At 61.8% G+C, this 57,671-nt stretch carries 43 protein-coding genes, 1 tRNA gene and 2 pseudogenes (1 of these 46 running past the window's edge); 28 read left to right on the forward strand and 18 right to left on the reverse strand.

What is annotated here, in order from left to right; all coding sequences use genetic code 11:
• The 4 genes from BEN47_RS05375 to BEN47_RS05390 all read left to right on the forward strand — a co-directional run.
• Positions 1–1,376 (forward strand): TRCF domain-containing protein (locus BEN47_RS05375; protein WP_262490381.1); only part of this gene is annotated, 1,376 nt, incomplete at its 5' end.
• Between the two features lie 87 nt (positions 1,377–1,463).
• Positions 1,464–1,796, forward strand: coding sequence for a hypothetical protein (locus tag BEN47_RS21310; RefSeq protein ID WP_070725908.1), 333 nt, complete (start codon positions 1,464–1,466; stop codon positions 1,794–1,796).
• Positions 1,797–1,895: 99 nt separating this feature from the next.
• Complete coding sequence (locus tag BEN47_RS05385; protein ID WP_070725910.1) at positions 1,896–2,585, forward strand: DUF6624 domain-containing protein; 690 nt, start codon at positions 1,896–1,898, stop codon at positions 2,583–2,585.
• Positions 2,586–2,593: 8 nt separating this feature from the next.
• The gene (locus tag BEN47_RS05390; RefSeq protein WP_070725912.1) at positions 2,594–3,043 is read left to right on the forward strand and encodes a GNAT family N-acetyltransferase; all 450 of its coding nucleotides are present in this window, start codon (positions 2,594–2,596) and stop codon (positions 3,041–3,043) included.
• A gap of 154 nt (positions 3,044–3,197) precedes the next feature.
• Here BEN47_RS05390 and BEN47_RS05395 read toward each other — a convergent pair whose 3' ends face one another.
• Positions 3,198–3,902, reverse strand: coding sequence for a DsbA family oxidoreductase (locus tag BEN47_RS05395; RefSeq protein ID WP_070725914.1), 705 nt, complete (start codon positions 3,900–3,902; stop codon positions 3,198–3,200).
• A gap of 226 nt (positions 3,903–4,128) precedes the next feature.
• Between BEN47_RS05395 and BEN47_RS05400 the strand changes: the two genes are divergently transcribed.
• Positions 4,129–5,124: an aldo/keto reductase gene (locus BEN47_RS05400; RefSeq protein ID WP_070725915.1), complete on the forward strand. Its 996-nt coding sequence runs from the start codon at positions 4,129–4,131 to the stop codon at positions 5,122–5,124.
• 325 nt (positions 5,125–5,449) lie between these two features.
• The gene (locus BEN47_RS05405; protein ID WP_125921512.1) at positions 5,450–5,932 is read left to right on the forward strand and encodes a hypothetical protein; all 483 of its coding nucleotides are present in this window, start codon (positions 5,450–5,452) and stop codon (positions 5,930–5,932) included.
• Between the two features lie 94 nt (positions 5,933–6,026).
• Here the strand turns inward: BEN47_RS05405 and BEN47_RS21955 are convergent, their stop codons facing one another.
• Positions 6,027–6,425, reverse strand: a complete 399-nt coding sequence (locus BEN47_RS21955; protein WP_070725920.1) for a DUF2141 domain-containing protein — start codon at positions 6,423–6,425, stop codon at positions 6,027–6,029.
• A 347-nt stretch (positions 6,426–6,772) separates the two neighbouring features.
• Between BEN47_RS21955 and BEN47_RS05415 the strand changes: the two genes are divergently transcribed.
• Complete coding sequence (locus BEN47_RS05415; RefSeq protein ID WP_070725922.1) at positions 6,773–7,603, forward strand: alpha/beta fold hydrolase; 831 nt, start codon at positions 6,773–6,775, stop codon at positions 7,601–7,603.
• A 118-nt stretch (positions 7,604–7,721) separates the two neighbouring features.
• On the opposite strand, the gene BEN47_RS05420 is transcribed toward BEN47_RS05415, so the two are convergent.
• Positions 7,722–10,589 carry a hypothetical protein gene (locus BEN47_RS05420; RefSeq protein ID WP_070725923.1) on the reverse strand — a complete coding sequence of 956 codons (2,868 nt, stop codon included), beginning with the start codon at positions 10,587–10,589 and terminating at the stop codon, positions 7,722–7,724.
• 312 nt (positions 10,590–10,901) lie between these two features.
• On the opposite strand from BEN47_RS05420, the pseudogene BEN47_RS05425 reads away from it, so the two are divergent.
• A pseudogene (locus BEN47_RS05425) lies at positions 10,902–11,141 on the forward strand (YceI family protein); the annotation flags it as partial.
• Positions 11,142–11,304: 163 nt separating this feature from the next.
• Entirely contained in the window at positions 11,305–11,733 is a 429-nt protein-coding gene (locus BEN47_RS05430; protein WP_125921513.1) for a hypothetical protein, read from the forward strand.
• Between the two features lie 96 nt (positions 11,734–11,829).
• Here BEN47_RS05430 and BEN47_RS05435 read toward each other — a convergent pair whose 3' ends face one another.
• Positions 11,830–12,228 (reverse strand): hypothetical protein, encoded by a 399-nt coding sequence (locus BEN47_RS05435; protein WP_070725929.1) that lies wholly within the window; start codon positions 12,226–12,228, stop codon positions 11,830–11,832.
• A 314-nt stretch (positions 12,229–12,542) separates the two neighbouring features.
• On the opposite strand from BEN47_RS05435, the pseudogene BEN47_RS22825 reads away from it, so the two are divergent.
• From BEN47_RS22825 to BEN47_RS22605, 6 genes and pseudogenes are all read left to right on the forward strand, one after another.
• Positions 12,543–12,785, forward strand: a pseudogene (locus BEN47_RS22825) (peptide-methionine (S)-S-oxide reductase); the annotation flags it as partial.
• Positions 12,786–12,852: 67 nt separating this feature from the next.
• Complete coding sequence (locus BEN47_RS22435; protein ID WP_438830497.1) at positions 12,853–13,017, forward strand: peptide-methionine (S)-S-oxide reductase; 165 nt, start codon at positions 12,853–12,855, stop codon at positions 13,015–13,017.
• 115 nt (positions 13,018–13,132) lie between these two features.
• Entirely contained in the window at positions 13,133–17,797 is a 4,665-nt protein-coding gene (locus BEN47_RS05445) for a PAS domain-containing sensor histidine kinase (RefSeq protein ID WP_070725934.1), read from the forward strand.
• 83 nt (positions 17,798–17,880) lie between these two features.
• A complete protein-coding gene (locus tag BEN47_RS05450) occupies positions 17,881–19,032 on the forward strand; it encodes a methionine aminotransferase (RefSeq protein WP_070725936.1) in 1,152 nt (383 codons plus the stop codon).
• A 154-nt stretch (positions 19,033–19,186) separates the two neighbouring features.
• Positions 19,187–19,720: a nitrilase-related carbon-nitrogen hydrolase gene (locus tag BEN47_RS05455; RefSeq protein WP_317039464.1), complete on the forward strand. Its 534-nt coding sequence runs from the start codon at positions 19,187–19,189 to the stop codon at positions 19,718–19,720.
• Positions 19,609–19,968: a nitrilase-related carbon-nitrogen hydrolase gene (locus tag BEN47_RS22605; RefSeq protein ID WP_317039465.1), complete on the forward strand. Its 360-nt coding sequence runs from the start codon at positions 19,609–19,611 to the stop codon at positions 19,966–19,968. The genes BEN47_RS05455 and BEN47_RS22605 overlap by 112 nt, the downstream gene beginning before the upstream one ends.
• A gap of 209 nt (positions 19,969–20,177) precedes the next feature.
• On the opposite strand, the gene BEN47_RS05460 is transcribed toward BEN47_RS22605, so the two are convergent.
• From BEN47_RS05460 to BEN47_RS05475, 4 genes are all read right to left on the reverse strand, one after another.
• Positions 20,178–21,317: a TlpA family protein disulfide reductase gene (locus BEN47_RS05460; protein WP_070725938.1), complete on the reverse strand. Its 1,140-nt coding sequence runs from the start codon at positions 21,315–21,317 to the stop codon at positions 20,178–20,180.
• 246 nt (positions 21,318–21,563) lie between these two features.
• Complete coding sequence (locus BEN47_RS05465; RefSeq protein ID WP_083322141.1) at positions 21,564–22,418, reverse strand: peroxiredoxin family protein; 855 nt, start codon at positions 22,416–22,418, stop codon at positions 21,564–21,566.
• Positions 22,415–22,690 carry a DUF4369 domain-containing protein gene (locus BEN47_RS05470; protein WP_070725942.1) on the reverse strand — a complete coding sequence of 92 codons (276 nt, stop codon included), beginning with the start codon at positions 22,688–22,690 and terminating at the stop codon, positions 22,415–22,417. Before BEN47_RS05470 ends, BEN47_RS05465 begins: the two co-directional genes overlap by 4 nt.
• 260 nt (positions 22,691–22,950) lie before the next feature.
• Positions 22,951–25,245, reverse strand: coding sequence for a T9SS type A sorting domain-containing protein (locus BEN47_RS05475; RefSeq protein WP_070725945.1), 2,295 nt, complete (start codon positions 25,243–25,245; stop codon positions 22,951–22,953).
• A gap of 110 nt (positions 25,246–25,355) precedes the next feature.
• Here BEN47_RS05475 and BEN47_RS05480 point away from each other — a divergent pair, with 110 nt between their 5' ends.
• A complete protein-coding gene (locus BEN47_RS05480) occupies positions 25,356–26,651 on the forward strand; it encodes a UDP-N-acetylmuramoyl-tripeptide--D-alanyl-D-alanine ligase (protein ID WP_070725947.1) in 1,296 nt (431 codons plus the stop codon).
• Between the two features lie 11 nt (positions 26,652–26,662).
• Here BEN47_RS05480 and rfbC read toward each other — a convergent pair whose 3' ends face one another.
• Together rfbC and BEN47_RS05490 are read right to left on the reverse strand one after the other, a co-directional pair.
• Entirely contained in the window at positions 26,663–27,211 is a 549-nt protein-coding gene (gene rfbC, locus BEN47_RS05485; RefSeq protein ID WP_070725949.1) for a dTDP-4-dehydrorhamnose 3,5-epimerase, read from the reverse strand.
• Positions 27,212–27,254: 43 nt separating this feature from the next.
• Positions 27,255–28,373 (reverse strand): glycosyltransferase family 4 protein, encoded by a 1,119-nt coding sequence (locus tag BEN47_RS05490; RefSeq protein WP_070725951.1) that lies wholly within the window; start codon positions 28,371–28,373, stop codon positions 27,255–27,257.
• 158 nt (positions 28,374–28,531) lie between these two features.
• Between BEN47_RS05490 and BEN47_RS05495 the strand changes: the two genes are divergently transcribed.
• The 3 genes from BEN47_RS05495 (at position 28,532) to BEN47_RS05505 (ending at position 31,453) form a co-directional block, all read left to right on the forward strand.
• Entirely contained in the window at positions 28,532–28,828 is a 297-nt protein-coding gene (locus BEN47_RS05495; protein WP_070725953.1) for a c-type cytochrome, read from the forward strand.
• Between the two features lie 60 nt (positions 28,829–28,888).
• Complete coding sequence (gene hflX / locus BEN47_RS05500; RefSeq protein WP_083322142.1) at positions 28,889–30,199, forward strand: GTPase HflX; 1,311 nt, start codon at positions 28,889–28,891, stop codon at positions 30,197–30,199.
• 183 nt (positions 30,200–30,382) lie between these two features.
• Positions 30,383–31,453: a DUF6268 family outer membrane beta-barrel protein gene (locus tag BEN47_RS05505; RefSeq protein WP_125921515.1), complete on the forward strand. Its 1,071-nt coding sequence runs from the start codon at positions 30,383–30,385 to the stop codon at positions 31,451–31,453.
• Here BEN47_RS05505 and ppk1 read toward each other — a convergent pair.
• The 4 genes from ppk1 to BEN47_RS05525 all read right to left on the reverse strand — a co-directional run bounded on the left by ppk1 (position 31,450) and on the right by BEN47_RS05525 (position 40,271).
• A complete protein-coding gene (gene ppk1, locus BEN47_RS05510; RefSeq protein WP_070725957.1) occupies positions 31,450–33,513 on the reverse strand; it encodes a polyphosphate kinase 1 in 2,064 nt (687 codons plus the stop codon). The genes BEN47_RS05505 and ppk1 overlap by 4 nt on opposite strands.
• Before the next feature lie 152 nt (positions 33,514–33,665).
• A complete protein-coding gene (locus tag BEN47_RS05515) occupies positions 33,666–34,160 on the reverse strand; it encodes a SixA phosphatase family protein (RefSeq protein ID WP_070725960.1) in 495 nt (164 codons plus the stop codon).
• Between the two features lie 387 nt (positions 34,161–34,547).
• Positions 34,548–35,810, reverse strand: coding sequence for a M43 family zinc metalloprotease (locus BEN47_RS05520; protein ID WP_070725961.1), 1,263 nt, complete (start codon positions 35,808–35,810; stop codon positions 34,548–34,550).
• Between the two features lie 477 nt (positions 35,811–36,287).
• Entirely contained in the window at positions 36,288–40,271 is a 3,984-nt protein-coding gene (locus BEN47_RS05525) for a metallophosphoesterase (RefSeq protein WP_070725963.1), read from the reverse strand.
• Between the two features lie 201 nt (positions 40,272–40,472).
• Between BEN47_RS05525 and BEN47_RS05530 the strand changes: the two genes are divergently transcribed.
• From BEN47_RS05530 to BEN47_RS05555, 6 genes are all read left to right on the forward strand, one after another.
• Positions 40,473–41,801: a Pycsar system effector family protein gene (locus BEN47_RS05530; RefSeq protein ID WP_239691507.1), complete on the forward strand. Its 1,329-nt coding sequence runs from the start codon at positions 40,473–40,475 to the stop codon at positions 41,799–41,801.
• A gap of 64 nt (positions 41,802–41,865) precedes the next feature.
• Positions 41,866–41,937, forward strand: a tRNA-Arg gene (locus BEN47_RS05535).
• A 483-nt stretch (positions 41,938–42,420) separates the two neighbouring features.
• Positions 42,421–43,470 (forward strand): hypothetical protein, encoded by a 1,050-nt coding sequence (locus tag BEN47_RS05540; RefSeq protein ID WP_125921516.1) that lies wholly within the window; start codon positions 42,421–42,423, stop codon positions 43,468–43,470.
• A 12-nt stretch (positions 43,471–43,482) separates the two neighbouring features.
• Entirely contained in the window at positions 43,483–43,926 is a 444-nt protein-coding gene (locus BEN47_RS05545) for a hypothetical protein (protein ID WP_070725966.1), read from the forward strand.
• Between the two features lie 63 nt (positions 43,927–43,989).
• On the forward strand, positions 43,990–45,624 hold the full coding sequence (locus BEN47_RS05550) for a HAMP domain-containing sensor histidine kinase (protein ID WP_158010866.1): 1,635 nt from the start codon (positions 43,990–43,992) through the stop codon (positions 45,622–45,624).
• 496 nt (positions 45,625–46,120) lie between these two features.
• On the forward strand, positions 46,121–46,591 hold the full coding sequence (locus BEN47_RS05555) for a beta-xylosidase family glycoside hydrolase (protein ID WP_070725970.1): 471 nt from the start codon (positions 46,121–46,123) through the stop codon (positions 46,589–46,591).
• 111 nt (positions 46,592–46,702) lie between these two features.
• Here the strand turns inward: BEN47_RS05555 and BEN47_RS05560 are convergent, their stop codons facing one another.
• The 4 genes from BEN47_RS05560 to BEN47_RS05570 form a co-directional block, all read right to left on the reverse strand.
• The gene (locus BEN47_RS05560; RefSeq protein ID WP_070725973.1) at positions 46,703–47,380 is read right to left on the reverse strand and encodes a hypothetical protein; all 678 of its coding nucleotides are present in this window, start codon (positions 47,378–47,380) and stop codon (positions 46,703–46,705) included.
• A gap of 108 nt (positions 47,381–47,488) precedes the next feature.
• Positions 47,489–48,856 (reverse strand): alpha-2-macroglobulin family protein, encoded by a 1,368-nt coding sequence (locus BEN47_RS22610; protein WP_317039468.1) that lies wholly within the window; start codon positions 48,854–48,856, stop codon positions 47,489–47,491.
• Positions 48,763–53,706: an MG2 domain-containing protein gene (locus tag BEN47_RS05565; RefSeq protein ID WP_070725975.1), complete on the reverse strand. Its 4,944-nt coding sequence runs from the start codon at positions 53,704–53,706 to the stop codon at positions 48,763–48,765. Before BEN47_RS05565 ends, BEN47_RS22610 begins: the two co-directional genes overlap by 94 nt.
• Before the next feature lie 145 nt (positions 53,707–53,851).
• Positions 53,852–54,448, reverse strand: a complete 597-nt coding sequence (locus tag BEN47_RS05570; RefSeq protein WP_070725977.1) for a DinB family protein — start codon at positions 54,446–54,448, stop codon at positions 53,852–53,854.
• Positions 54,449–55,136: 688 nt separating this feature from the next.
• On the opposite strand from BEN47_RS05570, the gene BEN47_RS05575 reads away from it, so the two are divergent.
• The 3 genes from BEN47_RS05575 to BEN47_RS05585 all read left to right on the forward strand — a co-directional run.
• On the forward strand, positions 55,137–55,916 hold the full coding sequence (locus BEN47_RS05575) for a hypothetical protein (protein WP_070725978.1): 780 nt from the start codon (positions 55,137–55,139) through the stop codon (positions 55,914–55,916).
• 546 nt (positions 55,917–56,462) lie between these two features.
• A complete protein-coding gene (locus BEN47_RS05580) occupies positions 56,463–56,690 on the forward strand; it encodes a hypothetical protein (protein WP_070725980.1) in 228 nt (75 codons plus the stop codon).
• A gap of 57 nt (positions 56,691–56,747) precedes the next feature.
• A protein-coding gene (locus BEN47_RS05585) for a PKD-like domain-containing protein (RefSeq protein ID WP_125921517.1) crosses the window boundary here: on the forward strand, positions 56,748–57,671 show its 5' portion. It continues 177 nt past the right edge of the window; only the first 924 of its 1,101 coding nucleotides appear in the window; the start codon lies at positions 56,748–56,750; its stop codon lies beyond the right edge, outside the window.

Genomic DNA, 57,671 nt, shown 5'->3' on the forward strand with positions numbered 1-57,671 from the left:
ACCGGCTCACGAATAAGGACATCAAATTCAAAGACCTGGGCTTGCTCATTATTGACGAAGAGCAGAAGTTCGGCGTCAAGACCAAGGACAAGCTGAAGGAATTGAAGGTGAACGTGGACACGCTCACGCTCTCGGCCACGCCCATTCCGCGCACGCTGCACTTCTCGCTGATGGGCGCCCGCGACCTGAGCGTGATTGCCACGCCGCCGCCCAACCGGCAGCCGGTGACCACCGAGCTGCATGTGTTTGACGAGATTCTGATTCGCGACGCGGTGGCGCGGGAGTTGAAGCGCGGCGGGCAGGTATTTTTTGTGCACAACCGCGTGAAGGACATCGAGGAAATGGCCGGTACCATTCTGCGGCTGGTGCCCGACGCGAAAATCACCTACGCCCACGGGCAGATGGACGGCGAGATGCTGGAAAAACGCATGATGAAGTTTGTGGAAGGCGAGTACGACGTGCTGGTTTCAACGAACATCATCGAAAGCGGGCTCGATATTCCCAATGCCAACACCATCATCATCAACCGCGCCCACCTGGCCGGCCTGAGCGACCTGCACCAGATGCGGGGCCGCGTGGGCCGCTCCAACCGCAAGGCCTACTGCTACCTGCTCACGCCGCCGGTGGCCCAGCTGCCGGCCGACGCCCGCAAGCGCCTGAGCACACTGGAGGAGTTTTCGGACCTGGGCGCGGGCTTCAACGTGGCCATGCGCGACCTGGATATTCGCGGCGCGGGCAACCTGCTGGGCGGCGAGCAAAGTGGCTTTATCAACGACCTGGGCTACGAAACCTACCACCAGATTCTGGACGAGGCGGTGCAGGAGTTGAAGGAAACCGAGTTCCGCGACCTGTTTCTGGGCGACTCCAACCAGCGCCTGCAAATGGCTGCTGGCGCGGGCCGCAGCCACGAGTGCAACGTGGAAACGGACCAGCAGGTGCTGATACCCGAAAAGTACGTGAGCAATGTATCGGAGCGCCTGCAGCTCTACGCCAAGCTCGACCGTGTCCAGAAGCCCGCCGAGCTACAAAAACTGCTCACGAGCATGATGGACCGGTTTGGCCCACTGCCGCCCGAGGTGGAGCAGCTGGCCGACATTGTGCGGCTGCGCTGGCAGGCCTGCGCGGTGGGTTTCACCAAAATCACGCTCAAGCGCAACACGCTGAAGGGCTTTTTGCCGGCCGGCGAGGAGCACCAGGCCTACTTCCAGGGCGACCAGTTCGGCACTATTCTCAACTACGTGCAGACGCACGCCCGCACGGCCAGCCTGAAGGAGAAAAAGGAGCAGCTCATCGTGACGTTTGAGGAGGTGCGCTCCATTCAGCAGGCCAAGCGCGTGCTGAGCGAGCTGGGCAGCGAGGAAGCTGTAGCGGCATAAAATAAAAGCTGGTTTCCACTAACGGTATGGGCTGAGATTCCGTAAGAAACAACGTTCCTTTCCACAGTTAAACCGCTACTCATTTTTATGAAAAAGCTTCTTTTATTGGCTGCGCTGGCTACCGGCATCGCCACGGCTTCGGCCCAAACGCCGCGCAGCACCGGCAAGTCCGGCTCGGCGGCCCAGCGGGCCTCGTCGGCCAACCGCGACAGCCCATCTTCCACGTCCACTACCGTTACGCCCAACTACTCGCTGAGCGGGCAGAAGGCTGGCAAAAAAACCAACACCGCCCCGGCCACTGGCGCCACCCGCGCCTCACGCTCCAGCTCCGGCCCCAAAACGGCCGGGCAACGCAAGCCCACCGGCAGCGGCAACATTGAAAGCCTGAACAAAAAAGAGGCACCTGGCTCTAAGAATTAAAACCCCAGCTGTTTCGTTGGCACAAGCCCGGCCCGTCGCTTTCGCAGCGGGCCGGGCTTATTTTTGGTCCCTGTTTACTGTGTTGCCGCGCCACTGCCCATGAAAAAACTTGTCCTTGTGTTGTTGCTGCTACCCACCAGCCTGCTCCCGGTAGCCCAATCCCGCCTCAACCCAGAGCTGAAGCGCGAGCTTGACAGCATTCACGCCGTGGACCAGAAATGGCGCACCCTCCTCTTTGACCCGCGCGTGAACCGCAAGCCGGACTCGATAGCGGCCGCGCTGGGCGTGACGCGGGAAAGCCTGCCAACCTACATTCCCAGCCAGATGCTGCGAACGGACTCAACCAACCAGGTGCGAATGCGCGCCATTCTGAAGCAGTACGGCTACCCCGGAAAATCAGTGGTGGGCACGCCGACCAACGAGGCGGCCTGGTCAATTATTCAGCATTCGCAGAACATAAAAGCCTACTTGCCGCTCATCAAAACCGCCGCCAGGCGCGGGGAATTACCCTTTTACCTCTACGGCCAGATGCTGGACCGCCAACTCATGCGCGACGGCAAAGAGCAGCTGTACGGCACCCAAGCCATGGGCTATAGCAGCATCAATCCGGCTACCGGCCTGCGGGAGGGCCAGCCGCCGTTTATCTGGCCCATCAAAGACGCGGCCCAGGTGAATGAGCTCCGGAAGAAAGTCGGCTTTCCCGATACGGTGGAGCAAGTTGCTGCTTCGCTGGGCATTCGCTACCGCGTGGTGACGCTGGAGGAAGTAGCCCGCATGCCCAAAAACTAACCCGCTTTATGACTCTTAACTGGACCGCCAAACCCTACGCCGAACTTACCCTGACTGAACTTTACGAGCTACTGCGCCTGCGCGTGGAAGTGTTTATAGTAGAGCAAAACTGCGTGTTCCAAGACCTGGACCGCCAGGACGATAAGGCCTACCATTTGCTGGGCTATGCCGACAGCGGCGACCTGGCCGCCTACGCGCGCCTTTTCGATGCCGGCGTTAGCTACGAAGAGGTGGCTATTGGGCGCGTCATCGTCTCGCCCGCGCACCGGCGCCACGGCCTGGGCCAGGAGCTCATGCGCCAGGCCATTGCCTACTGCGAAGTGCTGTATGGCGCGCAGCCCATCAAAATAGGCGCGCAGCAGTACCTGGAGCGGTTTTACCAGGGCCTCGGGTTTGCGCAGTGCGGCGATGGGTACCTGGAGGATGGTATCCCGCACATTCCCATGCGGCGGGAGTAGCTGCCGGGCGTCTATGATAAAAGGCGTGCAATACCAGAACGTCATGCTGAACGCAGCCGAAGTATCTCTACCGCGAGAGTAATTTATTTACTACTGCGGTAGAGATGCTTCGGCTGCGCTCAGCATGACGTTCTGTTGTCTAAATCACTTGTGCTTACACCTCGCAGCCATCGGGACCGCAGGCGGGGCCGTCGGCCAGCATCACCGGGGCGGGGTTGGCGGGTTGGGACTCGTCCCACACTTTTTCCAGCACCTCGGCGAAAAGCTCGGTGGGCTGGGCGCCCGATACCGCGTATTTGTCTTCGAAGACGAAGAAGGGCACGCCGCGTACGTTGATTTGCTGGGCCTGGTACTCATCGTGGCGCACTTCCTCGGCGTAGGTGCCGGCGGTGAGGGCGGCGCGGGCTTCTTCGGCATCGAGGCCAATTTCAGCTGCCAGCGTCGTCAGCGTGTCGATTTCGTTCAGGTTTTGGCCTTGCAGGTAGTAGGCAGCCATCAGGCGCTCCTTGGCTTCGCCCTGCTTGCCGTGCTTGGCGGCGAGGTGAATGAGCTGGTGCCCGAGGAAGGTATTGGTGGGCACGGCGTGGTCGAAGTCGTAGTCCAGGCCCAATCCCTTAGCCATGTCGGCCATGTTATCACTCATTTGTTTGGCCTGAGCTACCGTAATGCCTTTTTTCTCGGCCAAGGACTCGTACACGTTGCGGCCGGGCACGGGCTGGTAATCGGGGGTCAACTCGAAGCTGCGCCACACCACTTCTACTTGGTCGGCGTGCGGGAATTTTTCGAGGGCGTGCTCGAAGCGGCGCTTGCCGATGTAGCAGAAGGGACAAACGATGTCGGACCAGATTTCAACTTTCATAAGGAGGCATTTTTAGCAGAACCAATGTAGGTACAACCATTAAGCTGGCCTAAAAAGTTTACGATTGATTGCCAGGCGCGAATGCCCGGCGGGCGCCCTTGTGGCGGCGGTGGTGGCCGCCGACGCTGCGGGCACAGCGTAACATTGCGCTGGCAGGGGCAGGTAGCTGCCTTGGCTCCTCCCCTGCCGGAGCGGCCTTGCTCATCATCAGACACACTTGCCCAGTATGGAATTTCAAGAATTAGGCACTTCCGGCGTCAGGGTTTCGCGCATCACCTTTGGCAGCTGGGCCGCCGGCGGCTGGCTGTGGGGCGGCACCGAACAGAACGATGCCGTGGGCGCCATCCACGCCAGCTACGACCTGGGCGTGACCAGCATCGACACGGCGCCCGTGTACGGCATGGGCCTGAGCGAGCAAATTGTGGGCGAAGCCCTCAAAACCCTCCCGCGCGACAAGGTGCAAATCCTCACCAAGTTCGGCTTGCGCTGGGACTTGGCCCAGGGCGAATTCGCCATGAAAACCAAGGACAACAACGGCCACGGCCTGCACGTGTACAAGTACGCCGGCCGCGATGGCATCATCAAAGAGTGCGAGGACAGCCTGCGCCGCCTCGGCACCGACTACATCGACCTCTACCAGCAGCACTGGCCCGACACCACCACGCCCATTGACGAAACGATGGAGGCCGTGGCGCGCCTCATCGAGCAGGGCAAGGTGCGGGCCGCGGGGGTAAGCAACTACTCGGTGGCGCAACTGCAGGAGGCCGAAAAGACCCTGCACCTGGTTTCGAACCAGGTGCCTTACAGCATGGTGCGCCGCGATATTGAGGCCGACGTGGTGCCGTACTGCCTCGAAAACAACAAGGCCATTCTGGTGTATAGCCCGCTGCAACTGGGCTTGCTGACGGGCAAAATCAAGCCCGGCCAGGAGTTTGGCGAAGGCGACCTGCGCAACGGCCACCGCCTGTTCACGCCCGAAGCCGTGACCCGCACAAATGCCCTGCTGAACAAAATCCGCCCGCTGGCCGAAACCAAAAACGCCACGCTCGGCCAGCTGGTGCTGCGCTGGACGCTGGCGCAGCCCGGCATCGCGGTGGCGCTGGTGGGCGCCCGCAACCCCGAGCAGGCCGTGCAAAACGCCCGCGCCATGAATTTTCAGCTCACGTTCGAGGAAATCGACTTTATCAACAAGCAGCTGGCGGCCCTGCAACCGGCGGCGTAGGAACGCGCCTTGGCGCGTTCGGTGGGCACATCCCAGCCGGAGAACGCGCCCAGGCGCGGTCCTATATATGTGATGCCCAACCGTAACGCGGTTGGTGCTGCCCTGCCAATGAGAAACCAAAAGGCCGCCGCCGCAGCCGTGGGTTTTGCGAGTATCTTGCATGGGCTATCCCTCCCTCTTAGCACACTGCGCAATGGCTTACTACCGTATTCAAACAAGGCTCATTAAGCTGTTTCTGACGCTCTTATTTTTGGGTATGGTGCCGGTGGCCTGCTGCCCGGAAGAAACGCGTGATTACGTGAATTTGCGGGAAATACTGCTATTTATGACTGAAACGGCGCCGGGCAGCCCGCTGCTCGTTGCCGGGGCCCGCACCTCGGCGCCGGAACTGTTGGTCACGGTGCGGCTTGATGTGGATTTGGTGGCGGCCGCACGGAGCGGTTCGCCGTTTGTGGGCCAGGCCCATGCCTGGCAGTGCGAAGATGGCGGCGCGAAGGGACTGAAAGACAAAGTATCGGTGGTGACGTTCACGAGCAACAACGTGTTCAACGGCGTACCCGCGGGCCAGTCGCTGGAAACATTCGTGCGCTGCACCGGCGGCTACAGTCGGTACAGCAACCGCGACTTCCCCCTAGCCCAGCTCGCCGACTCGCTGAACAGGTGGCAATCAGCTGACCTTGGCGGGCCGCTCAGCCTGCGCATCGGCCCCAAGCCGACGGGCGGGGCGCCACAACAATTCCCGGTGCGCATCCGCACGAACAGCGGCAAGGAACTGGCCAAAGCAACTCCGGAAATCATCTGGGACTAGCCGCCAGCCAACGCCTCCTCACCAAGCATAAAGGAGGGCGCTTTATGGGCAGCAACCTCCTTAACCAATCTGCTTGGACTCTGCTCAACCGAGTCTAATCCTTGAGCACAATGCTCACCACTTTTCCCGGCCCGCTCACTGTGAATTTGCATTCACTGAAGCCCGGTGCGGCCACGGTGGGGCGAACGTTGTTGGAAAACGCGTAGGGCTCGGTGGAAATGCCGATGAAATTCTTGTCGATTTTGTCGTTGTTGTTGAGGTCCTGCGTGATGGCCACGGCCCACTCGCCCTTGGGTAGGTCCACGGGCAGGGTGAACTCCCGCTTGCCGCTCTTCAGGAAGCCCTCGCGGGTGTTGTAGAGATACAGGCGCACGGTTGAGGTAATGGAAGCCAGTGACGAAACCACCACGGTGACGGGAGCGGTATCGGCAGCGCCGAGCACGATGGTTCCCAACAGGGCAGCACCGCTCAGGAGGGCGGCAAAAGGCAGCAAATTCGTAGGCGGAGGGGCCGGTATGTGGAGCGTAGGGGCGCAACACCCCACTTTTCCCAAAGAGTTCGGAAACCACTGGCTTGGCAACCAAATCAGCTGGGCTATTTTCCTGAATACCAGCCCTGTTGCTTGAAAGCTGGCTTCTCCGGCAGGAAAGCCCCCTTGCAACTGCCAAACGTGCCCGATGCCTGCAATTAAAGCAGTAGGATTATCGACCTGCAACGGCCTTACTATTTCTTTATGTGAAAGCCAAACAATTATATTTAACATTCACACAATCTACAGTGAGCTCGGATACCGTATGCTCAACCAATAAAAATTTTACTTCTGCAGAGAACATCCCTCTTATGAGCATTACTACTCCATCCGCGTTAAAGCGTAACAACGTTGTTATTTCGGGGGCATCGGGCCCAAACACGCAAGCCATCGTTTTTTTACACGGCCTGGGTGGCGACCAGAGCATGTGGCGCCTGTTGGTGCCCGCCTTCGAGGAGCAGTACCAGGTGGTGGTGCTGGACCTGATTGGGGCGGGCGAATCCGACCTGACGGCGTATAGCCGCGCCGCGCACGGCACCCTCGACGGCCACGCCACCGACCTGCTGAACGTGATGAGCGAGCTGGCCCTGCACGACGCCGTTTTTGTGGGCCACTCGGTGGGCGCCATGATTGGAGTGCTGGCCGCGGTGCGGGAGCCCCAACGCTTTGCCAAAATGGTACTGGTGTCGCCCTCGGCCCGCTTCATCAACGAGCGGGGCTATGCGGGCGGCTTCGAGCAAAAGGACATCAACGAGCTGCTGGCAGCCATGGACGGCAACTACAACGGCTGGTCGCAGGCGTTTGCGCCCGTAATGATGGGCCCGGACGAGCACCCCGAGCTGGTGATGGAGCTCACCAACAGCTTCGTGCGCACCAACCCCGAAATAGCCCGGCACTTTGCCCGCGTTACGTTTTTCTCCGATAGCCGCGCCGAGCTGCCTTTTCTCACCATCCCCACCCTGATTGTGCAGTCGGCCAACGACGTGATTGCGCCCCTGGCCGTGGGCCACTACATCAACGAGCAGCTGGCCGACAGCCGCATGGTGGTGGTGGAAACCGGAGGGCACTGCCCCCACCTGAGCGCCCCCCAAAAGACGCTCTCCGCCATGGACAAATTCCTGCACCACGAGACGGCCCTCTAAAAAGTAATTCGGAGCAAATGCCCGTTTTAATAGCCACCGAAACTGCCCGTCCGGCCGTGCAAAAGCGCGGCCGGACGGGCAGTTTCGGTGGTGTACTTATTTGCTCAACCTGCTTGTATCACAGCCGAATATCGAATGCCAGCGGCTCCAGCACAACTTGCTGCAGCCTCGTGTTGTAGACCACCCGCATGCCAGCTTCGAAGGGAGTGCGCAGGCGCAGGACATTGAACTGGACAAGGAAATCCAAGCCCACGTTTTGATAGTTGCGGACCACGGCGCCGCCGTTGTTGATGCCCCGGGCTACGTCGCCGAACGCGGTGGCACGCAGGCGCTGCACGTACAGCCAGCGGCCCAACTCCCAATGCGTGAACGCCAGCGGCAGGCTGTAGTCCAGGCTGGCCGCCTGGAGGCGGTCGAAGCTCACATAGCCCTGGCCCCGCGGGAACGAAACCGCCGGCGCAAACTGGTACTGGGCCTGGTGCTGCCGCTGGTAACTGCCGCGTAGCCGAATGGCGTGGTGACGGCCCAAGCCGGGCAAAAACACGCTGCCTTGCGCGCCCCACTGGGTGGCGTCGAGGCCCTGCCCGAAGGGTGTAGTGCGCCACGTTCCCAGGAAGGTGCCGCCCCAGCGCGGGGCCACGTCGCGGGCGCTACGCCGGAGCTGTGAGGCGTAGCCAACGATGCTTTGAATGGCATTCAACGGGTTGTTGGGGCCCGTTTCGGTGCGGCGGCGCACGGGCAAATCGTAGTCATATACCTGCTCGTGCAGGAAAGAGGTGCCCACCGTAAGGCCTTGGAAGAACTTGGAATGCGTGAGGTTCAGGGGCAGGCGCAGGCCGGCTTGCAGGCGCGTGTAGCGCCACTGGTCGCGGTACACCACGTTTCGGAAAATAATGGCGGCATCGCGCCCGCCGTAGGTCACGTCCACGTCCAGCACCGGGTACCAGGCCTGGTAGCTGAGCGCCCCAATCACGCTGGCCGTACGTTCCACCTGGTCGTAGCCGATGCCAGCAAAAACCTGGGTGGTGTTCAGCAAATCCTGTGACCGCAGCCCCAGGCTCACGGTGTTGCCCTGGGGGCTTTGCACCAGCCCGTAGCTGAACACATTGAACGCGTGCCGCAGTGGCGAATACCGCCGCACGCCATAGCGGAGCGCCGCCGAATCGGGAGCTACTGGCGGGCGCGACAGTAGCTGGCCCGCAGGCTCCTGGGCAGCCAGCGCGGTGGCGTAGGGCCCCGGAATGTCGGCCGTGGCAGTCGGGACCGGCACCCAAGCCGTGGAATCCAGGGGCATTTCAACCACCCGCGCCCCGGTGGCCCGGGCGTCGTGGAAGGCCAGCGAGCGGCCGTCGGGCGATACCGCGGCGTGGTAGGCTCCCAGGGGCCGCGAGGTCACGCGGTAGGCTTGGCCGGTGCGGGCGCTCACGGCATACAGGTTATCCACGCCCGACTGCGAAGAGTTGTACAGCACAAAGCCGCGCCACGGCAGCGGGTTGGCCAGGTTCACGTTGGCCACGGGCAGCAGCGCGTGGGAAGTGGCCGTGCCAGGGTCGATGACAACGATGGTTTTGCCGGCGGCACTGAGCGTCACGGCCACCACGCGGCGGCCGTCGGGGTGCCAGCGGGGCTGCTGGTAGAAGTCGTTTTGCGGGTTGGGCAAGGTTTGAATTTCGGCGCCGGTCCGGGCGTCGAGCAGCACCAGCGCGTGGTGGTAGCTGGCATCGGTGCGCACGGCCACCAGGCGCTGGCCATCGGGCGAGAGGGCCGCTGCACTGTACCGGCCGCCTTTGCCAACGCGGGCCAGCCGACCGGTGGCCAGGTCCAGCACCTTCAGCTCCGAAGCAATTTGCTGGCCCCAGCGGGCATCCTGCTGAAATTCCGGCCACACGGCTTTGCCATCGTTCACGGACAGCATTTCCGGCATGTTGAGCTGCCCGGGCACAAACACCATACGCTCGGCACCGCGCCGGCTCAGGAGCACGAATTGCGGAATGTGACCCAGCCCGCTTTTCAGGGCCAGCACCGTGCTGTCGGTGACGTACTGCGGGTATTCGTAGCGGGTGAGAACCCCATCCGTGGCCGCAACGACCATGTCGCGCGCCGGCGTGGTGGCGGGCAGTGCCGCCTGCTGGGCCCGCCAGGCAGAGTCCACTTCCGTCATGGTGCGCTGGTAAAGCTGCTCCACCGTGAGGCCCGTGCTGCGCCGGATGCCGTTGGAGAACGAGAAAGGATAGAACGGAAAGCGGTAGTATGTATCCAGGGATTTGGCCCACACGTCGGGTCCGTAGTGCGTTTTCAGGTACGACGTCATGAAGTAGCCCAGCACGTACCAGTTCGGCACCTGGTCGCGCAAGGAGCCGTTCACGGCTTTCTGGTAGCTGTAGCGGCGGCCAGCCAGCAGGTTGCCCCGCAGCCCCACGTTGAAGCTGGGAATGCGCCCGCGCCCGCTGCGCGTGAGGGCGGTTTCGGCGCCCACGGCGTCGCCCTCAAAGAACCACTGCGGCACGCCCACCGCCGCAATGCCCAGGGCGCCATCGCCCAGCAGCGGGTTTAGCAGCCGGCCAATGCCCTGGCGCGCTTTGTCAAACTGCCCCACGTGCCGGAACTCGTGCACGGCTAGCTGATCGAGCCAGTCCACGGTGCCCAGGTCCAGGCCCTGCTGGGGCGTGGTAAAAAACTCGGCGTGCCGGGGCAAAAACGTCACAAAGCCATTGCTGACCGTGGTTTGGTTTTGCAGCACCACGCCAAGGCGCTTCGGCACCACGCCCAGCGTGGCCACGCCCGGCCCGTGCAGCTGCTCCAGCCGCGCCGCCGTGCGTTGCGCGGCCGAGTCGAGGGGGCCGGCGTAGAGCACCCGGAAGTGCGGCGTATACACTTCCTGCCAGCGCAGGGCGGGCCGGTTCTGGGACAGCACGGGCAGGCTTTGGGCTCGAATTTGGCTGAGGCTGAATAGGCCCAGTAGCCCGCATAGCAACAAACAACGCATGTATGATTCTTGGAGAAAGTGAAAGGGAACGCGCCCTTAAAGAACGGCATGCGGAGCTTGCCGAACCGTGGATTGGCAGAGCCGCCCCCTGTTGACCGCGCGGCTGCCCGTATTAGCACACCGGATGGCGGTGCTATTTATGGGGTGGTGCGCCTTGTTGGCCAGGTCATTTTCCGGTAGTCGTATAACGGCACCTTGGCCTGCCTGGTGAGCATTGCGCCACGGCATCGACATCGGCAACCCCATCAAAACCGGTGACCTACAGCAGCTTTCAAGTCAGTATATGGGCCGGGCAGTAGCGCGAAGCGGTGCTTCGCGCTACTGCCCGGCCTCACCATGAAAGACGTGACCAAGCCAGTGACCCTGGAGGCCGAATACGGCGGCTCGGCCGTCGATTTCTACGGCAATCACAAGGCTGGTTTTGAAGTAACTGGCAAAATCAACCGCAAGGAGTTTGGCCTCACCTGGGGCACCGTCACCGAAGCCGGCACCAGCGTGCTGGGCGACGACGTGAAGCTGATTGCCAACGTGCAGTTTACCAAGCAGGCCTAGCGCTTGAGTGTCCCAGATTTTCAAATTACAGTACTCATTCTGGTTTTAAGGCGGCGGCCTCCAGTAGGGTCGCCGCTTTTTTTATGCCCGGTGCAACGCCTTGCGCCCCCCGCCGGTCAGGGGCATACCTGGATAACTTCCTTTACCTACTTTGAACCTGGCCATGTACTGCAAATACCTTACCCTGAGCCTGCTCGCTCTCACGGCCAACACCTTGCTCAGCTGCGAAAAAGATACCACCAGCGGCCCCATCAGCTGCTTCTCCGGCACTTGCTACTCGGGCAGGGTACTGGGCTACGACTGTTGGAACGGCACCCTGATTCAGGTAGACAGCCCCTTTCCCATCGGGAAGCCCCTCCACTCGCAGCTTGGTATCGATAGCTTGGGTGACGACAATGTGATTGCGGCCGTCAATCGGCTTGGCTCGGTGGCAGTGCGCGGCCAGCGGCTGTATTTCACGGTCGAAAACGCCTTCGCCCGCCAATCTCCCGACGAGCCCTGCCAACATATGAATGCCGCCATCACGCTGCCGATTCCGCACCTGTTGTTGAGCAATGTAGGCACCACCGCCTGCGCGGCCGCCTCGTTCTAGCCTCGGGCCACCGCAGCAAAAAACTACGGGAGGACCCATCGAATGCATTATCCAGCGGGCCTCTGCCACTTGTTTGGAACCCCAGATTGTGGGCGGCTACATCTGGCTCAGCCAGGCCTTCGCGGTTTCAATGTCGTCGAAGGTGGCTACCACCGGGCTGGCGGCGGTGAACTGCAAGGTGAGGTCCGTAGAGAGCCGGCTGTAGAGGTTGGGCGAATATACCCAGGCAAAATACTCCAGCCCGATGGCCGCCATGGCCGGAAAACACTCCGTGCCGGCCCACTCAGCGGCCTCGCTCCACATGCTGGTTACCAGTGTGTTATCATTCAACACTTTGCGGCAGCGGTGTAGCGGCAGCAGCCGCAGCAGCTCCATGGCGCCGTGCTGCACGCTCTTCATGTCCTGATTTCCACGCCAGTCGGCGAACAACCACTCGTTTTGGTGGTCGTAGGAAATAGTAACATAGGGGGTTTCAAGTAACGTTTGCAGTAACATAGCTTCGGATAAGGCAGTGCGGGGCGTTACGACTAATACGTAGAGAAGGATACAACGTAGGCCCAGGCGATAACCAAATATGCTCTCAACTACGCTTGAACACGGTTTGCACCTACGCATAAATACTGATTTTACTTTTACAGGTTCAGCAACTCACGCGTATTGCGGGGCCAGCTGGCTGGGCGGCCAAGCTGAACTCTGCCCAGACGCTGCTGCTTAGGGTTGTGCAAGCAATGCAGGCCGGGCGCCGCGGCATTTCGTGCGCTATCGGCTGCTTTTGGGCGCAGGAAGAAGCCTTCGAGCAACTTAGGGGTATGAAGCAGGTGGTGAGCGGCCCGCAGCAGCCCGCCAAGGCCAACCCCACCTACGAGCAGGTAGCAACCCAAACCACTGGCCACACCGAGGCCGTGCAGATTCATTACGACCCCACGGTCATCAGCTACCAGAAGCTGGCCGACATTTTCTTCACCGCCTCGCACGACCCCACGCAGCTCAACCGCCAGGGCCCGGACGTGGGCCCCGAGTACCGCTCAGCCGTTTTCTACCGCACGCCCGAGGAGAAGAAAATGCTGAACGCTACCATCGCCAAAGTCAACGCCTCGAAGGCATACAGCACCAAAAAAAATGGTGACGGAGGTAGCGCCCCTCAAAAAGCTTTGGCCCGCCGAAAGCTACCACCGGGGCTACTACCGCCTGCACCCCGAAAACCCCTACATCAACAACGTGTCGGCCGCGAAAGTCGAGCACGTGCAGAAGGCATTTGCCAGCGAGCTGAAGAGCCCGCGCTAACGGTTCTTCGCTCGCCGCCGCACGGAGCACGCTCCGCGCAGGCAAGTACGAGTACTGGAGTATCTTTGAAAACGCTGGCCACACGCGGCCGCCCCCCCTTGCTGTCTTTGCCCGTATGCTGGTTTCTACCCTGCTCACCCCCGATTTTGAACTGCTCTTTGCTGCCTTGCCCGCGCCTTTTGCGGTCCTGGCACCCGATGGCACCGTACTGGCGCTGAACACCGCAATGGCCGCCCTTTTGCCCCCGGCCACCGCGGCCAGCCTGCGGGGCCAGCCCGCGGACGCGCTTCGTGCCGCGCTGGTGGCCTCGGGCGGGGTGTTGCCGGCCGCCACGCCGTGGGCCATGGGCCTGCGGGCGGCCCAAACCGGCGTACTGCAGGTGCTGCCCCCCGACTGGGCCCTGGCGCCGGCTGCCGGAGCCGCCACCTTGTGGGAAGCCACCATGCAGCCCGTGCGTGCGCCCGCCCCAGAGGGCCATGCCACGGGGGAGTTGCGCTACCTCCTGCTGCGCCTGCTGAACGTGGACGAGCAGCACCGCAACGAGGCCCTGCTGCTGGCCCAGCAGCAGCGCACCCAGCGCATTCTGGACAACCTGCCCCTGACCATCAGCACGATGGAAGGGCCCGATTTGCGGTTTACGTTCCTTTCGGCGCGGGCCCGGGAATCAATGGGACCCCGGGTTAACTTGGGCCGCAGTGTGGCCGAGACCCTGCCGGAAATAGCCGCCCAGGGCTACCTGCAGACGTTGAAAAAGGTGCGCGACAGCGGCCAGCCCGTTTTTGGGCACGAAGAACGGTCCGAAGTGCAGGACCCCGCCACCGGCGAGCTGCGTGAGCAATACAACAGCTTTGGCTACCTGCCCCTGCCCAGTGAGGAAGGCACCGGCGTGCTTGCCTACGGACTCGACGTGACCGAGCAGGTGCAGGCCCGCCTGCGCAACGAGGCCCTGCAGGCCGAAGCCCGCGCCGCCGACCAGCGCCTGCGTCACGTCACGGAAAGCCTGCCTTCCATCACCTTCATCGTCGACCAGGAAGGCGAGCTGGTTTACGTCAGCCCGCACTGGTACACGTACACCGGCTCCCAGCCGGCCGACTTACGAAAAGAATGGCCCGAACGCCTGCACCCCGACGACCGTGCCCGGGTGTGGGAGCTCTACCAGGCAGCCCTGAACCAGGGCACCTCCTGGCGCTACGAGGTGCGCCTGCGCAGCCACGACGGCGCGTACCGCTGGTTTATGAGCCAGGGCGTGCCCGAACCCCTGGAAGAAGCCCAGGCGGCGGGCCGCTCCCGGCAGTGGTTTGGCTCCAACCTCGACGTGCACGAGCTGCGCGAAACCCAGCGCCTGCTGGAAGCCAAGGACCAGCAGCTCAGCCAGATTCTCAGCCATAGCCCGGCCCTGATTGCCACCGTAGCCGGCCCAGACCACCGCTTCACCTTTGTGAATGCGGCCTACAGCGAGCTGATGAGCAACCGGGCGCGGGTGGGCCAGCCGGCCGCCCAGTGCCTGCCGGAAGTAGCCGAGCAGGGCTTTGTGAAATTGCTCGAAACCGTGTACCAGTCGGGCAAGCCGTTTGTGGGCCGGGCCACGCCCATTGATGTGCAGGACGGCCCCGGCGACCGCCGCCGCCGCCTCTACCTCGACTTTTCGTATGTGCCGATGCGCGACGACCAGGGCCAGATTGTGAGCATTCTGGCGTTTGGGGTAGACGTGACCCAGCAAGTACTGGCCCGCCAGGAAACCGAGGTGCTGCAGGGCCAGGTGCGCGCCGCCGACACCCGCCTGCGCCGGCAGGCGGAAGTGCTGCCCATCATCACCTTCACCACCGATGCCACGGGCCTCACCACCTACATGAGCCCGCAGTGGTACGCCTTTACGGGGCAGCAGCCCGGCGGGCCCTGGGAAGAAGTGGATGCCCAATGGGCCGACCGCCTGCATCCCGACGACCGCGAGAACGCGCAAATCCAGATTAAGGACAGCATCGACTTTGCTCGTTTGGGACGGGTGGAAGTGCGGCTGCGCGGCGCCAACGGCCAGTACCGTTGGTTCCTCACCGAGGCCGTGCCGGAGCTGACCGCTGGTGGCCAGCTGCGCCAGCGCTACGGCTTTATGCTGGACGTGCACGAGCTGCGCACCGCCCAGCGCCGCCTCGAAGAGAAGGACCGCCAACTGAGCCAGATTCTGGCGCAGGCGCCCGCCTACATCGCCACCCTGGAGGGCCCGGAGCACCGCTACACGTTCTTCAGCCCCGGCTACGCCAAGCTGCTGAACTACCGGCCCCGCCTGGGCGAAACCGTGGCGCAGGCACTGCCCGAAATAGCGGAGCAGGGCTTGATAAAGCGCCTCGACCACGTGTACCAGACCGGCGAAACTTACATGGGCCAAGAGCTACCCATTCGCCTGCAAAACATGGCCTTGGAGCTGGGCCCCGAACGGTACTACGACGTGACGTACACCGCCCTGCGCGATGGCCAGAACCAGGTAGCCAGCGTGCTCAGCTTTGTGCTGGATGTGACGGACCGGGTGCACAACCGCCAGCAGGCCGAGGAGCTGGCCGCCGAAATGCGCCGCCGCGACGAGCAGGTGCGCGCCATTACGGCGGCCATGCCGGTGTTCATCTTCAACTTCAGCCCCGACGGCCACATCACCTACACCAACCCGTACTTCTACGAGTACACGGGGCTGAACCCCGCCGGCCCGCTGGAAGAGGCGTGGGACGTGCTCACGCCCGAAGACCGGACGCGGGTGAGCGAGGTGGCTATGGCCGCCATGGCGGCCGGCGAACCCTGGCAAGCCACCTTCCGGTGCCGGCGCCACGACGGCGAGCTGCGGTGGTTCCAGTCCAAGTCGCAGCCGTACTACGATGCCGATGGGAAGCTGGCCGGCTTCAGTGCGGCCACCATCAAAATCCACGAGCTGCACGAGCGCACCGAGGAGCTGGCCCGCAGCCGGGCCGACTTTGCCGCTCTGGCCGATAACATTGCCCAGCTGGCCTGGATGGCCGATGCCACGGGGTATATTTTCTGGTATAACCGGCAGTGGTACGACTACACAGGCACAACGCTGGAGCAGATGCAGGGCTCGGGGTGGATGCAGGTGCACGACCCCGCGCTGGTAGAGGACATCAACGCCCGCTACCTCCGCTGCATCAGAACCGGCGAATCCTGGGAAGACACCTTCCCCATTCGGGGGGCCGACGGCGAATACCGCTGGTTCCTGAGCCGGGCCCGGCCCATTCGCGACGAGGCCACCGGCAACGTGGTGCGCTGGTTTGGCACCAACACCGACGTAACCGAGCTGCAGCAGCTCCGAACCCGGCTGGAAGCCAGCGAGGAGGAGCTGCGCATTCAGGCCGAAAGCATTCCGCAGCAGGTGTGGACGGCCCAGCCCGACGGCACCGTGGACTTTTTCAACCACCGCACGGCCGCCTACGTGGGCGAGCCGATGGAGAAAAACGGGGCGGCGCACTGGCTCAGCTTTGTGCATCCCGACGACCACGTGCTCATGCAGGAGCGCTGGGAACAGGCCATTGCCAGCCAGCGCTACTACGAGGCCGAGTTCCGCCTCCGGCGCTATGACGGCGAGTACCGCTGGTTTTTGGGGCAGGCCCAGGCCCGCCGCGCGCCCGGCGGCCAGGTAGAGAAATGGTACGGCACCAGCACCGACGTGCACCAGCAGCGCGTGCTGCAGGAGCAGTTGCTCACGAGCCAGGCTCGGTTCCAGCAGCTGCTCGAAACCCTCCCCCAAATGGCCTGGACCTCGCGGCCCGATGGCAGCGTGAGCTACTACAACCAGCGCTGGTACGACTTCACGGGCGGCACCTTCGAGCAGCTGCAGGACTGGGGCTGGGAGCGGTTCATTCACCCCGATGACCTGCCCGGCACCCTGCGGCGCTGGCGGCACAGCATCGCCACTGGCGAGTCGTTTGAGGCGGAGCACCGCTGGCGCGACCTGCAGGGCCAGTACCGCTGGTTTCTGGCCCGCGCCGAGCCCCTGCGCGACCCTTCCGGCGCCGTGGTGGTGTGGGTGGGCGCCAATACTGACGTGCACGAGTTCAAGCAAGTGCAGCAGCAGCTGGAGGCCCAGAATGCCCGGCTGACGCGTACCAACGAGGACCTGGACAGCTTCGTGTACACGGCCTCGCACGACCTCAAGCAGCCCATCAACAACATGGCGGGCATTTTTGAGGAGCTCACCCGCACGGCCTACTTCCGCGACCCCGACGCCATCAAGCTCATCGACTACTTTGAGCGGGCGCTGGGGCAGATTTTCACCACCATCGACGACCTCAGCGCCATTGTGCAGGGCCAGCGCCAGCAGGCAGAAATGCCCGCCGAAGAAGTAGCCCTGGCCCCGCTGGCGGCCGAAGTCATTGCCAGCTTGCAAGACCAGGTGACGCTATGCAACGCCGAGTTTGAGCTGGACTTTGCCACCTGCCCGGTGCTCACCTTCGTGCGCCCCAACCTGCAGAGCCTGCTCTTCAACCTCATCAGCAACTCGCTGAAGTACGCCGCGCCCGACCGGGAGACCCTCATCTGCATCAGCTGCAGCCCCGATGTGGTGAGCGGCCGCCCGGTGCTCACCGTGCAGGACAACGGCATCGGCATCGACCTGGAGCGCTTCGGGCCGCAGCTGTATCAGCTCTTCCGCCGCTTTCACACGCACGTGGAAGGCACGGGCGTGGGGCTGTACCTGGTCAACCGCATTGTGCAGGGCCACGGCGGCCGGCTGGAAGTGAGCAGCACCGTGGGGGCAGGCACCACGTTCCAGATTTACCTGTAGCCGGGCCGGGCTGAACCCAATTTTAAAAGAACGGTTCTGCTCCCCAGGACCGTTCTTGTTCGTTGAAACTATCCCCTTTCCGCGTGCTTCTTTCCAAACTTCCCGACGTCGGCGTTAGCATTTTCACCCAAATGACCCTGCTGGCGCAGGAAACCGGGGCCATCAACCTGGCGCAGGGCTTCCCCGACTACGACCCGCCGCAGGAATTGCTGGAGGCCCTGGCCCGCCACGCCCTCACCCCAGGCCACCACCAGTACGCGCCCATGCCGGGCCTGCCGTGCCTGCGCGAGGCCATTGCCACCCAGGTGGGCCGCCTGCACGCCAATGCCCCGGCGCCCGACCCGGCCACGGAAATCACCGTCACGGCGGGCGCTACCGAGGCGCTGTACTCGGTGCTGGCGGCCGTGGTGCGCCCCGGCGACGAGGTCCTGGTGTTCGAGCCTGCGTATGATTTGTACGGGCCGGCCATCCGGCTGCAGGGCGGCGTACCGCGCTACGTGCGCCTGCCCGCGCCGCACTTCCGGCCCGACTGGGACGCCGTGCGCCGGGTGGTGTCGCCCCGCACCCGCCTGGTGCTGGTGAACACGCCCCATAACCCCAGCGGCGCCATTTTCACGGCCGACGACTGGCACGAGCTGGCCCGCCTGCTGGTAGGCACCGACGCCCTCGTGCTGAGCGACGAAGTATACGAACACCTCGTGTTCGACGGGGCACCGCGCATGAGCGCCCGCCAGCACCCGGAGTTGCGGGAGCGCAGCTTCGTGCTTTCTTCCTTCGGCAAAACCTACCACGCCACCGGCTGGAAAGTGGGCTATTGCATTGCCCCGCCCGCCCTCACCGCCGAGGTGCGGCGCGTGCACCAGTTCGTGACCTTCGCCGTGAGCACACCCACCCAGCACGCCCTGGCCGACGTGCTCACGGCCGACACCACCGATGCCCACGCCCGCGGCCTGGCCGGCTTCTACCAGCAGAAGCGCGACGAGTTCCGCGGCCTGCTGGCAGGCCAGGGCTGGGACCTGCTGCCCGTGCCCGGCGGCTATTTTCAGCTGGCTCGCTACGATGCCCTTTCGCCGGCCGCCGACCTGGCTTTCGCGCAATTTCTGGCCCGCGAAAAAGGCGTGGCCGTGGTACCGGTTTCCGCCTTCTACCACGACGGATTCGATGACGGGCTGATTCGTTTTTGCTTCGCGAAACACGGCGAAACCCTGGCGGCTGCCGCGGCGCGCCTACGGTAGGAAGCCGTACCAACGAAAGAAAGGCCGTCATGCTGAGCTCGTCGAAGCATCTCTACCACGAGAGTAATCATTTACTACTACGGTAGAGATGCTTCGGCTGCGCTCAGCATGACGTTCTTATAAATTGAAAACTGAAGCCCTCTACTTATTTTCTATGCCAGACCTCACCGTTTCCTTCATCCAAACTGAGCTGCATTGGCACGATGCTGCTGCCAACCGCGCCGCTTTTGAGCTGCAGCTGGCGCAGCTCGCCGGGCCGACTGACCTCATCGTGCTGCCCGAGATGTTCACCACCGGCTTCAGCATGGAAGCCGCCGCCCAGGCCGAAACCATGGACGGCTCCACCGTGGCGTGGCTGCGCGAGCAGGCCGCGGCCCACAACGCCGTGTTAGCCGGCAGCGTTATTATTCGGGAAAACGGCCATTACTACAACCGCCTGCTGTGGGTGCGCCCCGACGGCAGCCTGCGCAGCTACGACAAGCGCCACCTGTTCACACTGGCCGGCGAGCAGCACGTGTACACGCCCGGCCGGCCCGGCTGGTGGAGGAGTGGCGCGGCTGGCGCATCTGCCCGCTGGTGTGCTACGACCTGCGCTTTCCCGTCTGGAGCCGCAACCAGCCCGTGGCGCCCTACGACTTGGTGCTGTACGTGGCCAACTGGCCCGCCGTCCGCCGCACGGCCTGGATGACGCTGCTTCGGGCCCGCGCCATCGAAAACGTGGCCTGCGCCCTAGGCGTCAACCGCATTGGCCGCGACGCTTTGGGCCACGATTACGCCGGAGATTCTGCCCTACTCGACGCGCGCGGCAATTACGTGGTCGAAGCCCACGACCAAGCCGGTCTTTTCACCCACACGCTGCGCCGGGACGAGCTGGAGGATTTCCGGGCCAAGTTTGCGGCTTTGAATGATGGGGACACTTTTGAGTTAATCGGCTAAGCGCACCCGTTTACATGTTGCCCGCTTCGGCGAAGCAGCCCCACGGATAACATAGAACATGGTAGGTTGAGCCGTGAGAGAGAAGGTTTCGGGTTCTACATGCTGGAAACCAACGTTTAAGAAATACTACTAATCTGAAGCGGAAAGGTGGCCTTGCCCTCTATGAGTCGCGGTGTCCTCGCTCACGAAAGCGGGCTAAGCCAAGCAGCTCATTTTCCGAGCTTCGCCGCCAAAAATTTCTCCAATTCTTCCGGCGTAATGTCTCGCAATAACACTTTCCCGTTGCGGTCGAGCAGGAGGGTGGTGGGAAAAGAGTAAACGGCCGATTTAGTCGCGGCCACGGCGTTTTCGTCTAGGTATTGAGCCCAAGGAAGCTCGTACTCTTTGATGCGCTTCTGCCACAGCGGGACGTATTGCGTCTGGTCGGTCGAAATGCTGACGATTTCAAAGCCCTTCGGCTGATAGGCGGCATACAACTGCTTAAGCGCGGGGAAGGACTCGATGCAAGGCCGGCAGCGGCTGAACCAAAAATCCACGAGCGTGTACTGCGCTTTGGGCAGCCGCAGGGGCTGCTCGGGTTGCGCAATCCCTTTGACGCTGAATAACGGAAAAGCGGCGCCTTGCTTTATCAGTACGTCGCGCATGTCGGCGTGCAATACCTGCCAGGGCCGGGAGTCTTTGACGTTCCGGGGGAAGCCTGCTAAAGTGCGTTCGCGCAGCTGCGAATGACCAAACTTGCTAAACCGCTCGATTAGGCTCCAGAGGGCGACGTAGGAGTTAGGATTGGCTTGCACGTACCGGTACAGGGTGCTGTCGAAGCGGGTAGCGTTGTCCCAGGCCAGCTCGTCAAACCCCAGCTGATGACAATCATAAGCCGCCCCAGCCGCATGAAAGAAAGGAATGAACTTGGTGCGGTATTCCGTTGCCGTTGGCCCATCCACCTGGTTGCACTCCTGCGCGAGGTAATCAGCAGTCATGGTGCTGGTTGATGCGTCAATGAAATACTCGCCCTGTCGGTAAACTCTCATTCCCCTATCACTTTTGAGCAGTATCCGCCACAGCTGCGGGTAGCTCACTGCCGCTTTCAGCTGGAAAGCATTAGCTGTGATTCTGGCGGGGGGAATGGGGGCAGCGTAATACTTCTTATCAATGGCACCCGTGACAAAGAAAAGCGAATCTTCGGCAACAGTTTTGCCCGTGATTTTTCCGCTGATGGTAAGCGTAACAGCCGGGGGCTTGGGCCCTGCTTTCGCCCGCTTCGTACCGAGTGGCTTGTCGGCGCGTGGTGCTTGAGCACTTACGGGAAGCGCTAACCAGCAGGAAAAGCACAGTGCCAGAACGTTTTTCATGGGGAGGCGCGAGGAATGGTTCCGGCTAAGTAAGCAATCTGACGCCACCCGGGTAGCGCAGGCTGCTATACCACGGCATCAAGCCCAGCGAGTAGGAAGGCCAGAAAATCCGCACCATTGTGGCAAGCTCGATGATGTGAAGCGACAAAAGGGCGAAAAGCAATCAGCACCGGGCTGGCAGCTTTTCGCCCTTTCGCTCAATGACGGTGGCCTTTGCCAGAGGCTACAAAAACCAACAGGCCCTACCTACTTTATAAACTTGGCGAGGGTAGTTGCCAGCTCCTCGTCGCGCAGGTTGCTGGCCACGATTTTACCACTGGGGTCAATGAGAAAATTCTGCGGAATGGCCAGCACCCCGTACTGCCGGGCCGTTTCGCTCTCAAAACCGCGCAGGTCCGATACCTGCGTCCACGGCATGCGGTCGTCGGCAATGGCCTTCACCCAGGCGGCGCGCGTCTTTTCCTGGTCCAGCGACACGCCGAGCACCTCAAATTTGCGCCCTTTGAAGGCCTCGTAGGCTTTCAAAATGGCGGGGTTTTCTTGGCGGCAGGGGCCGCACCAGCTGGCCCAAAAATCAACCAGCACGTATTTTCCCCGGTAGTCGGCCAGCGACACCGACTGGCCGCTGGGGGTGCTTTGGGTGAAGGCAGGGGCCTCGGTTCCGATGGTTGTGGCTTTTAGGCCGGCCACCAGCTGGCCGTATTGTTGGCCGGGAGGGCTCATCTGAATAGCCGGCGCAAGCGCCGCGTAGATTGGGGCCACCTCTTCGTACTGGGGCACGCCCATCTGGCGCGCATACTGCAACGCCAACAAGCTCACCCAAGAGGCCGGATGGGCCTTCGCAAACGCTAGGTGGGCTTGGACGTACTCTTTGTTAATGGCGTCGTACTGCTCTTTTGAAGTGGCCGTTTTGAGTTTTGTAATTACTGGTTTGGTATCGTCCTCCATACGCTGGTAATCGGCCGTGAGCGCGCCACCTGCCACGCGGGCCGTGCGCAGCGAATCGGAGCTGGTAACCACCACCGGACCCGGCTCCAGAAAGAGGCGAAGGCGGTCGGGTGATTCTATGTAGGCCCGGCTCATCTTGCCCCCAAACATCATGTCCCGCCAGCCAGATTGCAGCCGGCCCTGGCGTTCCAGCACAGCGTGGCCGACTGGGGATAGGGGGTAGTTCCCTTCAGCTCGAACCGACCCCGCTGGAGGGTAACCGAATCGGTGGCGTTCAAACCGGTCATCAGGTACACCTTGGCCGGTGCATTGAGCTTGCCAATTTTTCCTTTTATCACATAAGGATAAGTAACTGGAGCTTGCGTTTGGGCTAGGGCCAAGCCGGGGGTGAACAGCAGCAGGCCGACTATGTGGCTTTTCATCATGGGGCGGGAAAAAAGGTAGAGTACTAGCCAATAAGAGCTAGGCGCTAAAGGTAGGATGCAGAGAGCTTATATAGATATCAAAAAATACATCATGTTGATACCCTCTCTCACGCAAGGTGAACAAGGCAAAAAGTGGGTATTAATCAACAAAAAAAGGGCTCAGAAAGAAATTGGCTGGTATCAAAACAGCCAATTTCTTTCTGAGCCGTCCCAGGGGGCGCAACACGAGAAGCTAGCCAAGGTGGTGACGCAGCCCGCTCTTACTGCACCAGCAGTCGCTGCACGGCGGCGGCTCCATCGGCTCCCTGGGCCCGCACCAGGTACACGCCGGGCGCTAAGCCACTCAGAGCAACGTTGTGGCGAAGCCGGGCTACGGCCGTAGTGCGCACCACGCGGCCCGAGAGGTCGAGCAAACTAATGCGCGTGGGTTTGGCCGTTTCGATGGTGACCGAGGCGGTGGCCGGGTTGGGGTAGATGCTGAGCGCCAGGACGTGGGCAGCGGCAGGCTGGGCCGCCGTGACGGTGCGGTTGCGGGTGCCGTAGGTGAGGATGCCGCCGGCCTGGGTGCCAATGAACAACTCCGGGGCGCCGTCGCCGTTCAAATCCGCCGTGGCCAGGGCCGTGTGCGAGACGTTTTCCCGGCCCAACTGCGTGGATTCGTACTGGCTGGTGAGCGGGTTGTACAGCACGTCGGTGCGCTCCGCGAGAATGCCGGTTTGGGCGCGGTAGTTGGAGAAGAAACGGAGCACGCCGCTGGCATCGGCGGTGAGCAGGTCGGGCTGGCCGTCGCCGTCGAAGTCCGTCACGGTGGGGCTCAGGTTGAAAGGGCGCCCACCCGTAGCCGTGCGGATGCGCCCGAAATCGTTATTGACCAGCACAAACGCGTTGTCCAGCGTGCCACTGGCCCGGTTGCGGAAGTAGCGCAGGCTCATGCCGGGCTCGCGGGTTTCGTTGGTGCCGATGAGCATATCGACGTAGCCGTCCCCGTCTACATCGGTGAAGCACGGCATGTCGCCGCGGGCGTAGGGCAGCACGCCGGTGATGGTGGCGCCCTGGGGCTTCAGGCTAACCGCATTCGCCGCGTTGAAGGCGACGGGCTGGCCGGCCGCAGCCGTATTCAGGATGTAGTAAATGGCATTGGCACTCTTATTCCAGGCGCTGTAGGCCAGGTCCAGCGCGCCGTCGCGGTTGAGGTCAACCAGCACGGGTTTGAGGCCTTCGAGCCCCTTGGCCGACAGCCCCAGGTAGTCATCGGTCACGAAGCGAAAGACCGGCCGGGCGCGGGTGCCCACGTTGCGGTAGTAGGTAAGCGTGGCGCGGTACACGTTGTTCACGCGGTCGGCGTGGTTGCCAATGAGCAGGTCGGGCAGGCCGTCGCCGTCGAGGTCGCCAAGGGCGGGCGCGGCGCCTTCGCTCACGTCAATCATGTCGTTTTGCAGGAAGCCGGCCGGGCGGTAGGCAAAAGCGGGCGCGCCGCTGGGTGCGGTATTTTCAAACAGCTGCACGTGGTTGCGCAAGCTCACTTGGTCGGCAATGTTGTTGAGCATGTTGGGGGCCACCACCAGGTCGGGGCGGCCGTCGAAGTTGGCATCGATGGAATAGCCGGCCGGAAAAACCGGCACCCGCACCGGCGTGGCCGCCGATGGAAAGCTCGCGCTGATACCCGCCTGCGTGAGCACCGGGGCCGCGGCCGTGCCCTGGTTGAGCAGGCTCACCAGCTCGGGGCAGTTATCGCGGCCGTCAAGCACGTCCTGGTCGCCGTCGCCGTCCAGGTCGAGGAGCAGCAGGCTATGCCCGCCGGTGTGCAACGGGCGGGCCGCAAAGCACGGCTGGCCGTTGAACATGTAGCTGGCGCAGCCGTGGCAGGCCTGCAACTTCCCCCAATTGTCGGTGGCAATGCGGAAGGTGAGGGCGCCGCCGCAGGTGCCCGGGCTGGTGTTGAGGTAAAGCTCGATGAAGGACGCACTGATGAAGTCATAGGTCATAATGTCGAGCTTGCCGTCGCCGTTCACGTCCTGGATGGCCGGCAGGTTGTAGCCGCCCACCGTGAGGTTGGCCGTGCCGGAAAACGAGCCGGAAAACCGGATTTGGCCGGTGGTGAGCTGGAAGGTGGTCCGGCCGTTGACCAGCGCGTTGCGAAACACCCGAATTTCGCCGCCGTTGACGTAGGTAAACAAGTCGGCGCGGCCGTCGCAATCGTAGTCGCGCAACAGCGCCCACCCCTGCAGGTCGGTGGGGAAAATAGACTCGTATTCGGGGGCGTACTGCCAGCGGCGGCCGGCGGCGGTGCCCGGCGCGGCCACGTTGAGGAAGGTGTACACGCGGCTGCTCTCGTGGTCGAAGGCAAACAGGTCGTTCTGCCCGTCGTTGTTCAGGTCAATGGCACTGAACTGAGGCGTGTTGAAGCCACCGGCCCACGCGTGCTGAAGCGTGTCGGCGCCCTGCACCACCTTGGCCACCGGCCGGTATTCAAACCCAAACCCGGGGCCCGATTGGGCTTGCGCAGCCCCAACACACGCCAGAAAAACCAGTACAAACAGGGTAAAACGATGCATAAGCGGGCAGGAAAGAATTGGTGGAAGCCGGGCAATGGGAACGGGCTCAAAAATCAAGCCCACCTTTGCAACAAATTACACCCGGTTTGCTCTTACCGTTCAACTATTCTATGTTGCTCTACGCCCATTACCTGGCCGCTGGCGGCCACGTCAGCACCGATTCGCGCCAGCCCCAGCCCGGCACGCTGTTTTTTGCGTTGAACGGCCCCAGTTTTCGCGGGGCCGATTTTGCGCCGCAAGCCCTGGGCCAGGGCGCCCGGCACGCCGTGGTGGACGATGCCGACCTGGCGGCCACCGACCCCACCCACTACACCTTCGCGGCCGACCCGTTGGTGGCCCTGCAGGAGCTGGCCCGGCACCACCGCCAGCAATTCAACAGCCCGGTGCTGGCCGTGACCGGCTCGAACGGCAAAACCACCACCAAAGAGCTGCTGACGGCCGTATTGGCCCAGCAATTCCAAGTGCTGGCCACCATCGGCAACCTCAACAACCACATTGGCGTGCCCCTCACCCTGCTGCGCCTGCGCACCGGCCAGCACAACTTCGCCGTGATTGAGATGGGCGCCAACCACCGGGGCGAAATTGCGGCTTACTGCGAATGGGCCCGCCCCACCCACGGCCTCATCACCAACATCGGCAAGGCCCACCTCGAAGGATTTGGCGGCGCCGAGGGAGTAGCCTTAGGCAAGGGCGAGCTGTTTGACTACCTGGCCCGCACCGGCGGCACGGCGTTCGTCAACACCCTCGACGCCAAGCTGCCCGGTTTGGCCGCGGCCGTTCCCACCCGCCTCACCTACCCCGGCGCGGCCGATGCTTACCCCGCCACCCTGCTCGCGGCCGACCCCGCCGTGGCCCTGCGCCTGGCCGATGGCACCGACATCGCCGCTCAGCTCACGGGTGACTACAATTTCCCCAATCTGGCCGCCGCCGCCGCCGTGGGCCTGCATTTCGGCGTCTCCGCCAATAAAGTGGCTACCGCTTTGGCGCAGTACAACCCCCAGAACAACCGCTCGCAGCTGCTGCGCACGGCTGCAGGAAATGAGCTGGTGCTGGACGCCTACAACGCCAACCCCAGCAGCATGGCCGCCGCCCTGCGCAGCTTCGCGGGCCGCCCGGCAGCGCCCGGCCAAACCAAATTGGTCATACTCGGCGACATGTTTGAGCTGGGCGATGAGAGCGCGGCCGAGCATCGCCTCCTAGGCCAGCTCCTGGCGGAGCTGCAGCTACCGGCCGTGCTGCTCATCGGACCGGAAATGGCCCAGGCCGCCGCTGCTGCGCAAGTGCAGCACTTCACTACCAAAGCCGAGGCCGCCGACTGGCTACTCCAGCACCCCGTGCGCGGGCAGCAGGTACTGGTGAAAGGCAGCCGCGGCATGGCGCTGGAAACGCTAGTGGAGCTGCTGTAAGCCTGCTCTACCTAAAACGGGCTGTCCAGCTCTGCCAGCGTGGGCAGGATGGCGTCTTTGGCCGAAACCAGGGGGTTGTCAATATTCCAGTTGATGCCGAGGGCCGGGTCATTCCACAGCAGGCCGCCTTCGGAAGACGGAGCGTAGTAGTTCGAGCATTTGTAGAGGAAAAGCGTGTCCTCTTCCAGCGCCACGAAGCCGTGCGCGAAGCCCATGGGAACGTAGAGAATGTTACCCAGGGCTTCGCTCAACTCCACCGTGGTATGCTGGCCGTAGGTGGACGAGTCGCGGCGAATGTCTACTACTACGTCCAGAACGCGGCCCTGGGCCACGCGCACCAGTTTGGCCTGGGCGTGGGGCGGGCGCTGAAAGTGCAAGCCGCGCAACACGCCCGGCTGCGACTTGCTCTGGTTGTCCTGCACCCAGTCAAGGTCGGCCGGCACCCCGGCTTCCTGCATGAGGCGGGCGCTGAAGGTTTCGTAAAAAACGCCGCGTGGGTCCCCAAACAAGCGGGGTATGAATTCGACCACGCCGGCCAGGCTGTGTTGTTTTACTTGCATTGCGGGCAAAAATACAGAAGTGCGAGGCACATCGCTCTATGGTTTAATTCCTTTTTCGCACGTTGGCCACGGCCGTCAGGTACTTATCGAGCACCAGCTTCTCGTCAAACTTAGTCTCGGCCAGGCGACGGCTGTCCTGGCCCATTTGCAGCAAATCGACTTCCGACAGGCGCAGGACCTGCAGCATTTTGGCCGCCAGGTCGGGGCCGCTGCGCACCTGGCAAAGGTAGCCGTTGTGGCCGTCTACCACGGTTTCGCGGCAGCCGGGCACGTCGGTAGTCACCAGGGGTTTGCCCACGGCGGCGGCTTCGAGCAGGGTTTTGGGCGTGCCTTCGCGGTAGCTGGGCAGCACCACGCAGTCGGCGCGGTGCAGGTGGGCGGCCACATCATCGGAACGGCCCAGGTACTCAATGTCGCCGGTTTTGAGCCATTCTTCGAAGGTGGCGCGGGGCACGCCCACGCCCCCGGCCTCGTCGAGGCCGCCGAGCAGCTGGATGCGCGTGCCCGGCACGGCCGCCCGGATGATTTTGGCGGCTTCAAAATATTCCACCACACCCTTCTCGTAGAGCACGCGCGCCACCATCAGGAACACAAACGGGGTTTGGCGGGTGTACTGCGGGGCGGGCTGAAATCGGTCGGTGTCGACGCCGGAACCGGGCAGTAGGTCGGTGATTTCGCGCCGAATCAGGTGGTTGTCCAGAAAGAGCTGCCGGTCGTCGCTGTTCTGGAAAAACACTTTCTGCGGGAAGCGAAATGCGAACTTGTAAAGCCCCAGCGCCACCTTGCTCACAAAGTTTTTGATGATGAACACCGTGCCCAGGCCCGACACGTTGTTGATGCTGGGCACGCCCGCCAGCCGGGCCGCAATGCTGCCGTAGATATTGGGCTTGATGGTGTAGTGCAGCACCACATCGGGCTTTTCGCGCTTGTAAATCTGGTAGAAGCGGCGCGTGAGGGCGGCGTCCTGCAGCGGGTTGGTGCCCTTGTTTTCCATCAGGATGGGCACAAAGCGGCACCCGAGCTCGGTTTCGAGGCGCGCGGAGTAGTCATCGGGCGGGGCAATGGCCAGCACTTCGTGGCCGGCCTTTTGCAAGGCCCGCACAAGGCTGGCACGGAAATTCCAGATGTTCCAGCTGGTATTGATGACGATGGCGACGCGCAAAGTGGGGAGGTGGAAAGGGTGAAAGCAGGAATCAGGGGCAAAGGTCGGCCTTACGGATTTCTCTTTCCCGCGTTTATCCGGACACCGACAATTTCACCGCCTCACCATTTCACCGATTACGCCGGTACTTTGTGGCCCGATTATGTGTTGTAGTGGCTATGAAGCTTCGTATTCCCGTTACTTTTCTGTTTCTGCCGTTTCTAGCCGCGCCCGTATTGGCCACGCCCCCCGTGCTGCCGGGCCAACTACTGTACCAGAAAAACTGCATGCGCTGCCACGGCGCCAATGGCAAAAAAGGCGCCAGCGGAGCCCACGACCTCACCAAGAGCAACCTCAACGCTTTTGGTCGCACCTATCTGGTGACCAACGGCATGGGCAAAATGCCGGCTTTTGGAAAAACCCTTACGGCTGCCCAGGTGCAGCAGGTGGTGGCCTATTCCCTTACTTTGCGCTAGGCCGGCGCGGCACCGTTTCGCCCCTGCTTTGCGTAGGGGATTTGATTAGACAACGACAACATGGCAAATAAATCTTCCGGCGGCCGCAAGCCCGCCGCCAGCACCCGGCACTTCACCACCGACAACGCCAAGGCCGGCTACGTGGCCACCAAAACCGGCGGCGCCTACGCCACCGCCAAAGAGCAGGAAACCGCCGTGCTCGTGAGCGTGCCACCGCGCCGCCAGTCCGAAGCCCAAACCTCCGAGTACCTCGACGAGCTGGCTTTTCTGATTGAAACCGCCGGCGCCACCGCCACCAAGCGCTTTGTGCAACGCCTCGAAAAGCCCGACATCCGGACGTATGTGGGCGAAGGCAAACTGGCCGAAATTAAAGCCTGGGTGCAGCACGAAAACACCAGCATGGTGGTGTTCGACGACGACCTCTCGCCCTCGCAGCTGCGCAACCTGGAGGCGGAGCTGCTGGTGAAAATAGTGGACCGCTCCCTGCTCATTCTCGATATTTTCGCGTTGCGGGCCAAGTCGGCCACCTCGCGCACGCAGGTGGAGTTGGCGCAGTACCAGTACTTATTGCCCCGCCTCACCGGCCTCTGGACTCACCTAGACAAGCAGCGCGGCGGCGTGGGCATGAAGGGCCCGGGCGAAACCGAAATTGAAACCGACCGCCGCATTGTGCGCGACCGGATTGCCTTTCTCAAAGACAAGCTGGAAGACCTGGACAAGCAGGCCCACACCCAGCGCAAAACCCGGAGCGGCAGCATTCGCGTGGCGCTGGTGGGCTACACCAACGTGGGCAAAAGCACCCTGATGAACGTACTGGGCAAAGCCGACGTGTTTGCTGAAAACAAGCTGTTTGCCACCGTGGATGCCACCACGCGTAAAGTGGTGCTCGACCAAACGCCGTTCCTGCTGTCCGACACGGTTGGGTTTATTCGCAAGCTGCCCACCAAGCTCATCGACAGCTTTAAAAGCACGCTCGATGAGATTCGCGAGGCCGACCTGCTGCTGCACGTGGTGGACATTTCGCACCCCGGCTTCGAGGAGCAAATTCAGGTGGTAAACGACACACTGAACGAAATTGGCGCGGCCGACAAACCGATGCTGCTCGTATTCAACAAAATAGACCAGTACAAGCAGGACGATGCCGAGTTGGACCCCTTTGGCGAAGTACTGGACGCCGAGAACGATGGCACTGCCCCGCGCCCGCCGCTGGCGCAGCTGCAAGCTACCTACATGGCCAAGCTGCACGACCCGGTGGTGTTCATCTCGGCCCAGGAGCGCACCAACCTGGAAGAGCTTCGCGAACTGCTGGGCAAGCGGGTGGCGGCGCTGCACCAGCAGCGCTACCCGTACCAGCAGGCGGCAACTGAGTAACCTCGAAGAGAGTGTGTGGGCGGCAATGGTGACTTCGCGCGCCGTCTTTGGCAGCGCGGCAGCCATTGTTTTGTTTTTCGCGTAAGGGCAGCATTCGTCCCTCTCCCCATGTTTTCTCCTATGGCTTTGTCTTTTGGTTTTCGTGTTGGCCTTTGCGCAGCCGCTTGTGTAGGCATTGGCCACGTGGCACTGGCTCAAGACCCGAGCAGGCCGCCGCTGTACCCACCAGCAGCTCCTCCCGACAGCGTCATCAGCCAGCCCAGCCAACGGATATTTGCCAACCCCTCCGTCTTGGGCATGGGCCCCAGTAAGGGGCTGATTGTGCGCTACGAGCGGATGCCGCGCTTCGGCGTCAAGTCCGATGCTCAGGTGGTGGGCATCAGCAACTACGCCGGGGAAATCGATAAGAATGCCCGCTTGTCCATTAAAGGCTACATTCCGGCCTGGAACCGGCCGCACCTGAAGGTGGTGGTGGGCCTGAGCTACGAGCGGGAGGAGTTTCAATTCAACGGACCCGCTACCACCGACTACGAGCTGTATCGCAACATAGAAGACAAGGGCTTGAAAAGCATCGCTTCCCAGATAGTGATGCTGCGACCCATTGATGAAGTGCACTGGTACCTGGCCCGGGTGAAAGGCGAGCTCAGCGGCGACTACAACGCGTCGACCGACCTGACCACCTCCGACTACTTCCGGTTTTCGGCCGAAGCCGTTTACGGCTGGAAGCGCAGCCCGCTGTTTTCGTGGGGCGTGGGCTTACAGTACGGCTACACCTTTGGGCGACTCAGCCTGTACCCGGCCGTGCTCTACAACCGCACCTTTAATAACCGATGGGGCGTTGAGGCCTTGTTCCCGGCCCGGATAACGGCCCGCTACAACGTGTCGGAATCGTCCATCTTCTATGCGGGCTACACCGTGGATGGCTACAACTACATCATCAAGCTGCGCAACGAGCTGTCGCGCATCGGACCCGGCGGGGCTCCCATCGCCGACAAACAGCCCCTCCAGACGCTGGAACTGCGCGAAACCGAGGTCAAATTCCGATTGCGCTGGGAGCGGGAGCTGCTGAGCTTCCTGTGGATGGGCGCCGAAGCCGGCTACCGCTACAACTACGCCTTCGACGCGTTTGACCGCACCAACGACGACCGTCTTAAAATCATCGATTCCAAGTTCAACGGAGCCCCATACGCCAGCCTGGAGCTATTCATTACACCGCCGCGCAAGCTGCTGGAGAAAGCAGGAGTGCGCCGCTAGGTCCGGCTGCGCCGCCGTTTGAGGCCTTTCAGCCACGCGTAGGTGGCTTCCTGGGCGCGCAGGGGCTTCTCGCCGGCGGCGGGTAGAATAAAGTTATTCTCAAAATCGCGGGCCTTCACGTTGTCGTGCCGCTGCAGGTCGAGCAGGTGCCGCACTTCGGCGCGCAACTCCTCGTTGAGGACGGGGAAGGCCACTTCCACGCGCCGGTCAAGGTTGCGGGTCATCCAGTCGGCCGACGAGACGTAGACTTTTTCTTGGCCCCCGTGGGCAAACACGTACACCCGGCTGTGCTCCAGGTAGCGGTCCACGAGGCCGCGCTGGCTGATGTTTTCGCTGAAGCCCGGCTGGCCCGGTACCAGGCACCCAATGCCCCGGATGATAAGCTCGACCCGCACCCCAGCCTGGCTGGCTTCGTAAAGCTTGGCAATCATGCCGCGGTCTTCTACGGCATTCATTTTGAGAATGATGTAAGCCTCATTGCCTTTGCGAGCCTGTTTGATTTCGTAGTCAATCAGCGCGTTCAGGCCGGGTCGCAGGCCAAATGGTGCCACCAGCAAGTGTTCCAGTTCGGGAGTGGTTTGCTGGTCTCGCAGGTAACCGAAAACGCTGCTGGCTTCGCGGGTCAGCCGCTCGTCGGCCGTGAACAGCCCGTGGTCGGTGTAGACTTCGCTGGTGTTTTCGTTGAAGTTGCCGGTGCTGAAATAGGCGTACTGACGGGTGGTTTCGTTGGCTTCGCGGCGGGCAATGAGCAGTAGCTTGCTGTGCACCTTCAACTCGGGCGGCGTGAATATGACGTTTGCGCCGGCGCGTTTCAGCTTATCGGCCCAAAACAGATTGGATTCCTCGTCGAAGCGGGCTTTGAGCTCCACCACCACGGTTACCTGCTTGCCGTGTTTGGCGGCTTTGAGCAAGGCCTTTACTACGGCGCTTTTGTTGGCCACGCGGTAGAGCGTGATGCTCACGGCCGACACGCGCGGGTCGGCGGCGGCTTCGCGCAGCAGGCGGGTCACGTAATCGAAGGACTGGTAGGGCGGGTGCAGCAGGTGGTCGCGCGTGGCAATGGCGGCCAGCAGGCTGCCTGTGCGCGGCAGCGTGGGGTGCGGCAGGGCCGGCCGGGGCGGGAAGTGGAAGTGGGCCTCCTCGAAGTGCGGAAAGCCAAAAAAGTCGCGAAAGTTGTGGTAGCGGCTGCCTTCCACCAGCGCTTCGTCGGTGATGCCAGTTTTCTGCTTGATGGCCCGCAGCGTTTCCGGTGGCATTTCGGGGTCGTAGAGCAGACGGGCCGGAAAGCCGGTAGCCCGCTTGGCCAAGCTGCTGCGGATTTTCTCCATCAGGTCGCCCGATACTTCTTCTTCAATGTCCAACTCAGCATCGCGCGAGAGCTTGATGGCGCTCACGGCTACCTGCTGGTAGGCGGGGAACAGCTCGGCCGCACCCACCCGAATGACATCGTCCAGAAACAGCACGTACCGCTCCTCGCCTTCGTCGGGCAGGCGCACAAAGCGGCCGCCGTGGCGCTTGGTGGGCAGCTCCATCACTAGCACGCGCTCGGCTTCGGCCTTGCTTTTGGGGCCGCGCGGCTGGCTGAGGAAGAACGCCAGGTACACGGCCTGGTCTTTCAAAAACAGGTGGTGCAGGGTCTCATCCAGGGCCACCGGCGAGAGCAGGTCGCGCACCTTGTCCCGGAAATACTGGGCTGTCCACTCCCGCTGTGCGGGCGTCAGCTCCCCTTCGTTCAGCAGGTGAATGTGCTGGGCGTTGAGCTCGGGCAGGAGCTGTTCGCGGAACGTGACGCCGAAGGCTTCTTGCTGGGTCTTCACCTCGGCCAGCACCTGGCGCAGTTGGCGCTTGGGGCTCTCCTTCAACTTGGCGCGGGTCTTTTTCTTCAGCTTCGCCAGCCGCCGCAGCGTGGCCACCCGCACCTTAAAAAACTCGTCCAGATTGCTGCTGAAAATGGCCATGAACTTCAGGCGTTCCAGCAGCGGCACGGTGGGGCTTTGGGCTTCTTGCAGCACACGGCCGTTGAAACGCAACCAGCTCAGGTCTCGGGAAAGGGTTTCCAAAGGGAGGTAAAAGTTAAAATGACGAGTCGGAGCAGGCCGCTTCCACAAATAGCCTGCCGCCTTTATTCTACTATTGCCGCCTTGTACGGCACCGCTTCCAAAGGAGCCGATTCTTCCGTCTCAATCCGTCGTTTTTAACCTTCTCCTAATGTTCAGCTTCCGTTGCGAGGGTGGTCATAAAAGTAAAACTCGGCGTTGGCCCGGCTCACATCTGCCCATTGCTCGCACGCAAACCGCAGACAGACCACGGCAGCGGTGGGCATTTCGTTGAAGGAAGTGGGCGACAGCAGGTTGGCGGTTTCGGTGATGGTGGGGTTGTGTCCCACCAGCAGCACCGAGTCCGCCGCATTGGGTAGGTCGTGAATAATGGCCAGCAGGCCGTCGGTATCGGCGCCGTAGATGCTGGGCTCTACCACTATCTTATCGTGCGGGTACTGCATCTCGCGCGCTACCAGCATGGCCGTGCTCATGGCCCGCACGGCGGGCGAGCTCACCACCAGGTCGGGGCAGATGCGGCGCTTGGCCAGGGCCTGGCCGGTGGTGGGGGCATCGTCGCGGCCGCGGTCGTTGAGGGGGCGTTCCTGGTCGCTTAGCTCATCAAAGCTCCAGCTGGATTTGGCGTGACGAAGAAGGTATAAGATTTTCATGGGGGCGAAGCTAAGGGCGTTTTGCTTACACCCGACGTTGGTAAAAGGTTATGAGCAGCGCTAGAGGCGCTGCCCCGCATGCCGGCAAGCAACTCCAGCTCCGGTGCATTGCCGGCAAAGCGGCGGCAGGTGCGGCGTGCGGCTGGCCGCGTTCGGAGGTGAGCCGGGAACCCGCGCCCTTGCCGGAGCCACAACCCCGCCGAGCAGGCTCAATGCCAATGAGTAAGCATTTATTTTCACAAAAAAGAAGCGGGATGTGGGTGGGAACCAGGGTGAATCAAACAAAAACAGCCGCCCTTTCAGGCGGCTGTTTTTTTCATAAATGTCAGGGCGACAGGTGCAGCTACGTACGTTCACCTGTTGCCCGTGCTACTGGCTCTAGCTGGGCTACTCCTTCTCGAAGCGCTGGTGGGTTACGGTACCCCCGCTGGAAGTGCGGATGTAGTACAGGCCCTTGGGCAGCGACGATACCTGCACCTGGCCGTTGCCATTGTAGCGGGCCTGGGTCATTTCGTGGCCGCTCATGTCATATACACTCACCCGCGACGCCCCACGGGCGCTTTCCACATTCACCACGTCGGTGGCGGGGTTGGGGTAGAGGGCCGCAGAAGCCGTGGCCACCTGGCGCAGGGCCGTGCCACCCGTGGAGGTCAGGAGGCTGGCGCGGGCGCCGCCGGTGGCAAACAGGGCGTCCATGCGGCTGCTCTGGCCGGCCGTGAACATGTACATGCACCGGTCATAGGTGTAGTCCATGTAGTTCATGCTCATGTCGCCCTGATTGCTGCAGCTCACCTTGGGGAACACGGGGCAGCCGCCGTTGCTGGTTTGCTGGGTGGGGGTGTCGTCCACGAGGTCGTTGCCGCAGGAAGCATCGCCCCAGATGTGGCGCAGGTTCAGCCAGTGGCCCACTTCGTGCGTGGCCGTCCGGCCACCGTCGTAGTTAGTAGCCGTACCGCCGGGCACCGACGAATACAGGCACACCACACCATCGGTAGCCGCCGGGCCGCCGGGAAACTGGGCGTAGCCGAGCAGGCCCTGGCCCAGGTTGCAAAGCCACACGTTGAGGTACTTTTCGCGGGGCCAGGCATCGCTGCCGCCTTTGCTCGTGTACTTCACAAAGTCGTTGCTGCTGAATGAGCGGGTTTTGGTCGAGCGGCGAACGATGCCGGTGGTGGTAGCACCAGTGGGGCTCTGCTTGGCCAGCACAAACTGCACGCTCGTAGCCGAAGCCGTGAAGATGCTGGGCGTCTGCGAAGCGTCTGCGTTCGTTTTGGCAAAGTCCTCGTTCAGCACGCGAATCTGGTCAGCCACCATGGCGTCGGTCACGTTTTGGGCGGCGGTGTTGTACACCACGTGCACCACTACCGGAATGGTGATGATGGCCCCGGTCGCCCGGCGCTGAATTAGCGGGGGCTGCGACAAGTACCGACGGGTTTGCGCCTCAATTTCTTTCATTCGCAGCGCCATGGCCGGGTCGGCTGCCAGCTGCGCATCGTACACTTCCATGGTGGCACAGGCCCGGCCGTTGAGGGGAGGCGCGGCTTCTTTGATGGGAGCCATGCGAATTGCCGGGCGGTTCTGCGTGTTTTGCGCCAGCAAAGGAGCGGCACTGCCCATCAGGACCAGCGCGGTTATGTAAAGTTTGTTCATGTAGCAGTGCGTAATATGGTGAGGAGTTGAGGTGGGAAAATGTATATCGGGTTGCCAAGCTAGCAAAATATTTTGGCACTTCGCACCCCCGACGTTGTGAAAAAAATAATGTTATGGTTTCTTTCAGATAAAAAATTGCAATTATTTTATTGATAGCTAATTCATTTTTGAAAATTCATTAACCACCATATTTTGCTTTTTTTGCCAAAAACGCCCAAGCGTTGTCAAAAGCGAATTATTTTCCTAGTGCACCGGTGCCCGTTTCCTGCGGAAGATTAAACCGGGCGGGCGCGCTGAGGAATTAGGGTGAATAACGCAGGCGTACCCGTTCACCGTTCGCTTCAAGCCGCTCCAACCCCGGCTATGTAACGGCCAAAACCAAACATTGCCATCGCGCGAGCGAATCCCGGAGGAACGCGGCGCGGGCCGGATGGCAATGCTAGTGCGAACGGATAGTTTGCAGGGCGGGGCGGTGCCCTAAAAAAGGAAGTCGAAGCCTACAAACACCAGCTTTTCCTCCCCCACCGAATAGGTAACGTTGATAACGGCCTGCTTGAGAATGTCGGCGTACACGCCGCCGCCAAAGCCGCTGTGCAGGGACGAGAAGCCCGTGCGGGTATCGTTGTCGGAATACACCCGGCCGGCATCGGCCAGGCCCAGGATGCCCAGCTTGCCGGGGAACAAGTAGGCATTGAACGACAGCAGCTGCAGACGCGCCTCAAAGTTGCCGTAGAGGCTGCCGCGGCCGGCGTAGCGCGTGCGGCGGTAGCCGCGCAGGTTGGTGGTGCCGCCCAGGGTGTTGGCCTGGTAAAAGCGGTAGTCGCCAAAGTTGCGGTTCACGCCCAGGCGGCCGGCGTAGGTAATCTGGAAGGGGAAGTTGGGCGTGAGGTAGGCTCGGATTTCCGACGTGAGGCGGCCAAAGCGCAGCTGCTCGCCGTTGAGCTGGAAGTTGTACTGCGCCTCGTTGTACCACCGGATGCCGATGCGCGGGTTCTTGGGCGACGAGCTGGCGTCGAGGTTCAGGTAAAAGAGGCCGCCGAGGTACTGGTTGGACTGGAAATCAGACGCGCGGATGCCAAATCGGGGGTTGTCGTACGTCACGTCACCGCTGGCGGTGGTGAGACTGTCGCGGATGGCCGTGCCGAGGGGGTTTTTCTCGGCCCGGAACTGGTCGTACTGCGGGCCAAAGCCCATCTTGAGAAAGCTGAAAAGGTTGCGCTCCAGCGTTGGAGCCAGCGTGAAGCGGGTGAAGCGCACGCGGTACGAGTCGTTCACGGTGCGTGCCGTCACGCGGCCGCGGTTGGCGTCGGGCGTGGCCAGGTTGACTGTGTTGTTGCCGAGGCCGAAGAAGTTATAGAGCAGCTGCGGGCCGTAGTACTGGCCGGCCACGCGCAGGTCGTACCGCCCAATGAGGCGCGTAAATTGCCCGGTGTAGCGCAGGTTGAACGCCTCGCGGGCCGGGGCAAAGTTGGCCACCAGCGTCTGCTCGGAGGCAAACGGCTCGCGGCGGAAGCCGTAGCGCCGGTGCGTGATGCCGCCGCCAATCAGCACCCGGTCGTCGACGTTGAAGCCGAAATACAGGGCCGGGCCGGTGTAGTTCAGGCGGTAGTCCTTCAGTTCGAAGCGCTTGGGGTGGTCGTAGCGGCTCACGTCGATGCCGGGCTCCAAGCGCAGGCGGGCCTCCTTGCCCACGTTGATGACGTTGCCGGTATCGGCGTCGTACACCTGCGTATAGTGCTTGGCGCCGCCCACGCGGCTCACGTCCGTGATGGTATCGCGGCCGGTGCCGCCTATCAGGCGCACCTTAATGCCCTTGCCGGCATCGCCCTTCACTTCATACACGTCGTTGCCGCTGATACCGTAGAGGCGGATTTCGTCGGTCACGTCGCGTTCCAGCACCCGGTCGTAGAGGGTTTTGCTGAGCGCCCCTTCCTTGGTGATTTTGCGTACCGTGACGTGGGTGTTACCGTTGGGCAGGCGCTCCACCACAAACTTCTCGTTCTTCTCAGAGCCGCGCACCTCCACAATGTCGGCCACCACTTCGGAGTACTTGCTGGCCAATTCCGGCAGCAGGTCGCGCCGGCTTTTCAGCTTGGCAATGATTTCCTGAGCGTGCAGGTCGTAAATCTCCTTGGGCCACCGGTCCCGGAACGCCTTCTCAATAACGGCATCGGTGAGGTTTTCCTTCATGTACGTGGCCTGCGCCACCCACTGCTCGCGCGTCACGCGGCTTAGGAAAGTCCGGTCGTTGGCCAGGGCCGTCTGGTTCAGGCCTTTGTAGTCGGCGTAGTCCGGCCCAAAGTTCTGGAAGTTGCGAATGGCAAACTTTCGGCTGAGCAGGTAGGGCAGTACCCCGTCGCCCTTAAAAAAGGCAATGTCACGGTCCTCGGGCACGGCCGTGAAGGTGCGGTCGCCGTCCTTGGTTTTCACCTCGGCCCAACGCCACTGGTCCTCGTGCCGGTCCCAGTCGCCTATCCACATGTCAAAGAGGCGCGAGCGGGCGAAGGCCAATTCGTCCACCTTGTTGTCGTTGTCTTCGAGCACGCGCTCCAGCACTTTGTCGGTGCCCACCAGATTTTTGGCAAAGCCCAGGCTGGCCACGTTGCTCTGGTCGTCTTTGGCGTCTTCTTCCAAAGCAGCCGGCTTGTTCGAGAAATCGCCGTAGTACTGGCCCAGCAGGGGGTCCTGCGGAATGTACACGGCCACGGGGTTGGTGTGCAGAATGCCCGCGGCCGTGCCCAGAGGCGGCAGCACAAACGAGGCGTAGGGGTGCTGCGCCGAAATCTGGTCCTGTAGAATGTCCTTGGCAAAGCCCGTGCGCAAGGCCTCGGGCAGCACCGCGGCCGGGTCTTTGTCGATGCCGCGGAGCGAGAAGTTATGGCCTTCTTCGTTGCGTACTTTCAGCGAGATGGTTTGCTTGCCGCCGCCGGTTTTGTAGGGCACCAGGCCGCCTTTGTCGGTGGCCAGGTCCAATAGCGGGAACTTTACGGGCGTGGCCCATTCCTTCCGGTAATGCTTGCCAAACAACAAGTTGTGAATCTTGCCGTGCCGGTCATACGCCGGGTTTATCGCCACTACCACGCTGCTGTCGCGGAAGTTGGGCCGCGGGCCGCTCGGCACCGGAGCCGTTACCGGCCGGTCTTCCCGGGCATCTTTTTTTCCCAGGGGCGTAACGGGTGCCGGGTCCGTGGATGCAACCGCCGCCGTGGCCTTGGCATAGAGCGGAGTGCGGAATACCAACCGAGCCTTGTCGCCGGTGCCTTCGGGCACGAAGTACTCGGTCCACACCTGGCCGTCGTCGTAGTAATTCACGCGGGCAAATCCTTTTTCCTTGTCCGAAAACAGCGCGCCACCGGCCGGGCCGGGCTTCACGTGCTGGGTTTTGCAGCCCGAGCCGCTCACGATGAGGTGTGTGTCGCCTTCCTTAAAATACTGCAGGTTGTGCTCGTGCCCCGCCGCGTACACAATGTTGGGGTACTTGTTGAAAATATTCATCAGGCCCTCCTTGTAGGCCTGGTAGGCTGGATGGGCAATGTCCTGGCTGATGCCACCGTACTTGCGCGCAAACGGGTAGATGGAGCCTATTATCGGTAGCGGCAAAAAGGCGTACTTGTATACAATGCTAATGGGAAAGATGTGGTCGGCCAGCGTAAAATAGCCGCCGTGCACGCCATCCGAGAACAGCGGGTGGTGGCCCACCACCATGATATTCTTGTCCTTGTTGCGAGCAATAATGTCCTCCAGTTGGGCCATGAAGTCGGTCTCGTCTTCCACGCCGCAACCGCCGTCTGCGCCGTAGGGCCGGGCGCTCTGGGTGGTCAAGAACCACTGCGAGTTGATGGTAATGAGCACCACGTCGTCCTGCAGGCGCACTTCGTAGGGGCCGGGGCAGCCGTTGCCGGGCGTAATGAAGTCGCCGGTGTAGGAAAAGGCCGCCGAGTCGTTGGCCATATAGTTTTCGGCGAAGCGCTGCTCGCGCTGCACCTGCTCCAGGCCGCCTTCGCGGCCCTGCTTCCAGTCGTGGTTGCCCGGAATCATGTATTTCTCACCCTTGTAGCCTTTCAGCACGTCCAGCTGGTCGCGCAGGCGGCGCTCCGATTCCTTGCGGTCGTAGGCGCCTTCTTCGGGCATGCCGTACTCGTAGATGTTATCGCCGAGGTAGACGGTGGTGCTTTTGGCACCGGCCTTCAGAATTTCTTTGCGCAAAAAATTCAGCGACGGCTCGCCGCCTTTGGCGGCGTCGATGGGATTGCCCACGTCGCCAATCAAAAAAACAGAGTAACGGATGCGGCTGCTATCTGGGGGCATTTTGGCTTCCCAACCCAGCGCGCCGCGCCGGTAGTTGGGACGGGAATTGAGTGGATTCTGACTGGACTCCCCTTGCGCCAGGGTAGCCGCTGGGAACGCCAAAACCGCGCAGAACGTGAGCAGCGCGGGTCGAAAGCGAGAAAATAAGGGCATAGAATATAATGTGGCGGCGGCCCGAAAGCCCCGCCGCGGAATGTTGTCGCAAATCTACGACCGGCTCAGGGCCGGCATTGTTATTGCCCGTTACGGAAAGCACGGCGGTGCGGTTAGGTCGCCGTTTTTTAACTTACACTCCGCGCTTCGCGTTCAATACTGGCAAGCCCGCCGGATGAACCGGCCGTAGCTTCGCCTAACATGGAAGAAATTACCCCCGGCGCCGTTGCAACGGTGCCCGCTCCCACCCCACAAAACCCGATGGCATCTCCTGCCCTAAACGCGCCCGTCGCACCCGCTGCCGCCGAAACCGGCAAATCCGCCAAAGCCAAAGCCTCGCCCCTCGCAAAGGAGGCCCAGGCTTTTGTGACGGAGCTGTTTGCCACCGAGCTGGCCGCTAAACTCACCTACCATTCCCTGCGCCACACCGAAACCGTGGCCAAGGAATGCCGCGTGCTGGCCACTGCGGCCAGCCTCAGCCCCGAAGACACCGAGGCGCTGCTGCTGGCGGCTTGGTTTCACGACACGGGCTACCTCGACGTGTACGACGGTCACGAGTTCCGGAGCATGGAGCGCGCCGCTGCCTGGCTTGCGGAGCACGGCGTGGAGACCGGCCGCATTCAGCTTATAAAAGACCTTATTCAGGCCACGCACCGCGACACCGAAGCCACCACGGAGCTGCAGAAGCTGCTGCTCGACGCCGACATGAGCAACCTTGCCCGCGACGACTTCCGCTCCAGCGCCGAGCTGCTGCGCACGGAGTGGGAGCTGGTGCTGGGCAAAACCTACTCCAACCCGGACTGGGCCGAACTGCAGCTCAACTTCATGCTGGGCCACAAGTACCTGTCGGATGCGGGCAAGGACCGGTACCGCGACGATTTTAAGAAGAACACCAGCGACCAGCGCGACGAACTCAAGAAAAAGGAGAAGAAGAGCAAAAAGAAAAAAGAGGAGCTGAACGACACCTTCGCCGACCCCAAGCGCGGCGTCGAGACCATGTTCCGCACCATGTACAGCAACCACATCAAGCTCTCCGACATGGCCGACAAGAAGGCCGGCATGATGATTCAGCTCAACGCGGTGCTGCTCTCGGTTATCATCACCTACTTGGGCGCCAAGTCGTCGGCCCTGGGCCCGGCCTTCACCAAGAATCCGGTACTGGCCATTCCCATGAGCATTCTGCTCTTTACCTCGCTGGGCTCGGTGGTCACGGCCATTCTCTCAGCCCAGCCCGATGTCACGAGCTTTAAGTGGCTGAAAAAAAGCCCCGAAATAGCCAACAACCGCCGGGTAAACCTGCTGTTCTTCGGCAATTTTACTAAGCTCAGCCTCGACAATTTTCAGGACAGCATCCGCGAGCTCATGCGCCAGAAAGATGGCCTGTACACCAATATGGTGACCGATGTGTACTACCTCGGCGAGGTCCTCTCGCGCAAGTACGGCCTGCTGCGCACCAGCTACTCCGTTTTTATGGTCGGGCTTATTCTTACAGTACTTTCGTTCATCATCGTGCTGCTGTATAAATCGTAGTCCTCCACAAGTAGGCTTTCAGGGCCTGCAAAACAGGCCGGCCCTGTTCTTACCTTTGTAACCTGGCTGCGTAGTTCAAGGGATAGAATAGGCGTTTCCTAAACGCTTGATAGCAGTTCGAATCTGCTCGCGGCTACTTGAGAGGTCTTTTCCTATGGGAAACGACCTTTTTGCTTTTGATGGCGAGCGAAACATGCAGAAGCGCTTATCCGGCAGGTTCACTATTGCTGCCCTTGAGTCTTCTTACCGCTTTTTGCTACCTGAAGTGCCCACCCGTAGCGCAGGTGCTTCAAGCCATTGGCTCCCATTTCTTACTTGGCCACTTCAGAGCCACAGGCAAGGGGCAAACAGGTAAAAAGCCTATATCCAGTGCCTTCCTCTTTCATTTTATACCTAAACTCATATTTTTTAGTATTAAGTTGACCTCGTCCGGAGTACATTTGGCAGATTGCAATTTATTACAATCAATTTGCCCTATTCTTATTGCACCTCACGTGTAGCAGATAGTCACCCAGTCATATTTAGGAGCATCCTTGAACAACGACGGTATGGTGCCGAGAAGCGGAATCATGTCTACTTCTGCAAGTGATAAGACCTTCCCGCTAGTGAAGTACAACGTATGAAAACAATTGATTACTCACGCGTTACGCTCTTGCTAATTGGCCTGTTGTTGGGCATTGCCCCAGGCGCCACGGCCCAACGCACTCAAATCCGCGGGTTTGTGGACGCCGTGTCCTACTACCAAAATGGCAAGGTCAGCTTCGGCCTCGGCGAGCAGGACTTGTTCATAACGTCCGAGATAACGGAACGCCTGTCCTTTCTGGGCGAAACCGTTTTCAAGTTTTCGCTCGCTTCGCCCACGAATTTCGACATCAGCGTCGAGCGCATCATTCTGAAATACAACTACGCGGGCAACCACAGCGTCTTGCTGGGCAAGCACCACACGCCCATCAACTACTGGAACGACACCTACCACCACGGCCGGGTGTTCTTTCCCACCATCGACCGGCCCCTGCTGTTTGCGCAGGGCATTATCCCACTCCACACCACGGGCGTGAGCCTGCAGGGGCAAAACCTGGGCCGCCTCCGCTTCGGCTACGACGCCATGGTAGGCAACGGCATCGGGTCGGGCGATGTGGTGGACAATAACCCCCTTAAGTCCGCCACGCTGGCCGTGCACATCAAGCCCACCGACGGCATGCGGCTGGGGGCCTCGCTGTACCACGACGCCATTTCGAAAGGCAGCACCATGCACAACCACTCGGGCGGGGTAAGGCCGGTGGCCCTCACCCGGATAAGCCAGGACATCATGACGGGCTCCGTTTCCTACACCGACTCGGTTTTCTCCAAGAAGTTCGAACTGTTGGCCGAAAGCAGCATGGTCAGCAGCCGCTCCGATAGCCTCGGCATGCAGCGCGCGGTGGCCACCTACGTGTACGCTGGCCTGCGCCTGACTGAGAAAATCATCCCCTACGTCCGCGTCGATGACACCCGATTCACCAGCAACCGGGAAGTGTATTTCCTTTCCAATAACACCCAATCTTTCGTGGGCGGGTTGCGCTACGAATTGAGTTACCTGGCCGTGCTGAAGCTCGAATACCAACACACCAACGGCTCTGTGCGCCCCCCCTCCGATAAGGTTACCTTCCAGGTGGCCGTGGGCTTTTAATTCGTACTGTATATGACCTGGGCCTACCGGATTACGTTTTTTTTGCTCCTCATTGGGTTCTGGCACACCCCGGCACGCGCGCAGGACCTGAACCTCGCGGTTATTGGCAATGGCAAAGGAGTTCCGCCCGAAATGAAGCTGGCGCAGCTGCGGTCCACCATAAAAGGGGAAAAGCTGCGCTGGCCCGACGGCAGCAAAGTGGTTATTGCCCTGCTGAAAACCACCACGCCCATCGGCCAGAACACCAGCAAGAAAATCTACAACATGAGCGCCAACGAGCTGAACAAGTACTGGCTGGCGCTGGTGTTCCAGGGCAAAGCCGACGCGCCGAACTTTTTCAACTCCGAAAACGAGCTGGCCGACTTTGTGGCGCAAACCACCGGGGCCATTGGCGTGGTCAACCAACCCGCGCCGGGCAGCAAAACCATCACCATCGACGGAAAGAAATTTTTATAATAACTGCTCTTTTACGTCCTTCTACTTTAGGGCCCGTCCGATATGGTAAAGAGCTCACATCGTTTGTCCGTCTTACGAATCATCAGCCATTTGCGGCTCACGGTCAAAACCAAAATCTGGTTGGCCGTGACGAGCATCGTGCTGTTATTTTCCTTCTTCGTCCTTTTCTACCTACCCGTCATTCAGGAGCGCAGCTTGCTCACCAACTTTAACAAAGACGTGCAAAACCATGCCAATACGGTGGCGCTGGGGGTGAAAATTGCCATGACTGAACAGAATTTCCAGGGGGTGCAAACCGCCATGGACTTTGTGAAGAAAGACCCTCTCCTGCAATACGTGAGCTTGCTCCAGACCGATACTTCCTGGAACGCCGCCCACACCCGGTACCGCATCGCGCGCACGGTTTTCAAGACCTACCCGGAGCGGAAGAAAATAAACGTCGACGCCACCTCCAACGATTCCACGGTGGTCAAGCGGACCAGTTTTAACACGCCGATGATGACCGGTGAAATCATGCTCGCCTTCTCCACCCGGGAAATTATGCAGAGCAAACGGCAGATTCGCATCACCTCGCTGTTTTTTAGCTTCCTGGTGTTCAGCATTGGCATCGGCATTGGCTTTGGCCTGGCCAAAAATATTTCCGTGCCGGTGCTGAAGCTGCGCGACGCGGCCACCAAAGTGGGCCGGGGCGACCTCACCCAGCGCGTGCAGAGCACTTCGCGGGACGAGATTGGGGAGCTGGGCGCGGCGTTCAATAAGATGGTGACCGACCTGTCGACCGCGCGCCACGAGCTCGAAGCCCGAACGAGTGAGCTGCTAACCGAGCAGCAAAAGTCCGACGACTTAATGGCAGGCCTCAAGCGCACCCTGACTGACCTGCGCGAAACCCAGGAGCAACTCATCCGGCAGGAGAAACTGGCCTCGATTGGCCAGCTCACCAAGGGGCTTGTGGACCGGCTGCTCAACCCCCTGAGCTACGTCAGCAACTTTGCCGACGTATCGACGGAGATTTTGGCGGAGTGCCAGGAGTTGTTCGCCCCGGGCTCCTACGCTGCCGACCAGCAGCACATGCAGACCGAACTGCTACCCCTGCTCGCCATGATTGAAACCAACACCAGCAAAATCAAAGAGCACAGCTCCAGCCTCACCCGCATCGTTCGCAGCATGGACAAACTATTGCAGGTTAAGGCGAACTACTTCGTCGAAGTCGACCTCAACTCGTTTGTCGACGAGCAGTTGCTGGCGTATCGAAACGAATCGGACAGCGCTTATCAGAATGTTGCGCTGCAGCTGATTAAAGGCGATAATCCGGAAAGCATCGTCGTCCGCCTGGTGCCCACAGAGATGAGCACGGTCCTGTATAGCTTGCTAAACAATGCGATGTACGCGGTGCATGAGAAATCCCTGCGGTACCCGGATTTTCAACCCATGCTTACTGTCGTTACAGTCTTTCAGGAAAACGGCGTGGAAATACAGGTTCACGACAATGGCGCTGGCATCCCGGCCGTTGAAAAGGAACAGCTGTTTTCTCCGTTTTTCACCACAAAGCCCACCTCCAAAGGCACCGGCCTGGGGCTATTTATCAGCCAGGACATTGCCCGCACTCACAAACGCCATATCACCGTGGAAACGCGGCAGGACGTGTGCACCACGTTCACCATCAACCTGCCCGCTGCCGCCGCCGTGGCCGTGAGTTGAGCGCTTGGGCGTTGGCATCATGCCACAGCGCGGCCGCTATACCCCGTGATTGAAGGAATGGGAAAGGCGTTTGCCGAAACTGCCCGCAGGCTACGCGCTTGGGTGTGCAGGAATTGCCGTATGCTCACCGCTCCGGCAAGCACCAAGGCTCTTCAGCATTTGTACATACTGGTGTCCTCTAGGCTTACATGCGCTCCAATCTCCTTATCACGCGTGCCGTTATGATGAGAAGCTTCTTTCTGGCCCTGCTGTGTCTTTTCAGCGTCTCACCCGTCTTGGCGCAACGGGAAAAGCAGAAAGTCCTTTTCTCCGACATCGACAATTATTGGGTGGCTCACGACAGCTGCCGCACCAATAAAGAAAGCCTCAGGCAGCTGCGGCGTCTGAAAGGTCTTCACATCGGCAAGAGCACACTGCCAAGGAGTAGGCGACGCGATTCGGCGGTACCCGAAATTTTGGAATTATTTACGGCCTATCACACTCACACTGCGGGCCAATGGGGCGGCTGCAAACCTGGAGTTCTACCTATGGTGGCCCGCCGCTCGCACGTGGCACCTACAAAGCTGCCACCACCCTGGACTTCGCCGCCCTACCCCTTGACACCTATGCCGGCTTGGCCGCGGTGGGCGACCCGTACAACGTGCTGGCCATCATGGCCATCATGGCCGGCAATGGCCAGGTGCAGCTCTGGCACGTGAAAAGCGGCAAGCAGCAGTGCCTGGTGCAGGTCTTTGTGGAGCCCTGCGCCACCATCACCCTGCGCCTGGAAGTGTGGGGCGGCCAGCGCTACCGCTTCGCCTACAGCACCGACGGCTCGACCTGGAACCCGCTGCCCACGGACAGCTTTTCGCTCAACGGCACCTACCTGCCGCCGTGGGACCGCGGCGTGCGCGTGGCGCTAATGGCGCAGGGCGAAAGCGGGCACCGCGCCACATTCCACAACTTCATTATCCGCAACCAGCGCTAACGGTTGGCAACGAGTGCTTGGGGCTACAGGGACAGAGGAGTGAAGTCTGAAACAACAAAAAGGGCCCAACACAATGTGCTGGGCCCTTTCTTATGACTGCAATCGCACGGGCTAACGGCGGCTCTTTGACTTGCTGGAAGTCTTCGATTTGGAAGGAGTGCTCTTCTTAGCAACAGGTGTCTTGGCAGTGCTTTTTTTCGTGGTGGGCTTTTTGGCGCTGCTTTTCTTGGTGCTGCTGCTCTTTTTAGCGGCCGCCTTCTTGCTGCTTGCTGAGCTCCTGGCGCTGCTGCTTTTGCTCTTGCTTTTGCTGGACTTGGCGCTGGAGGCCGACTTGCTCTTGGATTTTGACTTGCTGCTGTGCGACTTCGATTTGGAGCTGCTGCGGGTGGCGTGGCGGCGGGCTTCGGCGCGCGCCTCGGCTCTGGCTTCGGCCCGGGCTTCTTCGCGGCGGGCGGCGGCCCGGCGGGCGGCCAGGGCCTCGGTGTTGCGGGCTTCGTAGCTGCGGGTGGTGTGGGCCGGTACGGCGGCGGAGTTGGCTTCGTCGCCTTCGGTGTAGCGGGCCGTAGCGTCCGATTCGGGCGCGGCGGTGTTTTCGTCGGTGGTGGTTTTGGGGGACTCTGCTACGACCTTCTTGCGCCGCACGGGCATCAGAAAATCACGCTCGGCCCGCTCGCGCAAACTTAAGTTTTCCTCACCAGGTAGCTTCGAAACGACGGTTTGCTTCTCGGTTTGGGCTTGGGCTCCGCTCCAGCTCAGGAGCAACGTTAGGAGGACAAATAGGTGCTTCATAGATGATTATATAAACCCGACTAAAGACAAAGCTAGCCCCCGACCCGCTTAAATGCAAGGGAAAAGGTGGGTGGGACGTCCGGAAGGGCCTTTACAGGGTCCAACGGCCTATTTTTCCGGTCCAGCTTCTCCTGCCACTAACCGGAGCCGTACCCCGGCCGAATTTGCCCCAAATTCGGGGGCGTACAGGCACTGCACCTGGCTGAGGCCGCCCGAAAAATCGCCGGCCTGCGCTGCCCGCAGCCGGTACTCGAAGACGTGCGTGCCGCGGGGCACAGCGCCAAAGAAAAAGTTGGTGGCCGCATCGCGCGGCGACTCGTAATAGCCCAGTCCGTTCTGGTATCGGTAGCCGCTCAGCTGGCTGATGGGCTCCAGGCCGGCGGCGCGCTGGTCCTTGAGGTGCACGTATTCGAGGGCACGGTCGGTGCGCAGCACCAGGCGCACTACCACCACGTCGCCCACGGGTATGGGCATGGCGGCCGAGATTTTTACCAGCGCCGGACCGCCCGTGGATTGAATTTCGTGGTAGAGCTGCCGCTCCAGGCTGAGCGGCGTGGCGGCGGGCGTCACCTTATCCATGTCCTCGAAATACTGCCAATAAAGCGCCCCCCAGGCCACGCCGGCATCGGGCTTGCGGATGGTGACTTTGCCCTGCGCGGGCTGCACCTCAGCGGCGGGCCAGCTGGTTTTGAAGTAGCCGGTGCCGGCCTGTGCTGCTTCGGACTGCACGGCCTGGCCGCCGACGGTGATTTGCAGCGGCTGCCGGGGCGCGAGCCAGTCGGAGCCACGCAACAGCAGGGCATAGCAGGCATCGGCGGTGGCGCGGGTGCTTTCCCAGTGGTGAGTTTGCTTTTGTTTGAGCAGCCAGAGCTTCATCTCGTCCACCGATTTTTGGTCGTTTTTTACTTCATCATAGGCTTCAATGAGCGTGGCCTGGGTTTCGGTGGGAGCCTCGCGCCAGTAGTAGCCGCCGCGCACTTCCTTCCAGTACATGCCCAGTTCGGGCGAGTGCAGGGCGTTTTCGGTGAGGGCGCGTAGAATATCCCGGGTAGCGGGGGCCGTTTTGGTGTCGCGGAACAGCGCCAGCGCTATTTGGGCCTGCAGGTAGCGCGTCTGGCTCGGCCAGAACGTGCCGGCTTGCTGGCGGTAGTAGGCGGCAGCTGGTTTGGCGGCGGGCACCACGGCGGGCTGCGGCCAGAAGCTGCGCGCGTACAAGGCCTGAATCTGCAGGTCGCTTAGGTGGTTGTCAGTCAGCTTCACGCTTTTCTGGCGCTTCAGCTCGGCGTAATCGCCGGCTAGGCGGCCGTCGAGGTAGCGCAGGGCCTGCTGCAGAATGGGCTGGGCCAATGGGTCGGTGTCGGCATCGAAGGCGCCCAGCTTCTTCAGCTTGCCGAAGCCGGCCACGATAAGCTGCGTGATGTACTGGTCATCGGGCATCTTCTCAAACCACGGGAAGGCGCCGCTTTCGGACTGCATGCGCTGCAGCTTGGCCAGGGAGGCGGCGGTTTCGGTGCGCAGGCGGGCCTCGTCAAACAGGGTGGTGAGGCGGGCCAGGCGCTCGGTTTCGCCCTGGGCGTCGCGCACCCAGGGAGTTTCCTGCAGGAGCAGTTTTTCAGCTCCTGGTTTTGGGCCAGCTTGCTGGCGAGGGCGTTTTTCTGGGCGGCAGTGCCGTTTTGGGCCTGGCGCGTCCACTCCGCCAGAATGGTTTTGAAGCGCGGGTTCGACCTAATGATTTGGGCGGCAATGAGGTTGGCGTAGAGCCGGCTGAATACCTGCTCCGAGCACTCGTAGGGGTACTCCATCAAGTAGGGCAGGCTCTGCACAGCACACCAGGCGGGGTTGGCCGTCATTTCCAACGTCAGCGAGTAGTTGCGGCGCGTGGGGCTGCTGGTGCTGGTGAGCTTTTTCAGCTCGAACTCCCGCGTGCCGGGGCCCACGACAGGCAGCGGCAGGCTCTCGGTGATGAGCAGGCGGTTGGGCAGTACGGGCAGGGTGTTTTCCTCGCCATCGGAGTCGCTAGTTGTCAGTTGTTGGTTGTCAGCTGTCGAGGCTTTTTTGCCTTTCTTGGCCTTCGCCTTCTTGGCTTTCTCTTCACCGACAACTGACAACGAAGAACTAGCAACCACCCGGTACGTTACCGCAACCGGCGCGAAGTCATTTGGCAGGCTGATTTCCCAGCCCATCGCGGCGCTCTGGTGCGCGGCAGCCGATACGGCTTGCTGCGCCGGGCCTTTCACAAGCTGGCTGGTGATGTCCTGGCCGGTGGCAGCGTCGAGCAGAAACAGCTGCGCGGTGCCAGCGGTGGCGTGGTCGGTCAGATTGGAGAACTTGGCGGGAAAGGTGAACGTGTCGCCCTGCCGCAGAAAGCGCGGGGCGTTGGGTGTAATCTGGATTTCCTTTTGGGTGACAAGTTGCCGGGCCAGCTGGCCGCTGCGCAGGTTTTTGTCGTGGGCCAGAGCCAGTAGCTGCCAGCGTGTCACGGCTTCCGGCATCTGGAATTCGAGCACGATGCTACCGTTGCGGTCGGTGCGCAGGGCGGGCTGCCAGAAAGCCGTTTCGCGGAAGTCGGTGCGGGTGGGCACCGCCGAGAGGTCGACCGGGCGGTTGGTAGTCGTGGTGGCAACCGCAGCCGTCAGGTCGCTGCGGCCCTGGCCGGCGCCAAATCCCGTGACCACCACTTCGTTGAGCTGTTTGGATTGTGCCGACGCATCGGCCATCTCGGCTAAGTCGGGCGCCGCGGCGGGGCGGGCCATTGAGCCGCGTATGCGCACCCCACTCACCTGGCTATCCAGAGTGTGTCGTATACCATCGGTGAAAACACCCCAGGTATTGAGCTCCGGATAAGCAATGCCATCTACGGCAGCGCCCGTATTTCCCTCCCGCGCAAGCGCACTCATCCAGTTAGCCGCTGCGAAGTACCCCTGCCAATTAAATTGCGCGGGGTAGTAGCCCCCGCCCAGTTCCAGCCCCATAAAACGGTGCTGCCGGAAAATATCCAGACTTTGGTCGTAGAGCGTGGCCAGTAGCTCGGCATCGGCGGGCTTGCCCGTGGCCTGGCGGATGGTGAGCTGCCAGGTTTCCTGCTGGCCCGGCCGCAGCTTGTCGCGGAACGTGCTAATGGACAGCTGCAGCGGCGCGGGTTTTTCCGCCACCTGCACCACGGCCTCGTGCTGGTACAAGTGGTTGTCGCGCACCTGCACGGTGTGCAGGTGCAGCGGGCCCGCTGCACTGGCCGGGCCGCTGGACACCGTGATGCGCCGCTGCTCGCCGGCTTTCAGCGTCAGCCATTCCTGACGCAGGAGCTTGCCGCCGCGCTCGGCCTGCACCAGAACGCGGGCATCGGCAGCGCTGCTGCCCAGCAGGAACGTGGCGGGCTGCCCCGGTGCCACCGTGTCGGCGAGGGCCACAAACCAGTCGGGCGTGGCGTAAGGAATGGTGCTGGCCTGCGAATCGTAGAGCGTGAGCTCGTGCCGGGCCCGCGCCGAATCGTCGCCCGTGGCCTGGGCTTCGAGCAGGTAGCGGCCCGTGGGCAACGCGGTCAGGGCCGCGTTCAGGTTGAGGACCGGGCCGGCTTTGGTGTCAAAAGCCACAGTGCTCACCAGCTCGGGCGAAGCTTCGTTCTCGGGTGTTTCCGGAGCAGGGCCGGGTACGCCGGGCGGGTTGGGCCGGTAGCGACGGGCCAGGAGGCGCACGGTGCCCGTGGTGGGCAGGGGCTCGCCGGTGGCGTTTACCCCCAGCAGGGTGAAGGCGGGCAGCCGCTGCTTGTCGGCCTGATTGGGGCCGGCCATGCTGAGGCTAAGGGGGTTGCGGCCCACGGGAAACGCGCGGGTGCCGGTGCGCGTCTCGCCGGCCGGGTCAGTCACGTCGGCCACTACTTCAAACAAGTAGCCCGGCTCCCACCGGCGCGGGCGGCCCGGCGCTTCGATGACTAGAGGGGGCGTGAAGGTGATGGCAAACCGGCCCGCCGCGTCGGTGCTGGTGGTGCCGTGGGCTATTTCCTGGGTGCCGCCCTGGTTGGGCGCGTAGCTGCCACCCCGGAAACCGTAATCGAACATCGGCCACAGCTCGCGGCGCGTGACGCGGTAGGCTACTTGGGCGCCGTCGGTGGCCTGCCCGGAGTAGGCGCTGGCCTGCCCCCGCACCGTGAGCGGCTGGCCCAACTGCGGCCGGCCGGGCACAGAGTCAAGCTGTACGAAGAAGGTGGGGCGCTTGTAGTCCTCCACGGCAAAGGTGAGAGAACCGTCGTCGGCTCTCAGCGTGAAATCACCGTTGAGCAGGCCCGCGGGCAACACAAACGAGCCGTGGAAAGAACCGAACTCGTTCGTGACGAATTCCAGCGACTGTACGTTTTGGCCGTTCACGTCAATGAGCTCCACTTCCTGCTCCTCCCTGGTCAGCAGCTGGCTTTTGCCGCCTTTCTGCTCCACCAGTATGCCTTTGAAATATACCGTTTGCCCCGGCCGGTAGATGGCCCGGTCCGTGAATAGAAAACAGCGGGTATCGCCATCATTCGACGCCCGGGCATAATGCTGGCCAATGTTATCGAGCAGAACGGTATCGGCCCCTTTCCACACTTTAATGGACACCACCCGCTCGGCATTCGTTTTGCCATCGGCCGAGGTGGGGGCTGGGAGCGTCACCTCGCCGGTGGCCGCCGTCTGGCGCCGCTCGGAAGTGCGAGTGACCTGCTGCCGCTGCTGCGAATCATAGCTGCTGTAGGTGCCCTGCACCTGCACGCCCGCCAGCGGAATGCCGCTCTGGCGCTGCAGCACCAGCAGCTGCGGCGTCCCGGTAGCTGGCTCGAACCGGTGGACCACACTCAACTCGCTGGCGCCTACCAAGGCGTAGGAAGTAACGCTAGTGGCCGCAACCTTGCCCGAAGGACTAGTTGCGCTGCTGATTACGAGGATGTAGTAGCCCGTGGGCAGGGCCTGCCCGGCGACGGCCAGCGGCCGCGCCTTGTATTCAAGCGCCTCAGAAGGCACCGGAATATCCCAACTGGCGGCTGGCTTGGCGTCTTTTATCTGCTTCTGGTATTCCTCAACATCCCGCTGCCGAAGGTAGCCCGCGCGCTTCAATGCCGTCCATTCCCGCAGGGAAATAGGGTAGGCGCGGCCGTGCAGCTCGGCCACATTGCGCACCGTCAGGTTGAGGCGCCAGGGCTGGTTGGGCACCACCAGCTCGGTAGTTTCTATTGCCAGCTCCGGGCGCTCAATCTGCTCGCGCAGCTGCCGCGCCCGCGCCGCGCCACGCGACTTCGGAAACCGCGCCTCCGCCTCCCGGGCCAGCTTCACGGCGGCCACGTTGTCGCCGTCTTCGCGCACGGCTTCGGCCCGGCGGGCCATGAATTCGGTGCTGATGGGTAGGTCGGCGTAGGTCGCAGTCATGCGCAGCAGGGCGGGCTCGTACTGCTCGGCCAGGTCGGTGCCCTGGGTGATGCTGTTTAGGAAATCCAGCCGCTGTAGGTCCACATCGGCCAGTGCGGCCCGGTTGGCTGGTACCTGCTGCTGGCGCGAGGCCGTGAGCCGCTGCAGCACGTGCAGCGCGTGCAGCTGCCCGTTGAGAGAATCGGCATCGGGCGCGAGCAGGCGCAGGGCGGCAAACTCCGCTGCCGGGCCAAACAGCTTCGGCTCGGTGAGCTGGAACTGCTGCTCGGGGCGGGTCACGTATAATTCCTGGTTTTTCAGGCCCTCAATGGCGCGGTGGGCCAGCAGGTCGTACAGGCTGGGGCGCAGGGCGCGGCCTTCGGTATCACCATTAAAAACCAGGTCACCCAACGTGCGCAGGGAAATATAGAGCTGCTTTTGGGGCGCGTCTTCCACCGACTGGTAGTAATGCCGCACGATGGCCGCGCCCAGCCGGCCCATGTCCCAGGTGGCCAGGCTGGTGCCGCCGTCAGCGGTTTTCTGGTCGTCGGTGGTGGGCCGGGCGCCGGCCGTGCGGCCGTAGAGGCGGTAGCGGTTTTGGTTGAGGTAGGTGGTGTAGAGCTCGGCCAGCAGCGAGTGCAGAATGGGCCGGGCCGGGAAAGTGGCTGTTTTCAGCTCCGTTTCGAGCAGCGCAATGGCTTTCTCGGCCTCGTCCTCTTCCTTGGCTTGCAGCAGGCGGATTTTGTAGAGCAGGGCCCGCACGTAGGCGGGGTCATTTTGCTCTTTGCGGGCCTGCTGGTAGATGGCCTCCACCAACGGCGCGGCCGTGGCCGTCTGCCCTTTTGCGAGCAGGGCATCTACTTTTTTCCACTGGGCGGCGAAAGGAGTGGGCGATGGCACGGCGGAGGTGCTGCTGAGAACGACCATCAGCAGCAAGCAGGCGAAAAGGAAGAAACGCATAAGCAGAAAGCAGGTTTTGGGTGATGCCTTATCGATGCCGGCCCGGCTGATATTGCATACCCATGGTACCGCTTTTGTGAAACAAACCCCTGCCCCGACAATGCCAGGGCGGGGTTCGGGAGGAGAAAATCAGAAACAAGCCGGCCTAAGCCGCTGACTTCTTGGCGCCCACGACGTGGCCGGCCAGCACGGCCTCGGCCTGCGCCACGTGCCGCTGAATGTGCACCACGAGGAATTCCAGCTGGTCGGCCAGCCGGAGCAGCAGCAGCGGAAATACGGCGTTGGGGATGAGCACGGCGTTGGCGTTTACCTGGCGGGCCAGCAGCGCCAGGCGCAGCAACTCGTCGATTTGGCGGCTGAACACCTCGGCCACGGTGCGGGGCAGGCGGTTGCCGGTGGGCGCGTAGCGCTGGGGCGTGTTGTAGGTTTTGATGCTGGCCGGGGTGCGCATGGCGTTCACAAACCGGCCACCGAAATAGCCCTGCTTCACGGTAGGCGTGGGCTTGGAGCCGCGGGCCTGGGCCTTGGCAATTCGTTTGGCGATGCTGGGCAGGTAGTAGCCGCCCACAATGTTGAGGTGCTCCAGGCACTGGCCGGCGCTCCAGCGGCTGGGGCTGGGCCGGCGGTTGAGCTCCTCGGCGCTCAGGGGACGGAAGCGCTGCTGGGCCTTGACCCGCAGCAAAAGCAGGTCCTCGGTCAGCTGGTCAAAAAAATCGGAGGTGGCGCGGACGACAGCAGGCATAGGCGCGGGGGCTAACAAGCCATAAACATACAAGTAGACGGCCGATTCTGACCGGACACGGGCCTGAGCGCACGGCTGCACGCGCGGCAAAGGGTAGTGGCCCGGCTTCCTGGGCTCCCGCCAGAACAACCCTTGTACCGCTATAGTGCGCCGGCGACGCTTTTGTCCACGGGGTTTTTACGGTTATTTCCCGCAAGCTGTTCACGTTAATTTTTTGGGCCCTAATCGGCACAGGAGCACCAGCGCATAAACCTCCTATCAACCCGAGCAGTTGGCGCCGCAGCCTTTCCTCCCCGCAGCGACAAGGGCTCCCTACCGAACGGCCCCAATGGCTCCCCCTCGGCCCAAATGCGTTTTGTATTCGCACGCTTGCTCGCAGGCTCCGCGTTGCCCCGGTTGCCTTGCCGCAAGAAGCAACTGCCAGGGCACCGGTATGTTGGGGCCCCTAATGTCTTTTTGCGTTTTTTATTCGAACCAACAGCCAGCCCAAAGGCGCTTTCTGAGCTGTAAATGCGGCCATAAAACAAAAATATTTAAATACTTAAATTTGATAAGCATTTAGTGCTAATCAGTTTTAGGGCCGTTTTGTCCTTTTACGGGGCCGGGCCGGGGCCGTTCCTTTGCGGCTCATCCCCCACAGCTGCTGAGCCACCGGCTACCTTGCCGGCTCATTCTGACTTTTTTTCTGATGTCAATCCTTCGCAACCCTTTCTTATGCGCCGCCCTGCTGGGCCTGGGCGCGGCCTCCGCCGCGCGGGCCCAAACGCCCCCGGCCGATACGGCCCGCTTCTACCGCCACCACCTGGGCCTGACGGCCAGCCCGCAGCTCGACAAATTCTTCACGGCCAACCGCAGCTTGCCCGTGGGCCTGCTCTACAAGCGCCAGACGCAGCCCCACGCCCTCTGGCGCTTTGGGCTGATGCTGAACCAGGACTACCGCCGCCGGGATGAGAACCAACGCCCCGTGCCTAACCTCAAGTCAAACGAGGAGTACGAATACAACAACCGGGGCGCCAGTGCCAGCGTGGGCCGGGAATTTACCCACCGCTTCTCCCCGCGCTGGACCGGTACTGCCGGGGCCGACCTCGTCCTCGGCTTCTCCTTTTTCACGCACACTGTCAAGCAGCAGTACGGGGGGGATTCCCCTCCAACCATCCCCCCGACTCCCCCTTCCCCGCCGTTTGAGAACGAGCAGACCGATTACTTCCGCCAGTATCATGCGGCGTTCATGCCCTTCGTCGGTCTTCGCTTTGCCGTGCAGCCGCGCCTGTACGTCAGCGCCGAGTCGTCGGTCAACGCCGCCTACTCTTGGCGCACCATCAAAAGCGACTCTAAGGTGACGGATTTGTTGACGGGGGAGGTTTTGGGGCGCAGCGGGCCGATACGGCAGGTACTTACCGACCAAACGTTTGCGCTTCGCTTCAAGCTCGTCAATCAACTCAGCGTGCATTACCAGTTTGGCCGCTAGTAACTGGATTTAGTCGTGTTCTTTTTTTACCAAACTTTTCTACCAAAACATCTCATGAAAAACGTTTACAATCAGCTGCGCAGATGCATTTCTGCGCTCGTACTGTTGCTCAGCGCACTCTCCCTAGCACATGCTCAGAGTTGGTCGCCGGCTACCCCGGCTACCGTTTGCCCGGGTGAACCCGGGATTTATACCCTCTCTGGCATCCCTACTGGCTCACGTGTAATATCGGGGAAGAACGCTGCCACTATTTCGGGCGGGGCATTCACCATTACACCCACGCTGGATACGAGTAAGGGCAGTATCAAATGTGAAGTGGTTTGGGGGGATGACCCCACCGGCGGTAAAATAACGGTGAACGTTGAAAGTCCAACTCGCGACGCTAATGGCAATATCACAGGTTATCAAACCATTTCCAACAACACGTTCACTGCCCGTATCCGTTCAGTCGCCGGCCAGCCCGGCCCAACGGGTTCAACGAGCATTCCCTTTTGCAGCACGTCTACGTTCACGCTTTCGGTTGAACCCATTGGATACTTTGTCAACGTGCCCAACGAGCCGATTCCAGCCTACCTGTGGGAGGTGCCGGCCAGCTGGGCGGTAACGGGCGCTACGCTCATTCCCTCGTTTGCCACCACCCCCAACGACTTCCGCCTCTACCAGGGCTCGCAGGGCTCGCGCAGCATCTCTGTTACCCCGACGCCGGGCGGCAACGTGGACCTGCGCGTGTTTCAGTACAGCAGCACCTGCAACCAGACGTATTATCCTTCCTAGCCCTACAAGCTGCTCAGCTTTCCGGGGGCCTTCCGCATTCGGCGCCAACCCACGGTTGTGGTCAGTTCGGGGCCAAGCAGCGTGTACTGCGGCGACCGGACCGCCGTTACCTACACGGCCCAGGTCAGCCAAACCAATGGGATTGCGCGGTTTGACTGGACGTATCCCAGCGGCTGGACGGTGCAGGGCAGCGCCAGCGGCAGCAGCATTACGCTCATTCCCAGCGGGAGCAGCGGCGGCAGTGTGTCCGTCCAGGCGGTTTACACTTGTGGCGGGGCGACCACCCTGGCCGTGCCCACCTCGGCGCCCGTCAACGTGACCCTGCGGCCGGAGCTGGCCCCGCCAAGGTTTACGGCCGGCAACTACGACCTGTGCCTGAACGAAACCAGGCGCTTTGAAGTGGCGCCCGTGCCCGGCGCGAGCAGTTACGAGTGGACGGTGTCGCCCGGCAACCTGTCCCCCAGCGGCCCGATTACGACCACCGTACCCTACCTCGACATCACGGCGCCCGCCAACAACTCCCAGCCCGATGGCGAAGTGTCGGTCGTAGCCAAGGCCACCAACGGCTGCCTGCCCTCGACGCGGGCTACGGTGCGCTTCCAGATTGGGGCCGGCGAGGCCACGTTCAGCAGCTCGGCCAGCTACTACGGCTACGTGTGCCCCGACGGGCCGGTCTCCTTTACCGTGGAACGGTCCAAGCAGCGCGGCGCGGACGCCTACGTCTGGTACGTCAACGAAGTGCCGGACTACAACCACGGCGGCTCGTTTCAGATAACGGCCCCGTCGGCCGGAAACTCAACCTACGTGCGGGTAGTGGTGACCAACGACTGCAGCGGGTCCGGCGTGCTGTTTGAGTTTGGCCAGGCCGTGTACGGGGCCACCGAAATCGACGGAATGCCGTGCCAAAACGTGCGGCTGGGCACGGAGCTCTGCACGGCCACCTACCCCAACCCCGCCGACGCGGCGCTCACCGTGGAGCAG

The organism is Hymenobacter lapidarius, assembly GCF_001816145.1.
GTDB lineage: Bacteria > Bacteroidota > Bacteroidia > Cytophagales > Hymenobacteraceae > Hymenobacter > Hymenobacter lapidarius.

What these genes read in the sequence shown, in the direction of transcription:
- BEN47_RS05395 (WP_070725914.1), bottom strand. Translation starts at nt 3,902, where the DNA reads ATGAAAGTTGAAATCTGGTCCGACATCGTTTGTCCCTTCTGCTACATC.
- BEN47_RS05435 (WP_070725929.1), bottom strand. Translation starts at nt 12,228, where the DNA reads ATGTTACTGCAAACGTTACTTGAAACCCCCTATGTTACTATTTCCTAC.
- BEN47_RS05570 (WP_070725977.1), bottom strand. Translation starts at nt 54,448, where the DNA reads ATGCCTGCTGTCGTCCGCGCCACCTCCGATTTTTTTGACCAGCTGACC.
- BEN47_RS05495 (WP_070725953.1), top strand. Translation starts at nt 28,532, where the DNA reads ATGAAGCTTCGTATTCCCGTTACTTTTCTGTTTCTGCCGTTTCTAGCC.
- BEN47_RS05565 (WP_070725975.1), bottom strand. Translation starts at nt 53,706, where the DNA reads ATGCGTTTCTTCCTTTTCGCCTGCTTGCTGCTGATGGTCGTTCTCAGC.
- BEN47_RS05405 (WP_125921512.1), top strand. Translation starts at nt 5,450, where the DNA reads ATGACTGAAACGGCGCCGGGCAGCCCGCTGCTCGTTGCCGGGGCCCGC.
- BEN47_RS22435 (WP_438830497.1), top strand. Translation starts at nt 12,853, where the DNA reads ATGGTGACGGAGGTAGCGCCCCTCAAAAAGCTTTGGCCCGCCGAAAGC.
- BEN47_RS05575 (WP_070725978.1), top strand. Translation starts at nt 55,137, where the DNA reads ATGTCAATCCTTCGCAACCCTTTCTTATGCGCCGCCCTGCTGGGCCTG.
- BEN47_RS05465 (WP_083322141.1), bottom strand. Translation starts at nt 22,418, where the DNA reads ATGATGTTTGGGGGCAAGATGAGCCGGGCCTACATAGAATCACCCGAC.
- BEN47_RS05455 (WP_317039464.1), top strand. Translation starts at nt 19,187, where the DNA reads ATGCCAGACCTCACCGTTTCCTTCATCCAAACTGAGCTGCATTGGCAC.
- BEN47_RS05515 (WP_070725960.1), bottom strand. Translation starts at nt 34,160, where the DNA reads ATGAAAATCTTATACCTTCTTCGTCACGCCAAATCCAGCTGGAGCTTT.
- BEN47_RS22610 (WP_317039468.1), bottom strand. Translation starts at nt 48,856, where the DNA reads ATGCAGTCCGAAAGCGGCGCCTTCCCGTGGTTTGAGAAGATGCCCGAT.
- BEN47_RS05540 (WP_125921516.1), top strand. Translation starts at nt 42,421, where the DNA reads ATGAAAACAATTGATTACTCACGCGTTACGCTCTTGCTAATTGGCCTG.
- rfbC (WP_070725949.1), bottom strand. Translation starts at nt 27,211, where the DNA reads ATGCAAGTAAAACAACACAGCCTGGCCGGCGTGGTCGAATTCATACCC.
- BEN47_RS05475 (WP_070725945.1), bottom strand. Translation starts at nt 25,245, where the DNA reads ATGCATCGTTTTACCCTGTTTGTACTGGTTTTTCTGGCGTGTGTTGGG.
- BEN47_RS05560 (WP_070725973.1), bottom strand. Translation starts at nt 47,380, where the DNA reads ATGAAGCACCTATTTGTCCTCCTAACGTTGCTCCTGAGCTGGAGCGGA.
- hflX (WP_083322142.1), top strand. Translation starts at nt 28,889, where the DNA reads ATGGCAAATAAATCTTCCGGCGGCCGCAAGCCCGCCGCCAGCACCCGG.
- BEN47_RS05555 (WP_070725970.1), top strand. Translation starts at nt 46,121, where the DNA reads ATGGGGCGGCTGCAAACCTGGAGTTCTACCTATGGTGGCCCGCCGCTC.
- BEN47_RS21310 (WP_070725908.1), top strand. Translation starts at nt 1,464, where the DNA reads ATGAAAAAGCTTCTTTTATTGGCTGCGCTGGCTACCGGCATCGCCACG.
- BEN47_RS05420 (WP_070725923.1), bottom strand. Translation starts at nt 10,589, where the DNA reads ATGCGTTGTTTGTTGCTATGCGGGCTACTGGGCCTATTCAGCCTCAGC.
- BEN47_RS05525 (WP_070725963.1), bottom strand. Translation starts at nt 40,271, where the DNA reads ATGCCCTTATTTTCTCGCTTTCGACCCGCGCTGCTCACGTTCTGCGCG.
- BEN47_RS05545 (WP_070725966.1), top strand. Translation starts at nt 43,483, where the DNA reads ATGACCTGGGCCTACCGGATTACGTTTTTTTTGCTCCTCATTGGGTTC.
- BEN47_RS05385 (WP_070725910.1), top strand. Translation starts at nt 1,896, where the DNA reads ATGAAAAAACTTGTCCTTGTGTTGTTGCTGCTACCCACCAGCCTGCTC.
- BEN47_RS05480 (WP_070725947.1), top strand. Translation starts at nt 25,356, where the DNA reads ATGTTGCTCTACGCCCATTACCTGGCCGCTGGCGGCCACGTCAGCACC.
- BEN47_RS05400 (WP_070725915.1), top strand. Translation starts at nt 4,129, where the DNA reads ATGGAATTTCAAGAATTAGGCACTTCCGGCGTCAGGGTTTCGCGCATC.
- BEN47_RS05470 (WP_070725942.1), bottom strand. Translation starts at nt 22,690, where the DNA reads ATGATGAAAAGCCACATAGTCGGCCTGCTGCTGTTCACCCCCGGCTTG.
- BEN47_RS05460 (WP_070725938.1), bottom strand. Translation starts at nt 21,317, where the DNA reads ATGAAAAACGTTCTGGCACTGTGCTTTTCCTGCTGGTTAGCGCTTCCC.
- BEN47_RS05390 (WP_070725912.1), top strand. Translation starts at nt 2,594, where the DNA reads ATGACTCTTAACTGGACCGCCAAACCCTACGCCGAACTTACCCTGACT.
- BEN47_RS05520 (WP_070725961.1), bottom strand. Translation starts at nt 35,810, where the DNA reads ATGAACAAACTTTACATAACCGCGCTGGTCCTGATGGGCAGTGCCGCT.
- BEN47_RS05415 (WP_070725922.1), top strand. Translation starts at nt 6,773, where the DNA reads ATGAGCATTACTACTCCATCCGCGTTAAAGCGTAACAACGTTGTTATT.
- BEN47_RS05445 (WP_070725934.1), top strand. Translation starts at nt 13,133, where the DNA reads ATGCTGGTTTCTACCCTGCTCACCCCCGATTTTGAACTGCTCTTTGCT.
- BEN47_RS05430 (WP_125921513.1), top strand. Translation starts at nt 11,305, where the DNA reads ATGTACTGCAAATACCTTACCCTGAGCCTGCTCGCTCTCACGGCCAAC.
- BEN47_RS05530 (WP_239691507.1), top strand. Translation starts at nt 40,473, where the DNA reads ATGGAAGAAATTACCCCCGGCGCCGTTGCAACGGTGCCCGCTCCCACC.